The sequence below is a fragment of the Dulcicalothrix desertica PCC 7102 genome (genome assembly GCF_003991905.1).
Lineage (GTDB): Bacteria > Cyanobacteriota > Cyanobacteriia > Cyanobacteriales > Nostocaceae > Dulcicalothrix > Dulcicalothrix desertica.
The window spans coordinates 1-48,887 of record NZ_RSCL01000048.1; the positions used below are offsets into that span (position 1 = coordinate 1).

Below are 48,887 nucleotides of genomic sequence, written 5' to 3' on the forward strand. Positions count from 1 at the left end.
CAGCGTGTAAAATTTAACTCTAACGTCTCTTATTAACTTTTCGTTACATAGTTAGGAATTTTGGCGCCGACTTACTTATAACGACCTGGAATATCCCTTTGAAATCTTAATTCAGAAAATCCGTGCATGTATTGGGAGCAATTAAACAATGTCAGATAACATACTCAACCAACTTCGTAACAAACGCAATCGCGCAACTGTTCCAGAAAGAATTGACGCACTCGTTCCCAAGTCAACCGAACCAGAAGTACAACCTGTAACAGTCGCCGAAAACAATAATAATATAAATACGCTTGCATCCCTCAAAGCCGAACTTGAACAATACCCCGAAACACGGCGCCATTCGGCTATTGTGTTAGAAAAAGACCTTGACTCTCAACTAACCCAATTTTGCAAAGACAAAGGAATCACAGTAGAAACATTTCTAGAAGCAGCTTGGACAGTTGTAAATGCAGATGAGGCACTCGTAGAAAAAATTACCACAGAAGCGAAACGAAGATACGACCAACGCAAGCGAGTGGGTCAAATTAAACGGTTAATAACCATGTTAGGCAATTCTTACTGACTCCCGTAGTTTATAATGATAATGTTACATATAGAGAATTTTTGATTATATGAATCTCCCTGTTAATCTTCAACAAGAAGTTGAAAAATGGGCAAGCTCTCAGGGTATCTCATTAGAGGAGTTTATTATTCAAACTGTTGCTGAAAAAATTTACCGACTCAACGAGCAAACTCAAGAACCATCACAAGAAGAACCAACTACTTATTACGAAGGTAATGTTTTAGTAGTTGATGCTCCACTACCCTCGCATTTTGACCTTGTTACCTTTATAGATGATATGCGTAACGAACGTATTCAGGAGCTTATGCCTTAATGAAAGTCATGTTTGATAGTTCTGTAATAGTCGCTGCACTAGTTGTTAGTCATCAAAGTCATTCCGCTTGTGTGCAGCGACTAAACCAAGCATTACAACAAAATATTCAGGGGGTCATTTCTACACATAGTTTAGCAGAAATTTATTCTGTTATGACTCGTTTACCTATTCAACCAAAAATTAGCCCTCAATTAGCACAAAAACAGCTTACAGCTAACTTAAAAAATTTTGAATTCGTTCCGTTATTGGTTGAAGATTATCAAGCGGCAATAGCTCAAATGGTATCTCTAAATATCCCCGGAGGAGGAATTTTTGATGCACTAATTGCACAAGCAGCGCTAAAAGCAAATGTTGACCAACTGCTAACACTAAACCCTAAGCATTTCACCCGTCTAAACGAAACAATTGCTAACCTAGTACAAGTCCCTCAATAGACTTTACTTGGGGTCGGGAATTACTTGAATTAATCCAGTTTTAAAAGCTACATCGTAAGTGATAACAGGCAAATTTTCAATTTCAGCAGTAGCCATAATCATACGGTCAAAGGGGTCTCGGTGGTCAATTGGCAAACTTCCTGCTCTAAGTGCATGAACTGTAGTGATGGGAATTTCAATAAATTTAGCCTGCTGCAATATTTGCGAATATTCCTCAACAATTTGTTTCGCTTCGGGTAATTTACCAATACGGTATTTAGTAGCAAAGTGCTTTTAACTCCCGAAGAATTAGAGGCAATCAATATTGCTGCTCAAAAAGTTTCATAGCGCAGTTTTATCCAAGTAGCACTTATGAATAATATTACATATAAAAATGCAGGTGTAAGATAATCAGTTAGGTGTAGCGAACTGCAAACATAAACACTTAAAACTGCAAACAAGTCAAAATTGAAACCACATTAACTGCAAATAAGGGGGGTCTCAAAACCACATTATCTGCAAATCAAACCACATTAGCTGCAAACAAACCACATTAACTGCAAATAAACCACATTAACTGCAAATAAGCTGTAATGCTTGGAAATAGTGGATTATAAGATTTTGGCGCCTGCGTGTGTCCAAAAAATACGAACTTTTAAGCTGGACACATGTGTCTATTTATCTATATATATAGTGGACAACAATAAAACAAAAAAATCTGGATGTAGTATTCTCCGTTTTTACAAGGTTTATAACTAGTAGACTGAATCAAATAACATTACGCATACAAAGGAATTCCAATTTTCAACATCTGGTCTCTTAAATCTTCAGTTCGACCAGGAGGTAACTGGGAGCGCAAAAAAGAATTAACTTCACTTACTCGTATATTTAATAACTCAGCTAACACCTTAGCGTTATATCCGTGTCTAATTAAACGAGGCTCTAAATCGTTAAGTCCAGTAGCTAAAACAGCTTCAAGTATGCCAACAGTGACAGGTTTGGTTGCAGCTTGGTAAGCTTTCTCAAAGGATAAACGTAGGTAATGTTCGATTTGTAATGGAGTTGTTAATCGTTCTGCTAAAAATGCAATCGCCTCATCTGTAATTAAATCTTCGGGTATACAGTCAGAGTGAATACACTCACCCAATAGCCATTTTATATACTCAGTCTGATGACCTCGAATACCTTCAAAGCTAAATACATCTGTCCTGGCACCAATTTCTTCCAAAGATGGTCTTAGTAAATCATTTTTGAGTTTAGGATGCCCAATTAGAACTACGGATAAATTACAACCATTCTGACGTATCAATTCAATCAAACGTTTAATTTTGACCAACGTACTGTTATTAAGGTCATGGGCTTCATCTACGAAAAGGACTACGGTTTTACGGCATTTTTGAATCAATGCTAATAATTTTCGTTCCCTTTGTTCTGGTTGGGTTGGTGCTTTTCCATCCTTCTCCGTACTCAAATCGCAAAACAAAGCAGTCATTAAAACCCCCAAATTGACTTTATCTTTATCAACTGCAAGGCTGCGAGAGGTAATAATGTCTTTTTCGGAAACTAATTCTGATTGCAGGCGCTGTAAAGCGGTGGTTTTACCGCAACCAACAACACCCGTTATCGCAATTAAGCGACTTTGCCTGATTTGTAACTTCAGTTCTTTAAATAAATTCGTCTGGTCTTCAGTTTCAAAATACCCCACATGGTCTAAAGTACGTTTGAGACCAAAATAAGTCATGACATCACTCAGCATTATTTGTACCAGGTAAAGGATTAAAAAAATCTCGCACCTGCTTCATAACCTCCTGTTTATTGAGGGTGCTGGTACAAACCGCGTCAATATAAGTCACCTGTTCGGGCGTAAGTTTAGCTAACGGACGTGCTAAATATTCAGCTATAGCTAGTTTTGCCGCAATCGCTGTGCTGAATGTCAGTTCGGTGAATGGATTGGAGTCAACAAAAGGTTTTATTTTCAGTTCTTTTGTATCACCTAATATTGTTACATCCCCTATACCAATAGCCGAACTTGGCAAGGAAAGCTGTCTAGCCAAAGCTTCAATTCGGTCAGCCCGTTTCTGGGTTCGCGTTTTCTTAAAACTACGGTAGCGATGCAGGGGAATTGGGCCATTCACAGGAAGAAAGGGACCATAGCGACGTTCAGAATGTTCTACGTACAGTTCGTTATCGAACAAACCCCACCAAAGAATTACTGTTTCCCCTGCTAAATCCGGTTCAACCTCATAAGCCACACCCTCAACTGTGACGCGAGCATCAATGCCAACCTTACGACGTTCGGGTGAACGTGCATAAGTACAGAAACGTTCCCATTGACACATTCCCCTAACCCCATCGTCGGGCTGGTTATCTATCCAATCTTCAATTCGCGAATGGGGTTCGCTGCGATGGGTACGACTGTTGTAATGCAGCAAGAACTTCATCAACCAGGCATTTGCCTCGGCTTCTGTCTCTGGTTCATGCAAGTGGTAGAGAGTTTCATGCATTTCTTTAACGGTACGAAATGGTCGTTCCACTTTCCCCTTGGAACGAGCCGTCACCCGTCGCCCATCTTTGCCGTTGGGTAAATGGGTACGTACATCAATCCCCAAATCTTTCATTACTTTTTGAAATACCAAGCTTTTAGCGATAGGACCGTTATCCATATAGAGCATTTGGGGAATGCCCTCAAAGGGTAAGTTAGGTTCCGCCTTTTTTGACATTGCAGCAAACATAAACCGCAGCGCTGCTTCTACGTCCTCACCGTAAACACCGTGATATTCCTGGTATGCAACACCACTACGGTCATCGACTACGCTATAAAGCATTAATAAAGGATGTCCTCGCCCCGGTTCTATCCAGGCTGGTGCTTTGACGTGTTTAAGGTCGCTCGGACTCAAGTCAAAATGCCAACATTGGTTACTGTATTCGGCTTGGAAGCGAACAGCAGGTGGCTGTCGTATCAAGGTATCGCGGTCGTAACCCCATTTTTTCAGGTAACGGTTGACGGTCGTTGGTTTTAATAGTCCTGCTGGAGCTGTGACGTGACCGTCTGGAGTATTGATACCGTCTTCTTCTAAAAGACGGATTGCTTGCACCGTAGATAAATGGCGCCCTTTGCGGTTTGATGTACGTATCTTAATGGCAGCAATTATTTCACAGTAACGTTCTAGTCCGGCTTTGGGAATCACACGGGGGACATCGCGGTCAGCACGACGCACTGAGCGAACCTGCATATCCTCTCGTAATGCCCGATACACAGTATCTTCGGAAATGCCATAAAGGTGAGCTATTTCCTGAACTAACAGCCTACGTTCCTTACTGCGTGGTGGTAGTTGGTTCAGACGACGACGCAGGTCTACTACCGTTTCTGCTGGTATTTGTTTCTTGGGCATCCTATAATTTCGACCCCACTTTTTCTCGTGGATGGAGATGCTTACGTTCCAACCAATCTTAGAGAGTGGAGGGGGAACAATCGACAAGTTTGGCTATCGAGCGCTTGCTGATACCTTTGTTCAGATAGTTACGAATTTCTGCTTCACGAGTATCCAATTTCAAGTGTGTTGATTGTCGCCCTTTGGGTCGCCCCAAGATTTTTCCTTCAGCTTTGCGTTTGGCGAGGGCTTCGGTTGTTCTCAGTACAATTAATTCACGCTCGATTTCTGCTGCCAAGCCCAAAACCGTTGCTGTAATTCGGCTTTGCATGGAACCATCTAATACCATGCCTTGTTTCGCAATATGAACACTAATTCTACGGCGCACACAGCACTCCAGCATTTCTAATACTTGTAGGGTGGAGCGTGCCATGCGGCTAACTTCTGAAAAAATTACGACATCTTCAGCAACAGCCGTTTGGGTCAGCAGCAATCCGATACCTCGTGACTCCCATTTCTCCCGCCCAGAAACAGTATCTTCTATAAATTGAATAGGACTCAAAGCATGTACGTTGGCATATTCCAAAATGCCATGTCGTTGGTTGTGCAGGTCTTGGTGGTCGGTAGATACTCTCAAATAAGCATAAATAACCATAATACACTCACTGTCGGTTTAAACCGCGATTTGTATTTAACCGAACGTATACAGTTCAAATTAAACCACAAATAGTGTACATATGTGTCCAGCTTAAAAGTTCGTATTTTTTGGACACACGCAGGCGCCAAAATCTTATAATCCACTATTTCCAAGCATTACAGCTTATTTGCAGTTAATGTGGTTTATTTGCAGTTAATGTGGTTTGTTTGCAGCTAATGTGGTTTGATTTGCAGATAATGTGGTTTTGAGACCCCCCTTATTTGCAGTTAATGTGGTTTCAATTTTGACTTGTTTGCAGTTTGAAGCGTTTATGTTTGCAGTTCGCTACACTTAGTGTTTCCATGAGTTCCGATAGGGAGACTTGGCGAAGTTGAGCGAGCTTGGCAAGGGCTTCGAGGCGTTGGGCGCCGAATTGTTCGATAGTGTTGCTGAGTTGGATCAGGGTGTTGTACTCAGCGTCCGTGAGAGTTTCGGCTTCTTTTTTCGCGCGAAGCGTTTGGTACTGAGCGCGGAGTTCTGGGTCAATACCTTGGTTAATTTTGTGGAGCAGTTGAGCTTCTTCCATTTTTTTGGAGGTGCAATTAGTTCAAGCACACGGTCAAATAACTATATATATTTGAATGTAACTCAACAGGTACCCATAACTGGTAAAATTTACTGATAGCAATTTTGATATCAGTATGAGCGAACCTGCACCCAAAAGCCAAATGCTTCGCGTACCTACTGCCTTGATTTCAGCAGTACGCGAATTATCACGGTTACATCGAGAAGGACACACAATCGCCCTCCTGCAAAGGCTTCAGGATGTAATTGCCGAATTTGATAGCAAAACTGTTATCAATTTTATCCCTACAAACACGAATACCAGGCGCCTGGAGGAAAAACTCGACCAACTCGAAACTCAACTAAAAAGCGATCGCCAAACCCTGCTGCAACAGTTAGAAAAAATCGAAACGGCAATTCGCACTACCAGAAGCAACCAAAACTCAAGAAGTCGCTCAAATTCTTATAACCCATTCCAGCAACCAACTGTCGAACTTGGAGCATTCCCCCACGAGAACTTAGCTCAACGGTTAGGACTAAACCCAGCAACCCTGTCAGCAGAAAGAGAAAAACTCAGCACCAAAGAATTTATTAGTTATACCCGCAACCGAGACCCGCGTTCGTTTGGGTGGGAGTGGAATGATAAAGATGGTTTGTACCATCCAGTACCGCAATAATAAAAATATTTTGTCATGAGTACCGAAATTATCATTACGTCAGAAGTGTTCGTTGCCTATTCCCTGTGTCCTCGCAAAGCATTTTTAATGCTGTTTTCTGATGATAAGGGAACTCCCCATGACTACTCCCGCATTATCGAAGAACGTAAAAGGACTCATCAAGCTGAGTATCTAGAGGTTTTTAAGCAAGAACATATTGGCGCCAAAAAATATGATAAAAATAACTTTAAGGGAAATGATTTTTTCGTTGAAGCAAGCCTTAAATCTGAGTATTGGGAAGCTCATTGCGATGTTTTAACAAAAGTTGATGCTTCCTCATCACGTCGTAATTCAATCTACGAACCGACAATTATTATTGGAACTTGCAGCATCACCAATGAACATAAAACAGAACTTTTATTTATTGGTAAAATTCTCGGACAAATTCAAAAACAGTTACCTGCTGTAGGCACAATTGTGGGAATGGATGGAAAGGCTCATCGAGTTAAACTGGAAAGTGGTTATAAATCAATAACTTCATTCCTTAAAACATTACAAGGATGGGTAGAAGAAAAGCCTATTGAACCTCCACCTTTGATTTTGAATAAGCATTGCCCATCCTGTCAATTTCGGGATTTATGTCGAGAACAAGCTGTCAAGGAGAATAATCTTAGCTTGCTCGATAGAATGACACCTAAAGCAATTCAAAAGTACCACAAAAAGGGAATATTTACCATTCATCAACTTTCGTATTTATTTAGACTCAGACGAAATAAGAAAAAGCGAAAAAGTAAATTACCTGTAAAACACAGCCTGGAACTGCAAGCTTTAGCAATTAGAGAGCAGAAAATATATATCCAGGAAATACCCTCATTATCTAGAAAACCAGTTGAGCTTTTTTTAGATATTGAAGGTATTCCCGATGAGAATTTTTATTATCTAATTGGTCTTTTGGTTTGCACGGCAGAGAATGCTTCATATCATTCATTTTGGGCAAATACAGCTGATGATGAAGAAAGCATTTGGAAGCAGTTGATTGAAAAAATTAACTCATATCCTGAAGCTGTAATTTATCATTATGGCAGTTATGAAGTCAAAGCCATTAATGAATTAGCAAAAAGGTACTCAACTGATTGTGAGTTAATAAAACAGCGTTTGATAAATCTTAACTCATATATTTATGGCAAGGTATACTTTCCGACTTATTCTAATAGTCTAAAAGCAATTGGCGATTTTATAGGAATTTATTGGACAGTTCCAAATGCATCTGGATTGCAAAGTATTGCTTGGCGATATCAATGGGAAGACAGCCAAGAAGTTGAACATCAGCAAAAGTTGATTCAATACAATCAAGATGATTGTCGCGCGCTCAAACTATTAGCAGATGAATATTGTAAAATTATAACAAATTCCGAATTGCAATCTAATATTGATTTCGCTAATCAACCTAAAAAAGAATCTACAGAAGTTGGCAAGAAAATTCACAACCAATTTGACACAATTCTTAAATTTGCTCATGCCGACTACGATAAGAAGAAGATAAGTCTTTCCAAAGATAATACTGATGAGAATAGCCAAATCAAAAAAAGAGGCGCACGACAGTATAAAAATTACAACCGAGCAGTTAATTCAAAAATAAACAAAGTAATTCATGTGCCAGCTTTAGAAGCATGTCCACAATGTAATAATGAACTTCTCCAAGAAAAACGCAAGATAATTTACAAAATAGTTATTGACCTTATTTTTTTTAAAACTGGATGCAGGAAAAATATTATCAAGTATATAGGTTATAAGAACTACTGCCCAATATGCAAAAAATATTCGGCGCCACCAAGTTTTTTTGGAATGGGTCGTCCTTGTTCTTATGGACATGGATTTAAAGCTTGGGTTGTTTATCAAAGACTTTTTCTTAGATTACCATATCAAATTATTGTGCAGGAAACCGAGGAATTATTTGGTGAAAGCATAGCCGAAGGAACAATTACTTATTTCCTAAAACAATTTTCTGAACACTATGCAGAAACTGAACTAATTCTTATTCAAAAAATTTTAGAAAGCCCTTTTATTCACGTTGATGAAACTCAGATAAGCATCAGAGGAATAAATCAATACGTTTGGGTATTTACCGACGGTAAACATGTAATATTCCGACTAACTAAGACGAGAGAAGCAGAAATTGTTCATGAAATTTTATCTGAATATAAGGGTGTATTAGTTTCAGATTTTTATGGCGGTTATGACTCTGTAAACTGTAAACAGCAAAAATGCTGGAGTCATTTAATTAAAGATATAAATGATGATTTATGGGACGCGCCATTTGATACTGAGTTTGAATGTTTTGTTTCTGAGGTAAGGAACTTAATTATACCAATACTTGAAACAGTTGAAAAATATGGCTTAAAAAAGAGACATTTAAGCAAGTTTAATAAAGTCGTAGAAAAATTCTATACTCAAAATATACTTGATAAAGTTTACCGCTCTGAATTAGCAGTTAAATATCAAAAACGCTTTGAACGTTATAGGCAAAGCCTATTCACTTTTCTTGAACAAGATGCTATACCCTGGAATAATAACACAGCAGAGCGCGCGATTAGACATCTTGCTATACAACGAAAAATATCAGGGTCTTTTTATGAATCTGGTGCTACCTCATATCTCGTTTTACTTGGAATTATGCAAACCTGTAGATTTCAAGATAAATCATTATTAAAATTCTTCATGTCAGGAGAGAAGGATATTGATAAATTTAAGTCCTCGAAGTAATTTTTTTATGGTTCATCGATAATTGATATATTCATTACTACTCGATTTTCTGATGGGTGCTTGTAATGAGGTTGGTTGATGGTTGGACATAGATAGTCAAAGGAATTATCGGTATATTCCAATTGCATATTGCGAGGTGCATCTAAAGCAATAATAGCATCTCCAATTTTCTCGCAGCGCCTACAATCACACGCTGTGGCGCCTGTTTTCAAGATTTCTTTAAGATTAGTTACAATATTAATAAATCCCCTTGTATTAGTATTTTTAGGTAATTGGGACGCAATTTGAATTAACTGCTCAATCGATTTTTTATATTCTACTAATATAAACTGGTCGATTTGACATTTACTTCTACAGCTTTTTATATCTCCAAATTCATCAGCAAACTTTTTTAGTCCTGGTGTTGGATTTTTTAAGTCAACACTAAGTGGAACCATTGCACGACTACAAGCTGTCAAATCTTTGTTGGTATTTTTAAATGATTTTCTTAATGTCAAGTCAAAACGTTTGATGTATATGACTAAAGCGGCAATAGCTTTTTCCTTATCTTCTTTACTATAAAAGTTAAACTGCCGAGTACCAAAAAGTTGAGGTATCAATTGTAAAATAGCTTTGAGTTCGCTGCCTTTAAATTTATTACTCCAAAGGGAAATTGCGTCTCCTATGTTATTTATAGTATCCATACGTAAAATAAAATAGAAGGAAATAATATTGATTAAATAGCTACGTTTAATTTCCATTCTAACATAGTTAGATATGTAAATATTTTTGCCATTAAACTGCGATTTGAAATAATGTTGATATAGTTGTGTAGCAAGTATTAGAGAACGTGCTACTGAGGTGTCAAGAAAATACTCTTGTTCAATTTTATCTGACATATAGTTTATATATCTTGTTCTGAATCTTGTTCATATTCTTGAATATTATCATTTAGTTGTACCTCAAATGGCATGATATTAAATCCTAAATCATCTAAAGCCAAAATAGCATCTTCAACTTCTGCATCACTAAGTTTTTTTCGATTAACAAGAGATAGGAATAATTCGTAAGCACCTTGATATTGGTTTTTAGTATAATCAATCCAATAGTTTTGGTATGCAAGTGCATCATGTAATGCCATCACTACTTCTGTATATGGGTCGCCAATGCATCTATCTAGCATGTCTCGCATTTTCCGGAGTAAGCTATATGCATAAACGGCAGCTATTGGTTCTCCAGAATAATAAGAGAGTTTTTGTAAGTCTTCTAAAAAAGACCTAGTAATTTCTGCTGCTTCTACTTCCAAAACAGTTTGTTCAGTACTCATAGCAATTTCTGGTAATTTGTTATTACAATTGTAGACTTAATTATAGATGCGAAAAGTTCATCTATTAAGTCACATTGATTTGCCGGTGCGATCAGGCTACAAGTCTTATCACTACGCTCAATTTTTTTCAATGGCGTCACACACCCTACGCCCTTGTATGTGTCGGTTGCTCCCGTTCTAATAAAATAAGCGGTAGCTGTGTTGAGTAAAATAAATGCGAAGTTTACCCCGTTTAATCTTCAAAACGGCGCCTAAGAACTCCAGACAAGTAATAATGCAAACTTTCCTAGGTAAAACTAAATGTCGAGCCAGGGACGAAGATTACCACGTTTAATTTTCAAAACGGCGCCGGATAAAGTACGAACAGTTACTTCTCGCTCTCATGACTTCCAGCTTCCCAGATTTCTACACGTTCGCCGTTGTAGTCAGCCGAAGCGGTTTAAGAGAGGGCGCTCCTCTCTTGAAAGCAGCATATGAATGTTATATAGGCTTTTGGCGAAATAAACATCACATATTTTGCATGAATTTTGACCCTCTCCTAGCAATTCACGCTTTTCGAGGCGCCGATGATTGAGCGCTTCTAAAGTTAATCAAGTTTCAATTAAACCGTATGCTTTCTCAAATGTGTGCAATACTTCCTCTTGTACATTAGTAAGCCAAGCTTCATAACGTTTCCCTAATCCTGCAAGCTGCCAATCAATGGAAGAATCGTGGTTTGGTAATTGATGCAGGCGCCGTAATCTTTTCAACAGTTCGCCCATAAATTCGCATTCCGAATCAGTATATTCCAGCGATTTGAGGTGTTCGATTTTCACTGTGTACTCGTTGTCCCACGTATCGATGGTACAGCTAAAATCTCCAACATGCGTAACAATACACCAACACCCACTTTTACCGCGTAAATCAGGATTATCTTTGGGTAAGATTAGGCACACTTCACCAACACGGTAGGGATTGGGCAATTTAGTTCGTTCGCGAATTTTATCCACAATATCTTTTACAACTCTAGCTGATGGTACTTTACCATCTGTAGCCTTAACTGCTTGAGTCCAAGCAAGACGTTGTTCATCTGGGTTGAGGGGAACGAGCGGTCGGACTTGACCCTCTGCGGTTGGTAAAATGTCTACAAATTGTAGACATGATTGAAGATTATCTACAATTGTCGCTGCATTAATTAATTGGTAGTAGCGTGAGCGGTGGTATGCAAACCTGTCCTTGCAATACTCGTCAAACGAAGTATGTGTATTACGGTAAAGTCGTCTATCCCTAAGTTCTTTTAATGCTAGTCCCGCCTGGTAAAATGCCCTTTCTACAAGACGTTCGAGTCGCTCGCGCTCGCGCTGTTCGTCATAGGTAAGCTCATAATCTTGAACGGTAGAAGTTGCACACTCAACATTATCTTCGTTCTGTGTTGAGTCTGTGTTAGTAACAACCTCGGCGATAGCAGCCCTGTTCATACTTTTCACCTCCGGAAGAAGTATATTTATTATAACAGCGATGTACACCACTGTTGATGCTGATTAAATATAAGTTTTTCTGTTCATATGTAGACGTAGTATAATGAACGCAGTTGTAGTTATATGCGCCAATTCCACAAATGGCAAACCCGCGCGGCAATCCTGATTTTGGGGTGAAATATCGTTTTGATTACGGAAGGAATGAACCGCTTACCGAACAGGTAAAGGCGGTGGTTAGTCCGTGTGTAAAAGAAGAACTCTTAAAACTTGCCGACGCGCGCAATTGTACTGTGCCAGATTTGATACGCGAGGCACTTAATGCATATTTGGCAAACCAAGAAATCGAAAATATAAGTGCGTAGAGCAAATTTGACGCGCTTCGATATGTAAGCATAAACGCGCGCAGGGTGCGACCGTGGAGGTAGTAACTATGACCGAAGCCCTACCCAAACTAGTAACATGCAGAAGAATTTATCGAATGCCTCCTCAACGACAGGAAGCGCTACGAGTTACACTCCGGGAGTAATTATTGAGATGGCGCCACTTCTTTGGGTTCATAATTACCGACTGATAGCTTAAGTGATAGATATCACTCCGTCTTTTGTTGTGTTACTGTCCTATTCGACAATTAGCAAATGTGCTATAACCTTAACTTGTTACGGTTTAAGGCACAAGGCAAGGTTATAATTATATGTGTCAATTTATATCAAGTATCAGTAAGCAAGATCTCCGACTTCTTTACTCTAGAGGTTTTATTAGTGAAAAACGTAAGATTTTGGAGCGACTTGGAATTCTAGAACAAGTTTTTGAAAAATTTATTGATGCAGAAAATAATACTGAACCTATTAAAAATGCAGAGTTGATAGAACTTTTTGATAGTTGTAGCGATAACACCAAGAATATTGAAGAATTAACAAAAACGCTACTAAAAATTTCCCCTGGCAACGGAACAATCGGGTTTAGTCAGGTAAATTTTCTTGTAGACTACTTAAGACAAAAAGTTTGGAAATACCTTCAAGACAAACGATATAATCTTGATTTGACTCCTCATGACCATGCGTTTGGTAGTGGAGGAGATTTTATTAAAACAATACATGCCACAACTCACGCATCTATTATTGCCGCTCCTCTAGTAACAATCTGCAAGACAGGAACAGGAAATGTAACCTCTCCTCATGGAAGTTCTCAAGCCATGATAGAACTTGGATACAACCATATTCAAGTTCACCCCTCAAGTTTAAAAGAATTACTTGCCAGCTACAATTTCGCATTTGTTTCACTTGCTGATTTGGGATTTCCATATTCAGATAAGCTCAGAGAAGCAAGAAAACAACTGTGGCATCAAAATGTAATGGAGATTAATTGTAGATACAAACCTACAAAAGAAAATTGGCAAGAAATATTAAAAAAAATAGATATACCTATAAATATAGATATTTTTAAAATAGTTGCTCCAAACGCACAGGTATTAAATCCAGTTCATCATTCCACAGGAGTTTGTCACTTAGGAATGATACCTTACGTTCTTGGTATATATCTACACTTGGGAAGTCAAGGTATAATTTATCACTGTTATGATGGAATTGATGAAATATCTAACGCCTGTGTTAATCCAGTGAAAGATATTCCTAATAATCTCATAATTAAAGTTGACTCGGAAAATATTACAATTGCTGAGTTTTCACCAGAAGATATTGGTCTTGAAAGAGCCAGTATAGAAGAGATTAAAGGAGAACGAGAACTCAAAGAAGAAGTTAATATTTTCTGGGAAATTCTCCAAGGAGAAAAACAGCACTTCAAAACCAAAAGAGATTTTTTGGTAGCAAACGCAGGTTTGTTACTAGTAGCAGGGGAGAAAGTACCTAATCTTCATGAAGACATTGTGAGCCAACTCAAAACAGGAGTCAATATAGCTGAGAATTTAATCGATTCAGGCAAGTCTGGCAAAAATTTTCGTCAGCTATTGTTGGCTCTAAATAATCAACAACTATGAAAACTAATAATTCTTTCTTTTCCTGCTTCAACTTAATAATTCTAATAAAATAAATAACTCCCCGTTATCGATATATTTACTATTAAAAAAATTCTTCACATTAGCTGGTAAATCATCCATTGCTACACCTCTTGGTTTAAAAAATTTACCATCAATTCGGATATTTATGTCTTTTCTATTAGCAATATCTAAGAACAAGTGGCGATTTTGGAGGAAAGATAACAACAATATTTATTTTTTTCTTGTATCCGCGTATGGACTCATTGAGAGCGATTTTGTATCGGTTCGGAGCGCGCGGTCTAGGTAAATTTTCGGTTCGGTATGTGGCGCCGGATAGTTACTGCATAATATTTTGGCTTCCAATAACGTTATTGGAAAATTTTTTTTCAACTTTGCGTAAAAGCGGGTTACTCCCAACGCATGTATTATTGCATGAAAACAAGGAGAACAAGCTTTATGGGAGTAAACTTGCCACCAGTGATGCTAAAACTCAATACAAAAAAGCCTTTATCTCCAGACTATGCCACCAACTGGGAAAATAAACAACAGCATACCTATAAAGTAAATAACGCTATGGATGCACTGGATATCAGGCTAGAACATCTGGCTATTACTGCCAAAAAATTTCCACCCAAAAGTAAGTCTAGACAGCTTGCGCTTTCTGAACTTGCCAGTAAAATTCAGAATTCTAGAAGGCTTTTTTGTAAGGGGAGATATAACTATCCAGAAGATGTGTATATTGAAGCTTTGCAAGAAACATGGTTGTATATTTCACGAAAAATCGAGAAATATGACCCGGAAATTGGTACGGTAATAAATTGGGTAAATTTTATCTTAAATAAGCGTTTTATAGACGCAATTAGACGCTATACGAGAAACCAACAAGCATCTTTAGATGAGACGCTGTTAGATACACTTCCACAACCGCAAATTGTGCCTGATAGTGGGGAAATATTACAAGAAATTTTGCAAGCAGACCCAGATGATTTATTTAAAGTTGAGCATATTAAAAATCATCCAAAGGCAACTTTTCAAGCTATTGCTTTACGTCGGTTGGCTAAACAATCTTGGGGCGATATGTCTGTTGAATGGGCAATAAGCGTATCAACACTGAGTAGTTTTTATCAACGCTGTCTTAAATTATTTATTCCTAAAATTCAGGAATATTACCAGAAAGATTATCAAAATTAATTACTTTGTAAACCAATTGAGGGAAAAAGTACATCATGAATTACACGAGCGAAACATTACATTTTCAGGTTCCTTTAACTGCACAGGCATATCATTTTGCCCGACAGTTAAGTAGTAAACAGCAAGATTCAGATAAATCTAGGCAGATTTACCTCAATACTTTGGCTGTATATGCGGTCAATTTCTACTGCCAATATTTAGAAGTGGAAACAGATTTAGAGCATAGTGATAGTTGGAATTCGCTCTCACATTTACTATCAGATGTAGCGGATTTAGAAATTATAGGTGTTGGTAAATTGGAATGTCGTCCAGTTTTACCAGAAGCAAAAACAGTTAAGATTCCACCAGAAGTTTGGACTTCTCGAATTGGTTATGTTGTGGTAGAAATTAATGAAATCTCCAAAACAGCTACATTATTAGGGTTTGTCAAAGAAGTTACAACCGAAGAGTTATCCTTGAGTGACTTACAATCTTTAACTGATTTAATAGACAATTTACAACCTGTTGCAGAAGTTTCCCCCAACCCTTCTGTAATAGAACAAGCGGTAGTACATTTGGGTCAGTGGTTGCAAAACTTATTTACATTAGATTGGCAATCTCCAGATTTAGTATTATCTCCCGCATATCGCAGTGCTATTCGTCCGAAAATTCAAGAGCCAAATTCCCAAGAAGTTAGTGTTAGTCGAGCTAAGGTGATTGACCTGGGAATACAACTAGCGTCCCACAAAGTTGCACTTGTTATTCAACTTACTACACAAACGTCGGGGTCGGTGGATATTCGTTTGCGGGTATATCCAACTGGTGACGGTATTTATTTACCACAAGGGTTGCAGTTAATTGTACTGAGTAGTGATGGCGCCGTTATCAGCGATAATCAAGCTAGAGTTGCTGACAATTGGATGCAGCTAGAACTAGAGGAAGGACGGACTGGAGACGAATTTCAAGTCAAATTGGCTTTGGAAGATGTTAGTATAATTGAAAATTTTATACTGTAAGCCCCTCGGAGCTAACAAGGAGATGCCAATGGGGAAGTTAGTGATCTTGCAGCTACCGTCCGAAAATTTTGCACGGGGTTTTACTTGTATACTTCAGATTCGGGAAGATAAGGATACTACTCAAAACCTCACGCAAATTACTGGTAAATTACCAGCAAACCCCGAAATGCCACAAAGGTTAAATGATGAGTGGCGAAGCGTTTTTAATTCTGATGAAAGTTCCCGCATTCAAGCAAAAAAAGCTGCAATAACTAACTTTTCCCGCACTGATTTAGTTAAGAACTTTGTTGATTATCTCAATGATTGGCTTAATGATTCTAGGGATAAGGAATGGCAAAAAATCCGAGATGGTTTACAACAGCATTTAAGTAAGGAAGAAGAAATTAGGGTAATTATTCAAACTCAAGACCCAATTTTGCGCCGTCTTCCTTGGCAAGCTTGGAATTTATTTGCAGAAAACTACCCCAAGGCAGAAATAGCTCTTAGTCCAATTAGTTTTCAAACCCCTAGTGATTTACCTCGTCGTCAGTCAAAAAAGGTGAGAATCCTTACGGTTTTAGGAGAAAATACAGTTGGATTAAACAGCCCAAAAATTGATATTCAATTTGACCAGCAAGAACTAGAAAAGCTAGGCAACCAAGGAGCAGAAATAATAATTCTCAAGCAACCTTCAAAAGAAAAGTTGCGCGAATATCTTTGGCAAGAGGAAGGTTGGCATATTTTCTTTTTCGCTGGTCACAGTTCCAGCTCGGAAGATGGTAAAGTTGGTGAAATTATTCTTAATTCCAAAGAAAAAAGTTTAAAAATTACAGAATTACAAGAAGCCCTAAAACAAGCTATTTCTCGTGGCTTGCAATTAGCTATTTTCAACTCCTGTGATGGTTTAGGTTTAGCAAACCAACTGGCTGAGTTAAATATTCGTCAGATGATTGTGATGCGGGAACCAGTCCCAGATACAGTTGCCAAAGCCTTTTTGCAACACTTTTTAACGGCGTTTGCATGTCGTAATCAGTCGTTTTATGCAGCAGTACGGGAAGCACGTTTAAGATTGGAAGATTGGGAGAAGCGGTTTCCAGGTGCGAAATGGTTGCCAGTTATTTACCAAAATCCGACTGTAATACCACCGACGTGGAAACAGTTACGGACTCGTGGCAGCATAAAGGTTGTGGAACGAAGTGTGAACTTTCCCTTCACTCCTCACCTTCGCTTGCCGTTATGGAAATTTTTAATTGGACTAATAGGATTGGGAACAGTAACAGTTATTTTTATCGTTGTTATTCGCCCTATGCTAACTACAACAGTTTCAAAACTTTCGTCATCACCCAAACCTACAGAGTCTACGTCATCAAATTTGCCATCACCAACGCCTACATTACAACTTCCTGCGCCTGCCAGTAATTTGCAGGCGCCTCAAGCGGTAGTTTCCGCATCACCAACCCCACAAGGGACAGGTGGTGGTTATTTCCCTTCTGTTGGTATTGCTTCAAATGTTTCCGCATCACCAACACCAACACCACAAGTGCCAGTATCTATGCCAAAGTCACCACCACCTGCGCTAACTGGGCAACCACCAGTATCAAATATACCCAGCCAAGGTCGGAATCTTGCGTCTGTTCCTAGTTCTACTTCTAGTCCTGCTGTTAATCCTACACAATCTTCAAAGGACTCAGTTGCAATTGAATCAGCTAAATATAGACTACAAAAGGCTTACGAAAAACGCGATCAAGCTTGGAATAATTTACAATCTGCGGAGGAAAAGTTAACAACTGATTTTGGCAGGTTTACTGAGGAAAATCCACAGCTTTATCTTAGCTATGATAAAAGAAATGCAGCAATAGAACTTTACAACAATGCAGAACAACGAGTAAAACAAGCTGAAGCAGAGCTTAAAAAATTAGAGAAGTCATACTCTGAAGAAAATTAAAGCTAAAAATAGTAAGTAATCTTTTAGCCAAGTATATAAAAGTTTAAACCGAGATGTGGACGAAAACAGATGTTAAGGACAGAGGTATAACCCAAAGTGATTTCTACATGAGACTGTTGTAAGAAACAAGCAAAGCAAGTAAGGAGATGGTGATGGGGAAGTTAGTTATCTTGCAGCTACTAGAGGGAGATTTTCAACGAGGTTTTTCTTGTACAGTCCAGATTGGCTTGGATGGAGGTACTATTGAAACACGCGCGCAAATAACTGGTCGATTACCAGCGAACCCCGACATGCCACAAAAGTTAAATGATGAGTGGCGAAGCGTTTTTAATTTTAATGAAAATTCGCGTATTAAAGCAAAACAAGCTGGGGTAACTAACTTTTCTCACACTGACACAGTTAACAACTTTGTTGAGTATCTCAATAACTGGCTGAATAATTCTACCGACTTAGAATGGCAGAAAATTAGAGATTTTTTACAACAGTCCTTAAATAATGAAGAAGAAATTCGGGTAATTATTCAAACTAAAGACCCTATTTTACGCCGGATTCCTTGGCAAGCTTGGAATTTGTTTGCAGAGAATTATCCTTCATCAGAAATTGCTCTGAGTCCAACTACTTTTGCAACACCTGGTGATTTACCTCTCTCCAATTCAAACAAGGTGAGAATCCTTGTTGTGTTAGGGTCAAGTACTGTAGCTGATGGTAGTCAAGAAATTGATATTACGTTTGACCAAAAAGAACTGGAGAAGTTAAAGCAGCTTGGCGCCTTTTTAAAATTCCTCAAACAACCTGACCCACAAGAGTTACGGGATTGTCTTTGGCTTGAAGAAGGCTGGGATATTTTCTTTTTTGCTGGTCATAGTTCAAGTTCTCTTGATGGTCAAGTTGGGGAAATTATTCTTAATGAGCTAGCTCAAGGCTTAAATATAACGGAACTATTTGAAGCGCTCAAAAAAGCTATTTCTCGTGGTTTGCAACTGGCAATTTTTAATTCCTGTGATGGTTTGGGTTTAGCGAAGCAACTAGCTGAACTAAATATTCGTCAAATGATAGTCATGCGGGAACCTGTACCTGATGCAGTTGCCAAAACATTTTTAAAGCACTTTTTAACAGCATTAGCCTGTAATAATCAATCGCTGTATGCGTCGGTACGGGAAGCGCGCTTAAGGCTAGAAGAATTTAACGAGCAGTATCCCGGTGCAAAATATTTACCAGTTATTTGTCAAAATCCTACTGTAATACCGCCAACTTGGGAAAAATTGCGGACTGGTGGGAGGATACATGGTGCAAACTGGAATCCTAACTGCCATCTTAGCCGCGAAGAGTACCAAAAACGTCAGGTTTTGCTCAGTAAAGTGAGAAACTTCTGGGTAGAAGGTGTTTTAGAAAAGCGACTGCATGGCAGGGTACTGCTTGAACTAGGGTTAGAGGAACGACTCGACGCAGTAAATCATCCTTGGGGAATGGTATGGGAAACACCAAATCAACTCAGGCAAACTTTAGCCCCAGGTACAAGAGTTATAGATAAATTTAATGAAATGGCTTTCTGTCGAACGCTGCTAATTTTAGGTCAACCTGGCTCAGGGAAAACAATTACTTTATTATCATTAGCGCGCGATTTAATTAACCGTGCAGAAATTGATGTTAATCAACCAATCCCCGTAGTATTTAATTTGTCTTCTTGGGGTAGCGAAAAGGCAAAGCAGACTATCGCTGATTGGCTGGTTAAAGAATTTCAACGCAGTTATAAAGTCTCTAAAAAATTTGCGCTTTTCTTGATTAAATCACAAAAGCTGCTATTAATACTTGATGGTTTAGATGAAGTGAAAGAAGAACGGCGAAATTTGTGCGTTCAAGCTTTAAATCAATTTCGCCAAGATTACGGAGAAACGGAAATTGTTATTGCAAGTCGGATTAGAGATTATGAAAGGCTAAATTATCGCTTAGATTTGCAAAGTGCAATTTATTTACAACCACTAACAAGAGAACAAATTAATTATTATTTTGATATTGCTGGTTCCCAACTAGCAGCAGTGAGAAATTTATGGCAAGAGGATGAAACACTTCAAGAGTTAGCACAGTCTCCCCTAATGCTTGATATTATGACTCTCGCTTATCAAGGGTTGGAGAGTGAAGATTTACCGATAATTGATTCAATAGAAGGGCGCCGAAAACATTTGCTTGATAAATACATTGAGCGGATGTTTGAACGTCGTCGTGGTTTGAAGAAGGAGCGTTATAAGAAAGAGGATTCTATGCGCTGGCTGATTTGGTTAGCGAAAAGAATGTCTTTTGAAAAAGAGACAGTATTTTTAATTGAAAGTATGCAGCCTAGCTGGTTGTTAAATAAAACGCATGAATGGATTTACCGAATTATTTTTGTGCTTGCAGTGGGCATAACTTTTCATTTACTTGGGTGTTTTTTGATTAGTCTCACTGCCGAATCAATATTTTCGCCAAGCCTTTATTCAATTTATGGTTCAGAATTTTATGGTTCAGAATTTACAAATAATACTACAATTTTTGAAAAGTTTATTATACTGTTTATGAATTGGAAAGTATCTTTTGTTTTAACTACTATTATTGCAATAATTAATATGATAATTATTAAGCTTCAAAGGACAAAAGAAATTAAAACATTTGAAAAAATCAATATATCTCTATTTAAGATATATTTTATTTTTATAAAAGGAGCTTTCTTAGGGTTAATTATTGGAATACTAAATTCAGTAATTCTCACGCTAACTTCAGCAATTTTCATGCTTTTATATTTAATTCAACCTTCTCTTGCGATAATTATACTTCCACTTTTAGTTATAATTACAAATCCACTATTCATTATAATAACTAGCACTCTAATTACCTGTTTTTATATTTACAATAATAAAATACTTGCTAAGATAAGTAAAAATCAGATACTAAACAATCATAGCCAGGAACTAATAATAAATAACTATTCATTTAATAATAAATATATTGAAAGATTAATATTTCTTTTAGTTGTGTCCTTCAATAACTCATCTGGTTTATCAATTCGGATATTTGCATTATTTTGTGGATTAATTAGTATTTTATGTTTTGGTTTAAGAGGAGATGAATTAGAGAAAAAAGCATTCCCGAATCAAGGTATTTACAGGTCGAGTATCAATGCTGCAATTTTTAGTTTGATTGGCGGGCTAATTTTGGGTCTCATTAATAAGTGGACTCTAGATTTAGAACAAGAACTTATTGCATTATCACATTATACGAACTACGATGTATTAGGGCAAATACTTAATTATGGCATCTTTTGGGGATTGATACTTGCACTAATTCCAGCTTTATCTGTTATTAAACATATCACTCTACGAATCATTCTTTATTTCAAAAAATATACTCCTTGGAACTACGCTCGCTTCCTTGACTACGCTACAGAGCGCATATTCTTACAAAAAGTAGGTGGTGGCTACATCTTTATTCATCGCTTATTACAAGAACATTTTGCTTCATTAAAACTGGATTAAGGTATATAATGTTATGGAAAATTATTATCGATTTTACGTCGTCTTCCTTGGCAAGCTTGGAATTTATTTGCAGATAACTACTAAAATACAGGCATCGTAAATAGCAGTCATTGACACGTTTGTAACCTAGTACCCCATATTTAGTTCTTGTGCTTGCGCTGCCAACTCTGCCAGAGTTTGCATTCGTGCTGCGTCAATTTGGTTTTTTATAATTAATTACATCTTCAGTTAAAACCCGGCGCCGTGTGCCGACTTTACGGTAAGGTATTTTCCCTGACTCTAATAATTCAACAAAATAAGGACGAGAAACTTGCAGCAGGTCAGCAGCTTCTTGAGTTGTAATTTCCTTTTTAGTTGAAACTATACTAACGCTATTACCTGCAGCAATTTGTGTCAAAATTTCTACAAGCAAGCTTAATGCTGCTGCTGGTATAGCTACAACTTCTTCCTCTCCATCATCTGAGATTAGCTTGAACTTCCCATGAGAGAGGTGTTTTTGTGAATATAATGCCAAGATTTGACTACTGACTTTAGCAAGTGCTACATCCTCATGTGTGGGTGCTAGTTCCTTGATACTTCGGTTTACAGAAAGTGTCATTTGGCGTTTGTTTGATTAATAAAGAATTTGCTGCATATATATTATAACATGAATACGAAACTAGCGAAATAAACAAAATAAACGAAATAGCTCGGAAATCAAAGTATGATTTTTCAACATCAGAGGATTTTGTATCGAAAAATACAATTATGGAAAAAGAAAAAGCTATATAGTCTTACATGGGTTATTTATAAGCTTTATTCTTATTTGTTTTGGAATGGCGCCAATCATAGTGCAAATGAATTATTTTGACACGCCAACCTACCAAAACTTTTGGCACGCCAACCTACCAAAACTAATGACATGGAACACTACCCTAAAGTCAATATACCTGCTTGCATATTTACTAATAATTGTTTAGTTTGTAACCATTGGCGCCCAAGTAAAACTTCTGTTAATTCTTCACCTACATGCACGGGTATATTAAAATCTTGCCCATCAATTCGTACTTGCCCCAGATAAAGTCTAAACTCTGCTTCTCCGCGTGCTGTAAACATTGCTTGCTGTTTTATATAAGTCCATCCCAATGCATCTAAGTCTTGATTATTAATAGCTAAAAACGCGGAGAACCCTGTATCAAACATGGCATCTATCGGCAACTCTAAGCCATCCGATGCGATTAATTCAATTTCAAAAAAAAGAGCGTCCTCATCACCAAAAAAACCAGAAATCATATAGTTCCGCACACACCTGTTTCGTTGATACGAAAAGTATACAACTCTGCACCTGGATATTTCTCATGCGCGGAATTGGCGCCAGAAAATTCATCTTTATTAATAAAATATTCGCCGCTATTGGGTTCAATCGTAATGTACCAGTTGTAATGGGTTTGCATTAAATCTGGCTTAACTTGATCAAAAATTACTTGACAGCGCTTACGGAATTCCTCACGCTCTGTCCTCCATTGGGCTTTTTGTTCTGGAGTCCATTGGATTTCCGGGAAAATACGTCCTCTGCGCGCGGTACGAGTAGGTTTAGTTCCGGTCATAACGTTCTCGTTCTCGATGTGCGATATCTATATATTAGGCGTAAAGTGGTTGAAACAACCTGCTTCTGGATGGGTAATTGTAAATTTTTCAGGTGAGTTCGACTCGCAGCTTCCCAAATTTCTACAGGTCAAGGGACGACCTGCGCTCTTAAAGCATTTGTTGTGCCATTTCTGTCTTACTCAGATTTTTCTGAATTTGCGTAAAAGCAGCACTATACCATCGCACACATAACAGAACAAGCACAAGGGGCTAAGTTCACTCCCAAAAGCTTAATTTCATATCTTGCAGCAATAGATTTGTCTGCCTAAAAAATAAGCTACCCATCGTGGAACGTAATTAATTACCGTCTCTACAAAATCCTTGTGCTTGATTTTATTGACCAAAAGCTTCTGCTTTCAAAAACTAACAAACTACACAGCTTAACTACTAAAAGGAAGCTCAAATTATGAACCTCAAAACTAAAGTATTCGCAGTTCTACCTCTTCTCTTTGGCGCCCTTATTTTAACACCAACAAAAGCGCGCGCTAACAGTTTCACTGGTGACGTAGCAGTACAATTAATAAACGCTCTTTACGGTGCTGGTCTGAATGGCTACGAATCAACCCATGACCCCTATGTAAATATGCTATATCATGGCGGGTCAGGCTATGTAAATATTAATCTTGATGCTGGTAAATCTTATGGCATTGTTGGAGTTTGCGACCGCGACTGCTCAGATTTAGATATTACCGTTTACGACCAAAATGGTAATGTTATTGGCTACGATAATGATAACGATGACACCCCAGTTGTTGGTTTCACACCTCGCAGAAGTGGAACATATCAAGTCAAAGTTGATATGCCTCATTGTGGCACTGGTGCTTGTTACTACGGAGTTGGGGTTTTTGGTCGGTAAGATAATATTTTGGCAGGCTAGTTCTGATTGTGGTTGAGGTAAAGTTTTATCAAAGTTAGTAGTTGCTTTGCCTTGGCGATGATATAATCCGCTTTCTATCTGGTGAACTAATATATTGCGACTCCAACCATATTGAATAGTTTGTTGAGCGTACCATAAGCGTTGCTCTGGTAGCTTTACTTTTTCAACTAAAGCAATATTGTGATACCAAGTAATTTGTGCAAGCACCTCTTGCACAAATTGTTCGTCTGGGTATGTTTCTGCAAATGCACGCATGTATTTCAGATTGCGTGCGGCGTTTAATTTTCACGGGCAGCGTCTGAAAAAGCCCGACTATCTACTAACGCAAACTGTCGTAAAACTGACTAAATGCCGAGCCAGGGACGAAGATTACCCCGTTTAATTTTTAAAACGGCGCCCGATTTAGTACGAACAGTTACTTCTCGCTTTTGACTTCCAGCTTCCCAAATTTCTACACGTTCGCCGTTATAGTCTGCGTCGCGGTTTAAACCTGGGCGCCAAACGGAGTTTGCAGCATCTTTAATATGGGCTATTTGCTCAGGGGTGCAGTTTTGGACGGCTGTTTGTAGTTCTTCTTCGGATGCTTTTAGTACGATTTCGCCAAGTTGGTAAAGGTTGTCCCATACTTCAAGCATTTTTTGCAGCAGTGCATGTTCAAAAGTTGCTTTAGAGGCGTTTTGGTCTACACACCCTACACTCTCCTTACTGGGTAAGGGTTTGGGGTCTACACTGGGGTCTACACTGGGTCTACACTGCCTACACTCACCTAGCCATTCACTGATACGAGGCGCCTCTTCTTCTTCATTCCTTAACTGCACTCCATATATCCGCCAACCGTTACCCTGTCTAGCTTCCCGGACAATCCATCCAGTTTCGCGGCATAATTCTAGGAGATGTCCTCGAAAGTTGTTTTTGGTAAAGAGAGATTTTGAGTTGTTTTCTTCACACATTTGCATGTAGGCGCCATATAAGGTGTTGATGTCGTCACCTTTGCCACCTAACATTACATATTTATCTGGTGTTGCAGGCATTAACATTTCTTCCATGAACAAGGCTACAGAGTCATTCTCGGTTCTGTGTAACCATTGCATCCGTTTGAAGTCTGGTATTGCTCCTGCACCTGAACCTTTAATTAGGTCTTTTACTTCTTGGTCGTTCATTGTCAATGCAAGTGCAGTTAGTTGCGGTACTTCTGCTTGCATTTTTTCCTCTACTGCCATATCTCTACACGGTAGCGGAACATCAAAAGTTACTAAACTTAAACGGCGGTCTATTCCTGTTACGTCTCCTATAAATGGGTTGGAGTTACTGATAACTACGATTAAGCCGTAAAATTTACCATCTGCTTGTGGTTTGTACTTAGCGATGTAGGGTATATTATCACCCCCGGTTAGAGTAAGTAATCCTGAAAAATCACACGCTTGTTTTTTCTCGTCAGGGCAGATTACTAGCTGTTTATCAATGATTGCGGCGATAACGTTGTCGTCTCCCAGTTTGTTGAGTTTGGCACTGGTATAGTTTGGTTTCCCAACTATTGTTTCTAGTAATCTTGCATATGTTCCCTTACCGGCGCCTGGAACTCCTTGTAGGTGAACAAACATTTGTAATTCAAAAAACCGGAATTTGATGGCGCCGTTAATGATGGCTAATAATTTAAGGACTTTTGAGGGGTCTCCTTGCTGAGAATGCATTGCCCAAGCGTAGAAATTTGGGGCGCCTATACGCAGTTGGTCAAGCAGTGCAGAATTACTATCTATTGCTACAAGTTTGGGGAAATTATGCTCTAAGCAAGAAATAAAACCAAAGCCAGGAGCGTGTTCGTGGATTTTACCTGTTTTAACTTCATATACACAGTCGTTAAAAGCAATCCACTCCATGCGGTCGAAAGTTTTCCACTCCTGCTCCAAAAGCTCTAACTCTAAGAACTTAATCACGTTTTCTAAGTAGGAGAAGGTTTTGAATTGACTTTCGGGGTTTGTTTCAATTGTTCGATATACGGATTGTGCAAATACTTTGTTAGAAACAGCTACCCAAATTTTCCCATCCCATTGGCGCCAGGTTTGTCGTTCTAAGTCGTACTTCCATATATTACGGTAACGTTCCACCAGATACTTAGATGTTTCTCTGGGAGATAAGACTTTTTTTACTTCGTCCCATGATTTAAATTGCTTTTCCCATTGCTCGATAGTTATAGATTTTGCTAATATTCTTTCTAAAAAAGCTTCGGCGCCGTTCTTTTGAATGTAGTCGTCCATACCCTTGCCCTCATCTATTGTCCACAACCCAGTTACGCTATATTGCGGTACTTTAAATTTTGCCAGTTGGTGAGCTAGTTTTAACTGAGCCATAATTACATTTTCATTAGTAGCACAGTCAGCATCAAACGCATGAATAAAGCCAAAACCCGCGCGCGCAAAGCGTTCCAAACCCTCCACCAAGTAGCGTTTTCCTTGGGGGTCAGCACTACCTGGTGTCAAACCCATCTCTACTCCCAACAGTGCGATGGTGGGAATACCATTGCTGCAACCGCAAATAGCCTTAAAAAATCCTTCCGTTATAACCAAGCAGGGAATACCGTTGATTATGTAGCATAAAAGCTTTAATGCTTCCAAATCATCCCAATAACGCGGGTTTTCTGGATGTTTGGGCAACATCGCATCGTATTCCTCTAAAGGAGTGCGGTACTTGGGTTTGCTTTTTTTACCGGTTTTTTCATCTCGACTTTCCCAAGGTTTATCTGGTTTGAACTGTCCTTGGAAATTGGCGCCTTCTAACCACATTCCGTCAGAATAAGCTGTATAACCCAGAAGTTCCTTCGCTTCTGACGCTGATACTGTACGACAGTTCACTTCTATCCATTCAGGAGCTAAACCACGTTTAATAGTACATTCGTTGCTGTGGCGAGTATTAAGGGTAGATTCGGATAACACGGCAAAACCTCTGATGTTCTTGATTAGTAGGTGTTCCGCCTCACCGATATCTCTGGAATCTGGTTCAAGAGAGCTTTTGAGCAAAATTACAAGAAAAAATTTTCATGCACAAATGACCCAAAAGTACCCAAAATTGGGTAAGATATTGGTGAGGCTAGCTATTGAGTTAGCGGTGTGTCGCTTACAAACCAATCAGTGGTTCCAGCTTCCAACTAGTCACACTGAACGAGTTTTTGGAAAGCAGCACACTTTACAAATTTCATTATCGGACAAAAATGCCGCTCTTTCACAAAGAGTGGCACTTTTAATATTTATTTTTGTAAATATCTGTGTCGGGAGCAGAGAAATTAATCCAACAGGCAGTGTAGACCACCTGTGTAGACCTGAAAGCCTTGCTCTGATTGGGTTGCGCGTAAATGTTGGTGTGGGCAGTGTAGACCTGTGTAGACCTATGTAGGCGCCTGTGTAGGGCTGAAATCCTCTCCCAGACTGGGCTGTGTAGGAGTGTAGGCAAAAACGGCGTTAATGTGGTTGTTTTTCGTATTAATAATTGAACAAAAATGTTGGCGCCACTTCAAGAGATATCAAAACTAACGCGCTTGCACCGTTGTTTTCTCGGTACAATGCCGTAAAAATTAACATCTCCCGCGCCGTGCAGTATTGAGTTCATCTATAATTATATAGATATAATTTTCTACTATATTTATAAGAAGTACACCATGACAGATATTAAGCAGCAAATAGCTACACAGCTTGAAGCTTATAATTCTTTGGATGCTTTAAAAACTGCCGTTAGAGAGTGGGTTGATACATCGGATGGTAGTTTAGACGCATTAAAAACTGCCCTTTCAACACACCATGATGAAGGTTATAATCTCAGTGAATCAGATTGGCAACAACTTCATGAGCAGGGTTTGATGTTTACCAATGACGATGCAACTAAAGAAGAAGATATGCGTAGATTACAGAGATACCGAGAAACAGGTTATGGTATTCCCCATGAACAGGTTGCTGCTTGGTTAGATAGTGTTGGTACAAACCGAGAACTTCCATGTCCAGAGTAATTTGGTTGCCAGAAGCACTCTCTGACCTTGTGAGGCATTTTGACTTCCTGAAGTTAAGGGATGAAAATGCTGCATTTCTTGCTGCACAAAAAATTAGAGATGCAGGCTTTAGTCTTGCTGATACTCCTTATAAAGGAAACATTTTAAACGATGGTTCTGGGCGCCGAAAGTTAGTAGTACCTTTTGGTAAATATGGTTATGTCATTATTTACTATGTAGAAGACGACGACACAGTTATAATCACAAGTGTATATCACGGTAGAGAAAATCGTCCTTATTAAATACTTATACAATATATAGCAACCCGTGCGGCGCCAACGCAGGAGTACACATGTGGTTTACAAGTTGGCGCCAACTGAGAGCGCTGTGACACTCTCAAATCTACATTAAGAATTTCAAGATTGACACTCATAGGGCGTTGCTGATTCATGGGACGATTTCGCTCTTTTTAGCAACGCCCGTTTAATTAGGGTTCTGATATTTTGTGTAGTATATTTTCAGCTTGTAACAGCATCTTCCAGTTATCTTTAGAGATATAATCTAACGTTTCTTGGTGTTTTTTAAAATTTTTAAGACGAAAAACCCAATAAGTTATGTGTCCAGTTGTTCTATCATAAGATTTTCCTTTTTTCTCCCAACCAATAAATTTTTTTGGAGATATCGAATAGTCTTTCTTTTTGACATTATAACCATTGGGATGTTTGACAAAATCTTTAACTAATGCTTCAACTTTCTGATTATATAGAGAGCATAATTCTAATAACTTTTTCTCTTCAAAAGTTAAACCAGGGAAAGAAGAATCAAATTTTCTTTTTGCAGCTTCATGTAAAGCGTTAGACATTGACTTTTCTCCTTGTATCTTAAACCCATTTTACTTATAAAATTATGCTTATCGCCTCCCAATTTTCACTGCAATTATCATCAAGATATAATAAAGATTATCTACATTACTCTGTGATGAAAGAGGACTGGAATACAGGAAATTATAGGTATCTGTTGAAAAAAGGCATTGTCGCTATTAATAGACTCACGTTCTATTTTTGCCGCGTCTGTACTGCGTATACACGAAGCTAAAGACAGCTTACAATTTTTTTGGTTATCACCCTTGTGTGTATCGGTTTGAACCAGTATACGTTTTTACCAGGCGCCGCCAACTATAGCTGTTGTGGGTTTTGAATTGTGGCGTCGGTAATTGTACGTTAAAGATGCGAGGAAATTCGGGTGTAAATTCAAAAAAAATATTCGTGGGGGTCAAAAGTGCGGTAATGTAAACATGAATTAACATTAGCGTGCTATGTTAACTACCCGTTTTGATTCCGCGTTATCACTTACTGATGCTATTCCCCCCCTGTCCGAAGCCAACTGGCGTTCGGAACTGGTAAAGGACACTAGGTCAGCAGAAACTAAGCGTGCTTACGTGCGTGATGTGCGGCAATTTTTTGTGACAATGTGGGGTATGGAGCCAAGCTTCGAGATGATTAAGCAGTTTTTTGCCCTAGACCAAAAGACAGCTACCCACGTCATTCTTGATTACAAAGCGCGGTTGATGAATGCTGGGTTAAAAGCTAACACTGTTAATCGTTACCTCTGTGCAATTAAATATCTTGTAGAGTGGGGCAAACGGCTGGAGTTTTGTCAGTTTGTTTATGATTCGGCTGTAATTAAAAAGGAAAAGGTTAAACCTTACCGCGACACCACTGGGGTGGATGTTGACACTTATAATCAGGTATTTGACGTAATTGATATTAATACTCCCAGAGGCAAGCGCGACTACGCTTTGTTTCTATTATTGTGGACTAATGTATTAAGACGCGGCGAAATTGCCAAGCTTTTGGTTGGGGATTTTGACTTGAATAGCTCTAAGTTGAGAATTTTTGGCAAGGGTAAGGGTGTTGATTTTGAATGGATTGATGTGCCGGCGCCTACAGCGGAAGCTATTCAGGATTGGCTTGATTGCCGTGGTAAGCTCAAACCAGATGACCCTTTATTTATAGCCTTAGATTTCCACTATTGCGGGCATCAGCTAACGGGTGATGGAGTTTACAATATTGTTACTAGAACTTGCGCGCGCGCGGGTATCAAAAAGCGCATGACCCCTCACAAAATCCGTCACAGCGGCATTACTGACAGCCTTGAAATTTCTAATGGGGACTACCGTAAAGTGCAAAGCCTTAGTCGCCATGCCGACCCCAGAACTGTAATGATTTACGACGATAACCGCAAACAGTACCAGGCGGAAATTAGCCGCAAGTTGGCTGAACGTGTGGGTAAGCGCAAATCTTCTTGAAAGCGAGCGCGCTTTTCTGAGGTTCGTTAGTCATATATATAGTTAAGTTACAAAGCGCTCCAACGTGTTGTTTAACTGCTGGCGCCATAGTTAATCTATATGATAAGCAGCGTCGCCAGCTTGTCGAACTAATTCAACACATTCTTTAATTTTTTCAACGAAACTGTTCATCTTATCGGCATGAACATCACTGTTTAATGCAAAAAGGTAATCTCTAATAGCAATCTGCAATTGAAGCTGTGATTTTAAAAGTATTAGAAAAGTAGACCAATTTGGAACGGCAAGACAAACATCTTCAAAATATTTGTGTGAACCACATTCAGCTACAATTATACGCTCTAATCTACCAAGAAGCTCAACAACATAACCTATTTTTTCGACTTCTTCTTCGGTAATCCAGTAACGATACTCCATAGCCAACCTAGTTTCATCTTGGCTTGTCCGAAATGTTTCAGGGTTAGGCGGAAGTAAATCTTGAATAAATGGAGGTAATAATCCAAAAGATATTGCCAATTCCCTGGCAACAGAGCTTTTCAAAATTTCATTTTCGATTTCCTTTCGTTCCCAAGGAGAGGGAACACGAATCTTGGGGTGATTTCGTTGCCAAATATCAAGCCAATCGCGGCATGGTGTAGTTAGGTGACTTGAAACAACAATTAGTAAGACCTGTGGTTGCTCGGCTGATGCCCATGCTAACGAACCTTCAAAAGCACTAGGAGAAACACCTCCTTGATAGTGCTTTACTTCAACAAAGTACGTTTCATTTACTTCATCTCCAAGGGCGCCTTGCCGACGAAACTGTGCTTGAATATCTCTTCCCTTATCACCTGGTCCTTTTCGCCATTTAATTTGTTGCGGGTTTGCTGATTTCAGAACTGTAAACACAAGTTCTTCAAATTGCTCGTCGTCTATTTCTTCCCAGCGAAACTTCTCAGCGATCGACATACTTCCAAATAGTTGCAGCGTGAACGAACAGAATTAATTTAACACTTGAACGTATCTCAGTGGAAACCCTTAGTGAGCAAAAACTTGGAGAGTTGTTTTAGGCTTTGATGGTCGAAACCTTTTGCATAGGTATTAATTGTCACTAATGTATTTAAGTGTGAAAATCATTAGCTCGTGCTTGTTTCACTAGTAGTCCACTTTTAGTACATTCTCTTCTCAAGTGCTGGCATGATAATGCGTGCGAGGTATGATATTAGTGAACTAAAAATAAGTTACTTATGGCGACCAAGAACCCTAAGTTAACCTGCTACCCTAATCCTCGTCTGTACAATAAGTTTATACAGTGGAAAAAGGATCAAGGTTATTTGGCAGACTCCAAAGCATTAAATGTAATTTTAGAAGCATTTTTTCATGATGTTTCTTCCGATAACACTGCTCTGAGTCTACAATTGAGACTTTTAGAACAAAAAGTTAGTAACCTCTCTGAGCAAGTTGCCGCACTTACACAAAACTCTGATAATAGGTTGACAGCAGACCATTATCTACCGTTGGCTAGCTCGGACGAAGCATTTGATCAGCAGCGCTTCTCCATAGAATTATTCAAAACTTGGCAACGCATTACTTTAGAACAGATAGGAGAATTAAACCATTTTGGTTATTTAGTAACCATAGATGCGATTGCTCGCTCAGGATTTTCGGAAATGGGATTAGAAAAATTTATCAAATATTTAGCAGGCGTGCGAATACCTGAGATAAAGTTGAAAGCTGGGCAGCAAAATAATTACAAAGTAGGAAATCATAATGCATGGACGCTTACTTTTGACAGAGAGCCTGCTCAAACTTCCTCTGAAAAGACTGAAAGCCAGCAGTTGATGACAACTACCCCATTAAAGCAATCAGCATTAGCTAAACGATTGCAGGTAGGTGAATCTACTCTTAACAAAAAACGAGATAAAGTTGATTTTACTCAATGGAGTAAAAGTAAAGACCCTGATGGTGTTGGCTGGAAGTTCGACAAAGAGTTAAGCATTTTTTTACCAGTAAATGTTGACGACTGAAATAGTAAAAAGCTTGAGAATTACGGGGCATCTTCCTGCTCTCCTTAAACATCTCACATACAAGCAGCAGGTTATCTCTCCTCAAAAGCCTTCTTTTTTTTTGGAGAAGCTTGTCCCCAAAGTATCCTCTCCCTGAATGGCTCAGGCTGTGTCAGAGAATGACACAGAGAAAAAAAATATTTTTCTGTTTTCCTTAAAATCTCACATACAGGCAGGTTATCTCTCCTCAAAAGCCTTCTGTTTTTTGGGGGAAGATCGTCTCAAAAGCTCCCTCTCGCTCCAGGGCGGAGGCTGTTCCCAACAATGATACAGAGAACGCAGAGCATCTTTCTGTTTCCGTTGAATATCTCATTTAAATATCTCAAATACAAGCAGGTTATCTCTCCTCAAAAGCCTCCTGATTGTTGGGGGAAGATTGTATCAAAAGTGCCTTCTCGCTTCAGGGCGGTAGGCTGTTCCCAACAATGATACACAGAAAACAGAGCATCTCCCTGTTTCCATTAAATATCTCATTTAAATATCTCAAATACAAGCAGGTTATCTCTCCTCAAGAGCCTCCTGATTGTTGGGGGAAGATTGTCTCAAAAGTGCCTTCTCGCTTCAGGGCGGAGGGAGGCTGTTCCCAACAATGATACAGAGAACGCAGAGCATCTCCCTGTTTCCATTAAATATCTCGCTAAATATCTCAAATACAAGCAGGTTATCTTTCCTCAAGAGCCTCCTGATTGTTGGGGGAAGATTGTCTCAAAAGTGCCCTCTCACTTCAGGGCGGAGGCTGTTCCAGACAATGATACAGAGAAAACAGATCATTTTTCTGTTTTCGTTAAATATCTCAAATACAAGCTGCGATCTTTCCTCAAGAGCCTCCTGATTGTTGGGGAAGATTGTCTCAAAAGTGCCCTCTCGCTTCAGGGCGGAGGCTGTTCCAGACAATGATACAGAGAAAACAGATCATTTTTCTGTTTTCGTTAAACATCTCACACACAAGCAGGTTATCTCTCCTCAAAAGCCTCCTGATTGTTGGGGGAAGATCGCCTCAAAAGTGCCCTCTCGCTTCAGGGCGGAGGCTGTTCCCAACAATGATACAGAGAACACAGAGCATCTCCCTGTTTTCGTTAAATATCTCAAATACAAGCTTGCGATCTCTCCTCAAGAGCCTTCTGATTTTTGGAGAAGATGGTCTCTAAAGCATCCTCTCCCTGAATGGCTGAGACTGTTCCATAAAATGATACAACTTACTTGACGTATGCATTCTTCTCACTTTAAATTAGATATAGCGACAAACTTAAAATTTACTTCATCTCACTGTCTTTTGTTTTTTTCTCTTGTACTCTAATTGAAAGAAACTTTCTTATAATTATGAAAACTCTTTAGATTCTTGTAAGAAAGTTTCTTGCAAAAAGGAAACTAACTTGATAAATTAAGTTGACAAGAGAGTGCTTATTTATACAAGCACCTGGTAAGTGAGTGAGAAAAATTTTTACCCTGCCGATATCTTGACATCGGCAGGTATTTTAATGCTTTAATGTTATGAATAATATAGGCATTTGTCCCAGAAATTTAGGTATAACCGGGATGAAGTAAATTTTAAGTTTGTCGCTAAACTCAAAATTTGCTATCTGTCCGTGCCCCTAGCTCTGGGCAGCCACTTCAAACAGCAAACAAAGGAGCTAGAAATTATGAAAAATTACGTAATCCTAACATTGGTAGTTTTACCCCTTGTTAGTGGTTCCGTCATTTTGGCAATCATTGATCCATCAACTCGTGACGCCTTTACTGACCTAACAAAAGTTGCGGTAGGCGCACTCATTGGCTTACTGATTCCAACCCCAGGTCAGCGAAGTTAGTGAGGTGAGGGAGGTTGAAACGCCTCCCTATCCTAAAAAAAAAAAAACTGGGTTGTGTATGGGTTAGCACCCTTGGGCGATTACCTAAATCTCTTAACATACAAAATTCCTGATTTGGGTGCGACATAAAGAGGCAGGTGCCTCTCCAAACAATTGCGCGGCATAAGTAATTATCACGCTTACTGTACCTATCATAGAGGCGCCGTTGCAACATGGTGAAAGTTGCACGGGTTTATCAAAAAAACCCAGAAAACCCAAAGAAAGACCTAGATTTAGCAAGAGAACAAAAACAGCAAGTGGAGGCAATGGGATGAAGAAAAATCCTCATATAGGTTCCTCTCTCGATGACTTGTTCGAGGAAGAAGGGATGCTCAACGACATTAATATTATTGCTGTCAAACGGGTAATTGCATGGCAGATCCAAAAGGAGATGGCATATAAAAATCTGAGCAAGACGGAAATGGCGCAACAAATGCAAACAAGCAGGTCGTCCCTTGACCGTCTGTTAGACCCAGACAACCCTGCCGTAACGCTGGATACTATTGAACGTGCTGCCAGAGTCATCGGGAAAAGGGTGCGCTTTGAACTGGTGGATGCATTATAGACAATGACTGGATTTATTCCGCCACGTAATAGAGATGCGTCAGACACTATTCGAGGATATGTCTATCAGGTTGATTTGACTATCGAGCGTTGGCTAAATTTGCAGCCCGATGAATATTTACAACTAGAATGCGGAGAAGATATTGATCTAATATCGCGCTCGTTAGTTGGAGACGAACAAAGGCTGCTCGAACAGGTTAAAAATTATACAAATTCTATTACACTTTGGAGTTCTGTTGCTGCGATAGCTAACTTCGTTGAACATCGTCACAATAATTCTGGAAGTAACCTGCGTTTTCTGTATACTACGACGGCTTCTGTAACGCTGGAGCGACCTTCGCCACCAATGCTCAAAAGAAACGAGGGTATTTTTATTTGGGAGCAAATTCGTCAAGGGAGTTTGCAAGCAATCTCACAAGATGATGCTTTAACTGGTATTCGTAACATTTTAAGCAGGGATAAAAAGCCTGATAATCTACCTGACACCACCTGGAATGTTTTTCGGAATTTCATAACAACTTCCAGCGATGATGATTTGCTTGATCTGATTAATAAATTTCAGTGGAGTACAGAAGCACTTTCTGCTCAGTCCTTAAGTCCGCGTATTTTAGAAATTATCATACAACAGCAATATGCGACAAACGACATTGAAGCAGAGCAACTTTACCAAAGGCTATTTCTTTATGTTTTTAAACTGCTATCTCAACCAAGTATAAAGCAACTGGCGATACAGGATTTAATCGAGCAGCTTTCGCTTCCAACTTTAAGTGAAAATGACCACAAACTACTAAATAGACTTTGTAATTTGGAATCACAAGTATCTTCTCTAAAGCCACGAGTATCGTCTTTAGAGCAAGGCTTAATACAACTGCAAAATGTCATTTTGCCAGTTAGCAACCAGTTACAACAAGAGCTTCAACAGCAAGGCATTGATGTTGCTATTAGTTATATTTTTCAACCACCGGATTTAAGTATTCCCCCGATGGTTGAGCAATTGAGTCGTCGGGTAGAAACGGTCACTACCTTAGCAAGAGTTTATGATAGCTTTACTTGGTTAGCTATATATGGCATTAGTGGTTCAGGGAAAACACACTTGGCTGTTTTACTTGTTCAATATATTGGTACGTGTTGTGCTTGGATAAAATTACGTGATTTAAATATTGAAAAAGCCGTTCAAGAGTTAGACAAATCATTGAAGCTATTAACAAATTTACCACCACAAAGTAATAGATATAATTGGTATTGCCATATTTGCCAAAGTTTAGGAAATGGCGCCTTACTGGTGCTGGATGATTTGCCTGAATTGTTAGGAAGCGATGAACTTTCGGAACGCTTAGTTCAACTAGCAAGAGCGTGTAATTTGTATGGTGTAAAGCTATTATCTACTAGCCCATATCAGCTTCCATTTACCCTTCAAGAGCTTCTAGAAGGGCAAATTCTCTACTCTACAGAAACTCCGCCTTTTAACGATAACGAGGCAGCTGAAATACTCCAAGCATATGGGGCACCTGCTTCTGTTATTCAAGCTGATACCAGATTTATCAATATACTACTGGCAAAGCAGCATCCACAATTAATTGTGGCGATTGCACGGTATCTCCGTCAGCATAATTGGCAAACTACTGGGGACATAGAGGAAAGATTATTCAGGGGTGATTATCGTTCTGCACTCAACAGCCAAACGGTAAAGCGAGTACTGGATTCTATTGAGGATGAAAATGCTAGAGATTTACTCTACCGTCTTTGTTTGACTGTTGGTAGCTTCTCTCAAAAGGATGTACAAGCAGTTGCATCTGTCGATCCTCCAATCCAAAGAGCAATTGAGCGTTTGTATACTTTGGTTGGACTGTGGGTACAGTGTGATGTTAATGAGCGTTTACTAGTTTCTCCTTTAGTTAAACCGCTTGGCAGCAGTAATTTGTTGCCTGAAACACAGAAATCATGTCACCAAGTACTTGCTGAACTTATTATCTCAAAACATAATTTGAATTCAATTGATATTGAGAATGTAATTATTCACTTTCTTGGAGCAGAAGACTTTAATCGCGCGGGACTAATGCTTGTCTCGGCACTCGATAAACTAAGTAAAGTTGATAATGCAGTTTATTATGGAAACTTATTGTCTTATTGGGGTAGTTTGCCACTGCCCAAAGAAATGAATTTAAGCTTCCGTATTATTTTACGCGGATTTCAAATTACTGCTCGAAATAAACATAATAAGCCTATCTCCTACCTCACACAAGACTTAGATGCCCTACTGGAAGAAGCGAATGAAGATGATGCTATAGGTGTAGTTACAGCCTGCATGAAAGTTTATCCTGTATTTGATCAAGATGATCCAATACGTGCAAATAGATATTTAAGAACAGTCTTACAATTTCTGCCTTCTGCTCGGATACTTGGCAATGAGTTAGTGTTACCAGATTCAGCATCTTTAGGCTTTGCTATTTGGACCACCGCTCAAGGAATTAATACTACAGAAAAACTTCAAGATTGGATTAATACAGTAGAGCAACTTACTGTCGAACAACGAAATTTTGCCTTTACTCATGAAGTAGCTGAGTTAGGTTGTTTAATAGTCTCGGAAGATTTGTGGTTAAAAGAATCTGAAAAACCTAGAGAGGAGCAAAATTGGCCAGAAGTTTTTGTCGCATATGTAGACTTCGCGGAAAGAGCTTACAGGCTTGACTTGGAACTGCTATGGGCATGTGCAATATGGTCTAAAATTATTATTTTGGCAGAGTATCAGCATAATATTAGTGCTGCAATATCTGTTGCAGAAATAGCGCTAAGGCTGGCATCTAGCGAACCACGTGTTCAGTTTTTAATTAAGGGCTGTATTGGTCAACAACTAGTAAATGCAAACCGCAATAATGAGGCTATAACCTGGCTAAGTCAGGCTTTGAGCGAAAATACTAACGCATATCCCATAGCTCGGATAAAAGCTCTTTTGAGTATGAGTCGTGCAACTGGCGAACAAGATTCTCCCCTCGCAGTTGAGTTTGCTCGACAAGCAGTAGTTTTAGCAGAAAATACTAATAATATTGATAATACTACTTTAGTAAAAGTGCTTTCCGAACAGGCAATTGCTCAAGGCTTCTCTGGAGAAATAAGTGCTGTATTTCTATCATTGGATAAAGCTATGAAGCATTTATTAGCCTGCAAATCAGATACAGATAATTGGAAGATAATCTTTACGGTATTTTCTCATGTTACAGGCTATTTCACATCAATTGCTCGCACTGGAAGTCCTCCTTCAGTAACAAGGAATGGAGAACCATATGCTACACCACGACGAGGAATGTTTTTCCATCTAAATCCGGAAATAGTTACTTACTACAGAAGGAATTTAGAATGCACTACTTTAGCAAATTTAGCAATATTTGCTCAAGCTATTGGCAATAACGAAAGGGCAGCAGTTTGGTCTTTAAAGGGTATAGATGATGCAAGAGCGACAAACCAGCAGGGAGTTCTTGCAACTCTTTGTTTTGATGCGATTCCATATTTATTGGATGAAAATTGCTTTGCAGAAGTGCTAGATATTGCAATTGATGCAGGATTGTTTTTCACTGCTAGTGTACATCAACTGCAAACTGGTCAATTACCGAGAAATTTTGAAATTGATGCCGAAGCTATTCTAGGTGATAAACCTAGTGAACTGTGGTTAAAAGCTGAACAAAATACAGTATTAATTGGTCTACTTCCTACTGTTTTTCGTATTGCTACTGTTGCGCTTCATGATAGTCAATTTGCCAAAACTCAAGCAACAGAAGTAGCAGCAATTTGTCGTCAAATAAGCACAACATCCACTGATTCATATCTTTGGGTAACAGCAGCAGAATTACTTGAGCAGATTTACTCCCAAGAAGCATCACATGATGGAATTTTACGTTATAGCAGAACCTTTGATTCTAAAAATTACGCTGTTCTCAAAGTAATTGGCTACCTGGTTGCGACATTACAGAACGATACCCCACTTTCAGGAGCAGCTTTAGAACATTCAGTAATAGCACCTTTTGTTTACAATCAACCTGCAACACTTACAACAATCTATCGTCAAGTAATCCTACCTTTCTTCGTGAAATACTGGAAAAATAAATTTGAGAGTATGCCTTTGTCGTTCCATTCAACCCAGGAAATTAACCAAATATTTAATAATATTGAAACTATTCCCGAAGCCGAAAGACTACAGATGATTCTTGTGGCAGTTGCACTCAGCCTCAATGTTCAAATGCCAAGGAACACAACCAAATGGATAATAGAGTCTTCTCCTGGGCTTGTTAATTTTTTTGGTTGATTGGAATGAGTCCCTTTTTGTAATATTAGCGGCAAGGAAAGATGCGGTATCTTGAAGAAGAAAAGAAAAAATCGGGTATTGGAAGTTTTACCGCCAGCGACTTCTAGCGAGTGAGAGATTGCCCAACATAACATTTGTCCTTTCGGACGTCCTTTATGAGTCATCTAATTCCCGAAGGCGCCGACTGCCCATAACCTTCTTCGGAGCGCTGGGAGTGTCCACAATATTTTTCCAATAACGTTATTGGAAGCCATCGTAATTTGTTTGCCATAGTACACGTGCCGTCTTACTATGTCTTACAAAATTCTATCCTCAACCTGAACAAACGGTTGTATGACAACTCTGACAACCTTTTAATAAAACTCGCTCTAATTCTAATTGTCTTGATTAGTGATTTTAAATTGAACAAATGCCATAATCATTGTCAATAAATTTAAAGCTAAAACATCTCCATTTACTAATGATTTAAGATTTTCCAATGGTAAACGTTTTACCTCCCTATAATAAGTATGAAATTCTTCAGATAAATAAATTACATCTGCATTTTTTGATACGCTTACTTTAATAATATATATATCTTTAGTTTTTTCTATATTTATTATATTCAGTTCAGCTTGTGGATAATTTTCTACCAAACGTTTAAATGAAAATGCAATAGCTAAAAGATTGAGTTCATTTACTTCTGTAAATGCTATGGGGAAATTTTTATCTTTAGTTATTTCAATGAATTTATTAAGAAGTTGTATAGATAGTAATATTGCTATTATCACTATAAAAATATTGATTTCCCAAACCCTATTATATAAAGCCTCTAACTTATATTTCTGAAAAACATAAACAAGCATCAATGGATATATAGATTCACCTAAAATATCTGTTAAAATTTTCCAGTAAACTTGAATTCTTTTAGAAAATAATTGTTTATGAATTACTTGATTATTGACAAATCTGGCATTTTTTACAATAGCACCAGTTAAGTCAGCACCACTTAGGTCAGCACCACTTAGGTCAGCACCACTTAGGTCAGCGCCACTTAAGTCAGCATTACTTAGGTCAGCACCGCTTAGGTCAGCACCACTTAGGTCAGCACCACTTAGGTCAGCACCACTTAGGTCAGCACCACTCAGATTTCGCCCCTTAACTGGCTGTTCAACAATCTCTTGAACTATGCGCCATTTATCATCAATTTCGTGACTTCCATCATCACCCGAACTTTCTTTTAAAATTTGAATATCCTCAATCGGAAAACCATTTAATTCTCGTAATTCTCCCGATTGGATGCGAGATATAAGTCGTCTAATATCCTCTTGAGAACCTTCTATAATTAATTTGATACTGCCTTTTTCAGTGCGAATAATTGTTATCGTATCACCTGAATTTTGCCTTAAAATTGATTCCAACAGCACTGCTAAATGATTATTAATTGAATTAATATCGCCTTCTAATGTGATAACAGCTTTAGTTTTGCCGCTTTGTTTATCTATAAAAGTCACTTGACGACTAATTGTTTGCGCTTCCCCCTCCTCCTCCAATGTGATTGGCGTACTGCAATCCTTTGCTTTTAACGGCTCCGATACTTCTTCTACTTCTGCAATTTCTTTCCAATTCAACGTTAGTTCCTCACATATCCTTTTAAACAGATCAGGCTCAATTGGCTGACGTTGAAAAAATTTTGTCACCGTACTGCGAGAAACGAATATGGATTTTGCAAAGTTGATTTTTGACTCAAATCCTAGCCTGACCAAAGCTTTTTCTGCTTTCTCTACACCCTGTTCATAGGCTTTGTAAGTAATTCTCTTCTTTTTTCTGCCTGACGTTTGTTGTGTCATGTTCTGGCTGGGGTGTTTTAGGAGCAATTACGGGAGCAAGCAAAACTTGGGCATAAAGCAATCATAGAAAAAACATAAGTTATTTACAACACAATCATTGTGTGGTCAGTATTTCAAGGTTTTGGCTCGATATTAGAACTATGAAATTTACACAAAGAGCAAAAACATGAATAACAAGCCATTACACAATAAAATCGTTACTAATAAAGACAAAGTTACCACAACTCAACCCAACAATACTTCCCCCTCTAAGCGAACCCTTACTGCTTACGTCATATCGTCGATTGGCTTGGGCATACTTGTACTTGGTGGATATGCTATCTGGTCGTTCAGTAACACTAGCTGCGATGGAACGGTTAACTTTAAAGCTAATGCCAACCAAGGCGTAGAGTTTGCGTACAGCAAAACTAACTGCTATTCTGCACAATCCCAACAAGCCAAAAGATAGTTTCTATGATTGCACTCCCAATCTTATCGGTAATGTCTTCAAACGTCTACCAAGCGAGGGGCGCCCTTCGTTGCTATCCCAAATTTAATTTCTGGGATAGCAACCCGCGCGCTTGAGCAACAAGCCGCTTAACCGAACCTAAAATTTACCGAGCAAAAGCACACGATAACCGATACGAAAATTACACGGCGATGCAAGACTCTTAAGATACTGATGTTGGCAAACCGATTGATGGATTTTGAGTAGTGTAATCGGTAATCGGATAGGCGCCTCCCTTACATTCTCGCTATTTGGTAGTGATAATTATGAAAGGACACCTCCTCCGGTTTATCGATAAACAAACCGTAGTTATAAGTACAGAATCAGTTAACTATCAAACTAACCTGTACTGATGTAACCTAACTTCAACTATAGTGACAGCTTAATTTAACCCAAGTGACACCAAACTTAAGCAAAAACAGCCAATAACTGTAAATCTAATTACTTTTTTAATTTAAAATCACCTGATTAACTGCTATTAATAATAAGCAAGGTGACACCTAGGTTAAACCCTAGTTGAAATACAGCAGAAAACCAATTAATTCCTTTTAATTTGTTTCAATCAGTATAGGAGCGCGCGCGTTGCCCCATCTGAATTAGCTACATTTAAACTACATTTATAATACATCGGTGATGTTTTTACAGTATAAATACTCAATAATCGGGTGAGGGAGTAAAGAGGGATCAAATCGGGAGTCTTTCGGGATAAAACATAGCTTTTCAGTATATTAATACTAATCAGTAATGATGGTGACTCCCGATTTAGTCCCGATTTAGTCCCGTTTTACTCCCCCTTTTATCACTAATTGGTCATAAATTATATTTGCCCAATTGAAGCGCGTCTCCCCTCCCCCAAAAACAATTTTGGGATACTTCGATAAATCTACGTCTAAAGTCATAGATGAAACAAACACCGTCTTTAATCTTTCATCAGTTTCAACTCGTGTTCAGAAATGAAACCCTTCGTGAAACCCGATAATATTCGTAGAATTGCTGACTATTTTCAATTTCACATCCGACAAAGTGAATGATAAACGACCATTTGATAGAATAATGATTAATTTTATATTTTTCACATTCTGGATTTTTTGAAAATAATTAAATTTGGGTTTTTGTCTGGTTTTAATAAATTCAAATAAATGCCACGCAATCCTGGGGTAATTGATAGTATTGGGGTTGCGCTACTCCTGCCATGCGGAGCGAAATATCTTCGCAACACCGCGCGCTCCGTCTCCTCCAAAAGCAATTTCGGGCAGCTTCGTTATAATCGAAGTGTACTTACTTCACTTCTGTGCCCCTGCGGGGTGGGCGCCGCCCATCCTCGTTCGCCTGAACGGCTCTCTCGGACACAGAAGTACGTTCGCCCTGCGGGTCGTGTTCCTAGATTATTGGTGGGGGTTTTTTCAATGACCGCAAAAGCCATTATGCGCGTTGGGAAATTAAAAAGTTTGGGTAGTGTGGGCGGCAGCGAAAAACATACTGCCCGTCTCCAAGATACACCAAATGCTGACCCATATAAAGAAAATATTCGGTTAATTGGTGAGTCGGATGACCCCGAACTAGAAAAAATAGTTTTATCTAAAATAGCTGACCAGACCAAACACAAACCGCGTAAAGATGCGGTACTGTGCAGCGAAATATTTCTCTCGGCATCTCCAGAATTTTTTCGCCCCCATGACCCATCAAGAGCGGGGGAATGGGATGAAGAATTGATGTGGGACTTTGCCAATGCTTCGTCTAAATGGTTACAAGAAAACTTTGGTGATAAATGCGTCCGCGCGGAGTTACATTTGGATGAGGCAACCCCCCACATCCACGCTTATATAGTTCCCATCAACGACAAAACCAAACAATTAAGCCACAAAGAAATGTTTGGGGGAGATGGGCGCCAAGCCAGTATCAAATTATCTAAGTTTCAAGATTCTTATGCCCAAGCACTGGCGCCTTTAGGTATCGAACGCGGGGTAAAAGGCAGCAAAGCCACCCACACCAAAGTTAAAGAATATTATCAAGCAGTCAATTCTGAACCCCTCACCCTGGAATTAGATCGATTGGCGCCAAAGCAGGGAGAAACGGCACAGCAATTATTTAAACGTATAAAATCAGACCCCACAATTCAAACTATCAATCATCAACTAGCTGACCACCGTCGAATTATAGAACTTGAAAAACGGGCATCCCAAAAGGCAAATGCTTCTGAGAAATTACGCTCTGAGTTAGAGAACCGCGTAGCTGAACTAGAAGAAGAGAATTTTTACTGGAAGCAGCAAGCCGACCAATTAAGGGACTTGCCCCTAGAGGATGTAGCGTGGCATTTAGGGTTAAATAAAGCTGACTCAGGAGAGAACCGTTGGAAGGGATTGGGGGGAGTTATCAATATTACTGATTCTAAATGGTACGACTTCACAGCAGAAAAAGGTGGTGGTGGGGCTATTGATTTGGTAATGCACGTTGCTGGGTGTAATTTTCGGTCTTCGGTTGCCTGGTTACATGACCGTTTTGGGTCAGAGGGGATGTTACGAGCTACCAGAGCTTACGCACAAACACAAGCCACTGAAATTGTTGCATCCGAACCCACACCGCAGTTTGTACCTCCAAAAAAGGACGATTCAAAGTGGCAAGCAGTACAGAATTACTTAAATAAAACTAGGGGACTGCCAAAAAATTTTATCACTGCCCTCCGCTCCAACGGATGGCTCTATGCTGACAACCAGCAAAATGCTGTGTTTACAATGCGCGAGCTTCCTCCTTGTGCGCCATCACTCAAAACAGAAACCACAGGCGCATTTTTACGAGGAACGCGGGGAGAAGATAATTCGTTTATGGGATACGCGCTTGGGACAAAACGAATGGAGGGATGGTTTTACTTCCACTTAGGTGGTAAGCCAACGGATGAATTACAAAAAGTAGTTATCTGTAAGTCTCCCATCGATGCGCTTTCATGTGCTGCGCTATCTATTACTGCACATTCTGGTATGACCCCAACACGGACAATGTTCTTGGCTGTTGATAGTCCCAAAAGCTTACCGTTGGATTTTCTTAAAGACGTTCCTGCTATTACTGTTGCCTGCGACAACGATGAAACGGGACGCTCAATGGCACAAGCTATTAAAGAGTTACTGCCGCAAACAACCATCGCGCGACCAAAAACTACTGATTGGAATACGGAACTGTTGGAGTATTCGCGGCAAGAAAGTACAGGGCGCCTTGAAGCAGAAAAGAAAAAGAATCGAGGATTGGAATACTAGTAAATTGACGAGTAAATTGGTGGTACGCTAGGTTAAATACAGCCTCGTCAAAACGCTTTGTCTAATAGCGCGCCAATTATGTCAGAAATTATTACTGCTGTTTACTCTAATGGGATGCTGCGCCCCCAAAATCCTTTGTCCCTAACTGATGGGCAAATTGTGCGGCTGCAAGTTTTGACAGAAGAATCATCCAAGGACACCGAAAAAATAATTCAGTCCCTAGTGGCAGCAGGACTGGTCACTCCTCCTCAACATCGCAGCGATATTGAGCCAGTCTCAGAAGAAGCGTGGCGTGAACTGACCCAAAGACTAGAGGCATCAGGAGGCAAGCCGCTCTCCGAAATGATTATTGAAGAACGAGTAACAAGCCCCGACGCAACTGGAAACCGCTGCGCTAAATCGGGCGGGGGCAGGCACTGCCAATAAATCCTCATGAATAACATATTCCTTCATAGCAGCGCCTGCCCCTCCGCTGGCGCCGCCCGATTTTTTCCAGTTGCTAGCGAATCTCTCCATATTGCCGAATATGTTCAACTAACCGCTTAGTTTCACCACCTGCTAATTCCAGTTCCCTGAGATTGCCCACCAAAACAAATAATTCCCTTGCCCTACTAACGGCGGTATTCAGCAAATTAGGTTTACGATTAAGAAACCAAAAACTATGCTCTTTTTGGCACTGGTAAGGAGAGAAGATAATGGCTGCTTTCTCTCCCCCCTGGAAGGTGTGAACTGTGCCAATATCATCCCAAGAAAAGTTTCGCCAACGGTTAGAGAGTCGATATCTCAGGGCATTGGCTTGCTGCGAAAATGGGGACATCACCCCAATTGTCTTTGATTTATCGGCGCCGCCAAGTCCATAACCGAGTTGAAGCAAGGAGGCAATAACATTTTCTATGGCTTCGATTTCTTCGGGATTAGTGTGATTTAAGTGGCTTCCATCTACGTGGTAAGCCAGCAGGTGTTTAACTGTTGCTTCCCCGTTATAATCTGAAATAATTTGCAGACCACCGGGATAATTGGGGCTGCAAAACTGGATAATAGGTGGGGTGCAGCGGTAATGATTTCTAAGGATAATGCCGTTGCCTAAGTCGGATTCTGTACCACTGGCGCCAGCCGCGCGATGATAAGCGGTAGCTGTGTATTTGGCGGTGGGGGCATAGCGATAATAGTCTTCATTCCCCATGCCCATATCCACAAAAGCGGTTTTCAGATATTGTTTAATAGTATCGTCGCAAAGGTTAATAATTGGCTCAATTTGTTGGGGGTCGCCTGCTACTACTGCTCGTTGCGAACGCACCAGCAAGGGAAATAATTGATGTATAAGTGTAGTACCCGCTTCATCTACCAGTGCCAGTTTAACAATATTGGAATGAAGAATTGGCAGCATATAGCGTACTGATTGCAGGCTAGAGCTAATGACGGGGAAAATCAAGCTTAAGTCACGGTAGATGGCATCACTGTCAGTTTCCAGTTTGAGCAATGCATCTCCATCTCCCTCCAAGACGCTGCCGTAAGTTTCTAACGCCCGCATAACGCTATCCTTACGTCGGAGAACTTCTTGCAACAGAAACGTCCAGGCGCCTTGAAATAGTTCTAGTTGTAATGAGTGGTAGTCGCGGTAAAAACGACTATAGAAATCTCCTTGTGGGTAACTATCAAGTTGTTCTTGGAAAAGTTGATAATCAGCTTGTTTTAACTCTAATTGCTTGTTTAAAGATGTTAGTTGGGTTTGAATAGACGTTACTTTTTGGTTAAGATGCCAAAGTTGTTGCGATAAATCCAGTTTTTGGTTAACTAAAATCTGGGCTGTGGTTAAACTAGAGCGGTCAAGGGGTATTTGAAAGGGATGCGACGATGCCAAAGTGTTTAAAACAGCAGCGTTTATCCGATTTGCTAGACGCTTAAAAATTAGCTTATCGGTAGTAAAATTAAGCCAATCAAACGCGCGTTTTGTGATAGAGTCAGACTGTTTTGGTAGTTCGCGTTCTGCTTGGGATAAAGCTTCTTGTATTTGCTGGTAAGCATTGAGGGGAAAATTTGCGTAATCTCTCAAACTTGATAGCTGCTCTTGATGTGCTTGTAACTCGGAATCCTTTGCTGCAATATCATCATTGAGAGATTGTATTTCTACATCCAGTTGATTTCTCCGTTCAGCATCGGTTGCTTGTTGGCTAGTATTAAAGCGGTCTTGCTCTATTAATTGCTGAATTTCACTTTCTGCTCTTATCAGGTTGAGTTTGGCTTGTTCCCAAGACTCCTGGTTAAATTCATTATTTCTCAGCCAATCTTGACTAGATTGCAGTTTTGGTACGCTTTCTCTACGGATGATGCCTAGGTTCCCACCAGGGAGATAAAACTGTTCTGTAGGAAAGTTATCAGTTAACCGAGAAAGGAATTTTTGGATGGCGCCGTTATTGGTGCTGGCAAATAGTATTAAATTATTCTCATCCTCTTCACCGTGAACAAGTCGTAACGCCCTCGTCACTACTTGCTGTGCTACCAAGTGCAGAAACACTTCTGTCTTCCCAGTTCCCGGAGGACCACAAACAGCAGTTAGCAAATTCTCTTGAGTGTGTTTTAGTACAGAAGCTTGATATTCATCGGGAGCGTGTCCGGGGAAGGCGCCCCAAAACATTACCTCATGTCTGGGTAATTGTGGCGCCGACCAAAGGTACTGCATTGCAGGATGAGTTTCAGCTAGCCAGTCGCTATGGGGTGCTTGTTGAAGTTGCTGTAAAATAAGCTGCAAATCAAGCTTAAGCAGAGCATTATAGGGCGTAAAGTCGCAGCGCAGTAAATAAGGTTGCCGAAAAGTTTTATATTTCCCTTCTGGCAAGTCCACCTGGTCAAGAAAATCTCGCAGGGTGGGGAATCTCCCTTTAAAAGTGTCTTCCAAAAATTTCAAAATCCCTGACGCAACAATTAATGATTCGGCTTGCTCCTCCTCTAACCCATACAACCGCATTAAATTAACAACAACTGGCTGAAACTCGTATTCCGTAAAGTCCCAGCCTGTTTTGCGATAATTACCTTTGAATATAGATGAAACATCAACCGTGAAGAGAGGCAGATATTTCAGCTTTTGTTCTTTCCCCTTCCCCTGTATTAGATAAATTTGCGGGAAAGCAACAGCCATTTGAAAATCATTAGGTCTACCCCTAGAAGCTGCCGCTTGTTGCTGTTGCTGGAATTGTTTAAACACTTCGCCATCCAACATTAGCTTATTACCAACAAGCTGCACTCCCTTATCTATAACTTTCGAGTAAACATCCGAAGAACGTTCAACCTCAGCTTGGGTCAGTTCCTCTAACCGGATATAGGATAACCAAGCTTGTACTATCTGGATAAGTTTATCTGGCTCTAGCATGAGATTAAAAGGGAGCAAGTGTACTTACTGGTATTAAATACACGTTAATCTTTTTTCCGCTCGGCGCCAACCTACCAGAGTCATAAATAGTTTTCGATTTTTCATTTTTTAACAATTACAGATGCCTATAACGTTATAGGCAGTGGGAGCGCGCATTTTCCAATAACGTTATTGGAAGTTTCCTCAGAGCCTAAAACATTTGACTTAATAACGTCCGAATTGTTAGCCCGCACGCATATAATTTCAGTAGATTTTAAAGGGGCGTCTGCTGTCTCCGAATCCTTCAATTCTCCCATCAATATTAAATCTTCTGGAAATTTTGTTTTCATTGTATGTATACCCTCTATCAAGCGTATCAAGTTTACTAATTATTGACTTCCCACCATTGAGTTGTATAAGAATTAGAGCAGTGTATGGCAATACAGAATTTCTTTGAATTCGTTCAAGTAATTTTTCATAATATTCACTTATTCCTCGTGTAGAGGTGTATTTCAATATGATTTCAATACAGTTATTTTGGCTGGATAATTTTACAATCCCATCGTTAGGTTCATATTTAACACTAAAACAACTCCCCTTTGCATAACACTCAAGCAATTCCAGTAGGATAAGTTGACCGATTTTTTCACTGTTAGGCTCTCCCGATTCTTTATAAAACTCAATAGACAATCCACTTTTTACTAGCTCGGAGAAGTGTTTGCATATAGCATCTAAAATTTTCTCATTGGATTCGTCCTTTAAATCTCTAAGATTCAGAGGAAACCGAGT

Annotated in this window: 42 protein-coding genes and 1 pseudogene; 23 read left to right on the top strand and 20 right to left on the bottom strand. The window is 39.3% G+C overall.

All coding sequences use genetic code 11. The features are described from left to right. Positions 1-148 precede the first annotated feature (148 nt). The 3 genes from mcdB to DSM106972_RS47505 are packed head-to-tail and all read left to right on the top strand — an operon-like array spanning position 149 to position 1,312. Positions 149-565, top strand: coding sequence for a carboxysome distribution maintenance protein McdB (gene mcdB, locus DSM106972_RS47495; protein WP_127087245.1), 417 nt, complete (start codon positions 149-151; stop codon positions 563-565). 49 nt (positions 566-614) lie between these two features. Then, entirely contained in the window at positions 615-878 is a 264-nt protein-coding gene (locus DSM106972_RS47500) for a hypothetical protein (RefSeq protein ID WP_127087246.1), read from the top strand. An 8-nt stretch (positions 879-886) separates the two neighbouring features. Then, complete coding sequence (locus DSM106972_RS47505; RefSeq protein WP_233787976.1) at positions 887-1,312, top strand: type II toxin-antitoxin system VapC family toxin; 426 nt, start codon at positions 887-889, stop codon at positions 1,310-1,312. A gap of 3 nt (positions 1,313-1,315) precedes the next feature. Here the strand turns inward: DSM106972_RS47505 and DSM106972_RS47510 are convergent, their stop codons facing one another. From DSM106972_RS47510 to DSM106972_RS47530, 5 genes are all read right to left on the bottom strand, one after another. Continuing rightward, positions 1,316-1,561, bottom strand: a complete 246-nt coding sequence (locus DSM106972_RS47510) for a type II toxin-antitoxin system VapC family toxin (RefSeq protein WP_127087248.1) — start codon at positions 1,559-1,561, stop codon at positions 1,316-1,318. Between the two features lie 508 nt (positions 1,562-2,069). Beyond that, on the bottom strand, positions 2,070-3,032 hold the full coding sequence (locus DSM106972_RS47515; RefSeq protein WP_233787001.1) for an AAA family ATPase: 963 nt from the start codon (positions 3,030-3,032) through the stop codon (positions 2,070-2,072). Between the two features lie 4 nt (positions 3,033-3,036). Then, complete coding sequence (locus DSM106972_RS47520; protein WP_127087280.1) at positions 3,037-4,668, bottom strand: DDE-type integrase/transposase/recombinase; 1,632 nt, start codon at positions 4,666-4,668, stop codon at positions 3,037-3,039. 73 nt (positions 4,669-4,741) lie between these two features. Next, complete coding sequence (locus tag DSM106972_RS47525) at positions 4,742-5,317, bottom strand: recombinase family protein (protein WP_127087250.1); 576 nt, start codon at positions 5,315-5,317, stop codon at positions 4,742-4,744. 280 nt (positions 5,318-5,597) lie between these two features. Continuing rightward, entirely contained in the window at positions 5,598-5,885 is a 288-nt protein-coding gene (locus tag DSM106972_RS47530) for a hypothetical protein (protein WP_127087251.1), read from the bottom strand. 115 nt (positions 5,886-6,000) lie between these two features. Between DSM106972_RS47530 and DSM106972_RS47535 the strand changes: the two genes are divergently transcribed. After that, positions 6,001-6,540 carry a hypothetical protein gene (locus DSM106972_RS47535; protein ID WP_127087252.1) on the top strand — a complete coding sequence of 180 codons (540 nt, stop codon included), beginning with the start codon at positions 6,001-6,003 and terminating at the stop codon, positions 6,538-6,540. A gap of 15 nt (positions 6,541-6,555) precedes the next feature. Further along, positions 6,556-9,282 (top strand): IS66 family transposase, encoded by a 2,727-nt coding sequence (tnpC, locus tag DSM106972_RS47540; RefSeq protein ID WP_127087253.1) that lies wholly within the window; start codon positions 6,556-6,558, stop codon positions 9,280-9,282. 5 nt (positions 9,283-9,287) lie between these two features. Here tnpC and DSM106972_RS47545 read toward each other — a convergent pair whose 3' ends face one another. The 3 genes from DSM106972_RS47545 to DSM106972_RS47555 form a co-directional block, all read right to left on the bottom strand. After that, complete coding sequence (locus tag DSM106972_RS47545; protein WP_127087254.1) at positions 9,288-10,160, bottom strand: hypothetical protein; 873 nt, start codon at positions 10,158-10,160, stop codon at positions 9,288-9,290. 5 nt (positions 10,161-10,165) lie between these two features. Continuing rightward, positions 10,166-10,588 carry a hypothetical protein gene (locus DSM106972_RS47550; protein WP_127087255.1) on the bottom strand — a complete coding sequence of 141 codons (423 nt, stop codon included), beginning with the start codon at positions 10,586-10,588 and terminating at the stop codon, positions 10,166-10,168. A 590-nt stretch (positions 10,589-11,178) separates the two neighbouring features. Further along, positions 11,179-12,045 (bottom strand): hypothetical protein, encoded by an 867-nt coding sequence (locus tag DSM106972_RS47555; protein ID WP_127087256.1) that lies wholly within the window; start codon positions 12,043-12,045, stop codon positions 11,179-11,181. A 140-nt stretch (positions 12,046-12,185) separates the two neighbouring features. On the opposite strand from DSM106972_RS47555, the gene DSM106972_RS47560 reads away from it, so the two are divergent. Both DSM106972_RS47560 and DSM106972_RS47565 read left to right on the top strand, forming a co-directional pair. Continuing rightward, positions 12,186-12,407 (top strand): ribbon-helix-helix domain-containing protein, encoded by a 222-nt coding sequence (locus tag DSM106972_RS47560; protein ID WP_127087257.1) that lies wholly within the window; start codon positions 12,186-12,188, stop codon positions 12,405-12,407. A 329-nt stretch (positions 12,408-12,736) separates the two neighbouring features. Next, a complete protein-coding gene (locus tag DSM106972_RS47565; protein WP_127087258.1) occupies positions 12,737-14,038 on the top strand; it encodes a hypothetical protein in 1,302 nt (433 codons plus the stop codon). Positions 14,039-14,065: 27 nt separating this feature from the next. Here DSM106972_RS47565 and DSM106972_RS54520 read toward each other — a convergent pair whose 3' ends face one another. Next, complete coding sequence (locus DSM106972_RS54520) at positions 14,066-14,266, bottom strand: hypothetical protein (protein ID WP_127087259.1); 201 nt, start codon at positions 14,264-14,266, stop codon at positions 14,066-14,068. 228 nt (positions 14,267-14,494) lie between these two features. Between DSM106972_RS54520 and DSM106972_RS47575 the strand changes: the two genes are divergently transcribed. From DSM106972_RS47575 to DSM106972_RS47590, 4 genes are all read left to right on the top strand, one after another. Beyond that, positions 14,495-15,229, top strand: coding sequence for a sigma-70 family RNA polymerase sigma factor (locus DSM106972_RS47575; RefSeq protein ID WP_158633010.1), 735 nt, complete (start codon positions 14,495-14,497; stop codon positions 15,227-15,229). A 35-nt stretch (positions 15,230-15,264) separates the two neighbouring features. Then, a complete protein-coding gene (locus DSM106972_RS47580; RefSeq protein ID WP_127087261.1) occupies positions 15,265-16,224 on the top strand; it encodes a DUF1822 family protein in 960 nt (319 codons plus the stop codon). Between the two features lie 28 nt (positions 16,225-16,252). Then, positions 16,253-18,148: a CHAT domain-containing protein gene (locus tag DSM106972_RS47585; protein ID WP_158633011.1), complete on the top strand. Its 1,896-nt coding sequence runs from the start codon at positions 16,253-16,255 to the stop codon at positions 18,146-18,148. Between the two features lie 152 nt (positions 18,149-18,300). Next, positions 18,301-21,654 carry a CHAT domain-containing protein gene (locus DSM106972_RS47590; protein WP_158633012.1) on the top strand — a complete coding sequence of 1,118 codons (3,354 nt, stop codon included), beginning with the start codon at positions 18,301-18,303 and terminating at the stop codon, positions 21,652-21,654. Between the two features lie 193 nt (positions 21,655-21,847). Here DSM106972_RS47590 and DSM106972_RS47595 read toward each other — a convergent pair whose 3' ends face one another. From DSM106972_RS47595 to DSM106972_RS47605, 3 genes are all read right to left on the bottom strand, one after another. Further along, positions 21,848-22,252 (bottom strand): excisionase family DNA-binding protein, encoded by a 405-nt coding sequence (locus DSM106972_RS47595; RefSeq protein WP_233787000.1) that lies wholly within the window; start codon positions 22,250-22,252, stop codon positions 21,848-21,850. A 311-nt stretch (positions 22,253-22,563) separates the two neighbouring features. After that, complete coding sequence (locus tag DSM106972_RS47600) at positions 22,564-22,926, bottom strand: aspartyl protease (protein WP_127087264.1); 363 nt, start codon at positions 22,924-22,926, stop codon at positions 22,564-22,566. Beyond that, positions 22,923-23,240: a hypothetical protein gene (locus tag DSM106972_RS47605; protein WP_127087265.1), complete on the bottom strand. Its 318-nt coding sequence runs from the start codon at positions 23,238-23,240 to the stop codon at positions 22,923-22,925. The genes DSM106972_RS47600 and DSM106972_RS47605 overlap by 4 nt, the downstream gene beginning before the upstream one ends. Positions 23,241-23,686: 446 nt before the next feature. Here DSM106972_RS47605 and DSM106972_RS52965 point away from each other — a divergent pair, with 446 nt between their 5' ends. Then, positions 23,687-24,136, top strand: a complete 450-nt coding sequence (locus tag DSM106972_RS52965; protein ID WP_201800888.1) for a hypothetical protein — start codon at positions 23,687-23,689, stop codon at positions 24,134-24,136. Positions 24,137-24,223: 87 nt separating this feature from the next. Here DSM106972_RS52965 and DSM106972_RS54525 read toward each other — a convergent pair. Then, a pseudogene (locus DSM106972_RS54525) lies at positions 24,224-24,421 on the bottom strand (DUF1016 N-terminal domain-containing protein); the annotation flags it as partial. A gap of 80 nt (positions 24,422-24,501) precedes the next feature. Continuing rightward, on the bottom strand, positions 24,502-27,087 hold the full coding sequence (locus DSM106972_RS47615; protein WP_233786999.1) for a DUF3854 domain-containing protein: 2,586 nt from the start codon (positions 27,085-27,087) through the stop codon (positions 24,502-24,504). A 112-nt stretch (positions 27,088-27,199) separates the two neighbouring features. Here DSM106972_RS47615 and DSM106972_RS47620 point away from each other — a divergent pair, with 112 nt between their 5' ends. The 3 genes from DSM106972_RS47620 (at position 27,200) to DSM106972_RS47630 (ending at position 28,432) form a co-directional block, all read left to right on the top strand. Continuing rightward, a complete protein-coding gene (locus DSM106972_RS47620) occupies positions 27,200-27,544 on the top strand; it encodes a hypothetical protein (protein ID WP_127087268.1) in 345 nt (114 codons plus the stop codon). A gap of 262 nt (positions 27,545-27,806) precedes the next feature. Continuing rightward, entirely contained in the window at positions 27,807-28,151 is a 345-nt protein-coding gene (locus tag DSM106972_RS47625; RefSeq protein ID WP_127087269.1) for a hypothetical protein, read from the top strand. Continuing rightward, positions 28,139-28,432, top strand: coding sequence for a type II toxin-antitoxin system RelE/ParE family toxin (locus DSM106972_RS47630; RefSeq protein WP_127087270.1), 294 nt, complete (start codon positions 28,139-28,141; stop codon positions 28,430-28,432). Before DSM106972_RS47625 ends, DSM106972_RS47630 begins: the two co-directional genes overlap by 13 nt. On the opposite strand, the gene DSM106972_RS51935 is transcribed toward DSM106972_RS47630, so the two are convergent. Both DSM106972_RS51935 and DSM106972_RS47635 read right to left on the bottom strand, forming a co-directional pair. After that, positions 28,429-28,581, bottom strand: a complete 153-nt coding sequence (locus DSM106972_RS51935) for a hypothetical protein (RefSeq protein WP_158633013.1) — start codon at positions 28,579-28,581, stop codon at positions 28,429-28,431. The two genes, DSM106972_RS47630 and DSM106972_RS51935, sit on opposite strands and share 4 nt — an antisense overlap. A gap of 36 nt (positions 28,582-28,617) precedes the next feature. Further along, positions 28,618-28,992 (bottom strand): hypothetical protein, encoded by a 375-nt coding sequence (locus DSM106972_RS47635; RefSeq protein ID WP_127087271.1) that lies wholly within the window; start codon positions 28,990-28,992, stop codon positions 28,618-28,620. 453 nt (positions 28,993-29,445) lie between these two features. On the opposite strand from DSM106972_RS47635, the gene DSM106972_RS47640 reads away from it, so the two are divergent. Beyond that, a complete protein-coding gene (locus DSM106972_RS47640) occupies positions 29,446-30,438 on the top strand; it encodes a tyrosine-type recombinase/integrase (RefSeq protein ID WP_127087272.1) in 993 nt (330 codons plus the stop codon). A 90-nt stretch (positions 30,439-30,528) separates the two neighbouring features. Here the strand turns inward: DSM106972_RS47640 and DSM106972_RS47645 are convergent, their stop codons facing one another. After that, positions 30,529-31,383: a restriction endonuclease gene (locus DSM106972_RS47645; RefSeq protein WP_127087273.1), complete on the bottom strand. Its 855-nt coding sequence runs from the start codon at positions 31,381-31,383 to the stop codon at positions 30,529-30,531. 278 nt (positions 31,384-31,661) lie between these two features. On the opposite strand from DSM106972_RS47645, the gene DSM106972_RS47650 reads away from it, so the two are divergent. The 4 genes from DSM106972_RS47650 (at position 31,662) to DSM106972_RS47665 (ending at position 39,188) form a co-directional block, all read left to right on the top strand. Continuing rightward, a complete protein-coding gene (locus DSM106972_RS47650; RefSeq protein ID WP_127087274.1) occupies positions 31,662-32,441 on the top strand; it encodes a hypothetical protein in 780 nt (259 codons plus the stop codon). A gap of 1,679 nt (positions 32,442-34,120) precedes the next feature. Further along, positions 34,121-34,288 carry a hypothetical protein gene (locus DSM106972_RS52975; RefSeq protein ID WP_201800889.1) on the top strand — a complete coding sequence of 56 codons (168 nt, stop codon included), beginning with the start codon at positions 34,121-34,123 and terminating at the stop codon, positions 34,286-34,288. Between the two features lie 310 nt (positions 34,289-34,598). Next, positions 34,599-34,892, top strand: coding sequence for a helix-turn-helix domain-containing protein (locus tag DSM106972_RS47660; protein ID WP_127087275.1), 294 nt, complete (start codon positions 34,599-34,601; stop codon positions 34,890-34,892). 3 nt (positions 34,893-34,895) lie between these two features. Further along, complete coding sequence (locus DSM106972_RS47665) at positions 34,896-39,188, top strand: hypothetical protein (RefSeq protein ID WP_127087276.1); 4,293 nt, start codon at positions 34,896-34,898, stop codon at positions 39,186-39,188. A 374-nt stretch (positions 39,189-39,562) separates the two neighbouring features. Here the strand turns inward: DSM106972_RS47665 and DSM106972_RS55595 are convergent, their stop codons facing one another. Then, positions 39,563-41,017, bottom strand: a complete 1,455-nt coding sequence (locus DSM106972_RS55595) for a pentapeptide repeat-containing protein (protein ID WP_272954031.1) — start codon at positions 41,015-41,017, stop codon at positions 39,563-39,565. A gap of 166 nt (positions 41,018-41,183) precedes the next feature. Here DSM106972_RS55595 and DSM106972_RS47675 point away from each other — a divergent pair, with 166 nt between their 5' ends. From DSM106972_RS47675 to DSM106972_RS47685, 3 genes are all read left to right on the top strand, one after another. After that, a complete protein-coding gene (locus tag DSM106972_RS47675) occupies positions 41,184-41,465 on the top strand; it encodes a hypothetical protein (protein ID WP_127087277.1) in 282 nt (93 codons plus the stop codon). A 1,445-nt stretch (positions 41,466-42,910) separates the two neighbouring features. Further along, complete coding sequence (gene mobV, locus DSM106972_RS47680) at positions 42,911-44,752, top strand: MobV family relaxase (protein WP_127087278.1); 1,842 nt, start codon at positions 42,911-42,913, stop codon at positions 44,750-44,752. Positions 44,753-44,809: 57 nt separating this feature from the next. Further along, a complete protein-coding gene (locus DSM106972_RS47685) occupies positions 44,810-45,178 on the top strand; it encodes an antitoxin family protein (protein ID WP_233786998.1) in 369 nt (122 codons plus the stop codon). Between the two features lie 73 nt (positions 45,179-45,251). Here DSM106972_RS47685 and DSM106972_RS47690 read toward each other — a convergent pair whose 3' ends face one another. After that, on the bottom strand, positions 45,252-48,119 hold the full coding sequence (locus DSM106972_RS47690) for a DEAD/DEAH box helicase (RefSeq protein WP_127087279.1): 2,868 nt from the start codon (positions 48,117-48,119) through the stop codon (positions 45,252-45,254). Positions 48,120-48,362: 243 nt separating this feature from the next. Continuing rightward, positions 48,363-48,887: hypothetical protein (locus DSM106972_RS51940; protein ID WP_158633014.1), on the bottom strand; the 525-nt coding region annotated here is incomplete at its 5' end.

What these genes read in the sequence shown, in the direction of transcription:
- mcdB (WP_127087245.1), top strand. Translation starts at nt 149, where the DNA reads ATGTCAGATAACATACTCAACCAACTTCGTAACAAACGCAATCGCGCA.
- DSM106972_RS47500 (WP_127087246.1), top strand. Translation starts at nt 615, where the DNA reads ATGAATCTCCCTGTTAATCTTCAACAAGAAGTTGAAAAATGGGCAAGC.
- DSM106972_RS47505 (WP_233787976.1), top strand. Translation starts at nt 887, where the DNA reads ATGTTTGATAGTTCTGTAATAGTCGCTGCACTAGTTGTTAGTCATCAA.
- DSM106972_RS47515 (WP_233787001.1), bottom strand. Translation starts at nt 3,032, where the DNA reads ATGACTTATTTTGGTCTCAAACGTACTTTAGACCATGTGGGGTATTTT.
- DSM106972_RS47525 (WP_127087250.1), bottom strand. Translation starts at nt 5,317, where the DNA reads ATGGTTATTTATGCTTATTTGAGAGTATCTACCGACCACCAAGACCTG.
- DSM106972_RS47530 (WP_127087251.1), bottom strand. Translation starts at nt 5,885, where the DNA reads ATGGAAGAAGCTCAACTGCTCCACAAAATTAACCAAGGTATTGACCCA.
- DSM106972_RS47535 (WP_127087252.1), top strand. Translation starts at nt 6,001, where the DNA reads ATGAGCGAACCTGCACCCAAAAGCCAAATGCTTCGCGTACCTACTGCC.
- tnpC (WP_127087253.1), top strand. Translation starts at nt 6,556, where the DNA reads ATGAGTACCGAAATTATCATTACGTCAGAAGTGTTCGTTGCCTATTCC.
- DSM106972_RS47545 (WP_127087254.1), bottom strand. Translation starts at nt 10,160, where the DNA reads ATGTCAGATAAAATTGAACAAGAGTATTTTCTTGACACCTCAGTAGCA.
- DSM106972_RS47550 (WP_127087255.1), bottom strand. Translation starts at nt 10,588, where the DNA reads ATGAGTACTGAACAAACTGTTTTGGAAGTAGAAGCAGCAGAAATTACT.
- DSM106972_RS47555 (WP_127087256.1), bottom strand. Translation starts at nt 12,045, where the DNA reads ATGAACAGGGCTGCTATCGCCGAGGTTGTTACTAACACAGACTCAACA.
- DSM106972_RS47560 (WP_127087257.1), top strand. Translation starts at nt 12,186, where the DNA reads ATGGCAAACCCGCGCGGCAATCCTGATTTTGGGGTGAAATATCGTTTT.
- DSM106972_RS47565 (WP_127087258.1), top strand. Translation starts at nt 12,737, where the DNA reads ATGTGTCAATTTATATCAAGTATCAGTAAGCAAGATCTCCGACTTCTT.
- DSM106972_RS47575 (WP_158633010.1), top strand. Translation starts at nt 14,495, where the DNA reads ATGGGAGTAAACTTGCCACCAGTGATGCTAAAACTCAATACAAAAAAG.
- DSM106972_RS47580 (WP_127087261.1), top strand. Translation starts at nt 15,265, where the DNA reads ATGAATTACACGAGCGAAACATTACATTTTCAGGTTCCTTTAACTGCA.
- DSM106972_RS47585 (WP_158633011.1), top strand. Translation starts at nt 16,253, where the DNA reads ATGGGGAAGTTAGTGATCTTGCAGCTACCGTCCGAAAATTTTGCACGG.
- DSM106972_RS47590 (WP_158633012.1), top strand. Translation starts at nt 18,301, where the DNA reads ATGGGGAAGTTAGTTATCTTGCAGCTACTAGAGGGAGATTTTCAACGA.
- DSM106972_RS47595 (WP_233787000.1), bottom strand. Translation starts at nt 22,252, where the DNA reads ATGACACTTTCTGTAAACCGAAGTATCAAGGAACTAGCACCCACACAT.
- DSM106972_RS47600 (WP_127087264.1), bottom strand. Translation starts at nt 22,926, where the DNA reads ATGATTTCTGGTTTTTTTGGTGATGAGGACGCTCTTTTTTTTGAAATT.
- DSM106972_RS47605 (WP_127087265.1), bottom strand. Translation starts at nt 23,240, where the DNA reads ATGACCGGAACTAAACCTACTCGTACCGCGCGCAGAGGACGTATTTTC.
- DSM106972_RS52965 (WP_201800888.1), top strand. Translation starts at nt 23,687, where the DNA reads ATGAACCTCAAAACTAAAGTATTCGCAGTTCTACCTCTTCTCTTTGGC.
- DSM106972_RS47620 (WP_127087268.1), top strand. Translation starts at nt 27,200, where the DNA reads ATGACCCAAAAGTACCCAAAATTGGGTAAGATATTGGTGAGGCTAGCT.
- DSM106972_RS47625 (WP_127087269.1), top strand. Translation starts at nt 27,807, where the DNA reads ATGACAGATATTAAGCAGCAAATAGCTACACAGCTTGAAGCTTATAAT.
- DSM106972_RS47630 (WP_127087270.1), top strand. Translation starts at nt 28,139, where the DNA reads ATGTCCAGAGTAATTTGGTTGCCAGAAGCACTCTCTGACCTTGTGAGG.
- DSM106972_RS51935 (WP_158633013.1), bottom strand. Translation starts at nt 28,581, where the DNA reads ATGAATCAGCAACGCCCTATGAGTGTCAATCTTGAAATTCTTAATGTA.
- DSM106972_RS47635 (WP_127087271.1), bottom strand. Translation starts at nt 28,992, where the DNA reads ATGTCTAACGCTTTACATGAAGCTGCAAAAAGAAAATTTGATTCTTCT.
- DSM106972_RS47640 (WP_127087272.1), top strand. Translation starts at nt 29,446, where the DNA reads ATGTTAACTACCCGTTTTGATTCCGCGTTATCACTTACTGATGCTATT.
- DSM106972_RS47645 (WP_127087273.1), bottom strand. Translation starts at nt 31,383, where the DNA reads ATGTCGATCGCTGAGAAGTTTCGCTGGGAAGAAATAGACGACGAGCAA.
- DSM106972_RS47650 (WP_127087274.1), top strand. Translation starts at nt 31,662, where the DNA reads ATGGCGACCAAGAACCCTAAGTTAACCTGCTACCCTAATCCTCGTCTG.
- DSM106972_RS52975 (WP_201800889.1), top strand. Translation starts at nt 34,121, where the DNA reads ATGAAAAATTACGTAATCCTAACATTGGTAGTTTTACCCCTTGTTAGT.
- DSM106972_RS47660 (WP_127087275.1), top strand. Translation starts at nt 34,599, where the DNA reads ATGAAGAAAAATCCTCATATAGGTTCCTCTCTCGATGACTTGTTCGAG.
- DSM106972_RS47665 (WP_127087276.1), top strand. Translation starts at nt 34,896, where the DNA reads ATGACTGGATTTATTCCGCCACGTAATAGAGATGCGTCAGACACTATT.
- DSM106972_RS55595 (WP_272954031.1), bottom strand. Translation starts at nt 41,017, where the DNA reads ATGACACAACAAACGTCAGGCAGAAAAAAGAAGAGAATTACTTACAAA.
- DSM106972_RS47675 (WP_127087277.1), top strand. Translation starts at nt 41,184, where the DNA reads ATGAATAACAAGCCATTACACAATAAAATCGTTACTAATAAAGACAAA.
- mobV (WP_127087278.1), top strand. Translation starts at nt 42,911, where the DNA reads ATGACCGCAAAAGCCATTATGCGCGTTGGGAAATTAAAAAGTTTGGGT.
- DSM106972_RS47690 (WP_127087279.1), bottom strand. Translation starts at nt 48,119, where the DNA reads ATGCTAGAGCCAGATAAACTTATCCAGATAGTACAAGCTTGGTTATCC.